Source organism: Leptolyngbya sp. PL-A3, assembly GCF_039962325.1.
Classification (GTDB): domain Bacteria; phylum Cyanobacteriota; class Cyanobacteriia; order Elainellales; family Elainellaceae; genus Vacuolonema.
In genome coordinates this window covers 1-57,671 of the sequence record NZ_JAMPLB010000042.1, presented here as the reverse complement: position 1 = coordinate 57,671, position 57,671 = coordinate 1, and the positions used below count along the sequence as shown (strand labels likewise).

47 protein-coding genes and 1 pseudogene (1 of these 48 running past the window's edge) are annotated in these 57,671 nt (G+C 52.0%); 21 read left to right on the top strand and 27 right to left on the bottom strand.

Translation table 11 applies throughout. The features are described 5' to 3' along the window. The 7 genes from NDI52_RS24315 to NDI52_RS24285 all read right to left on the bottom strand — a co-directional run. Positions 1–1,138, bottom strand: partial view of a mechanosensitive ion channel family protein gene (locus NDI52_RS24315; RefSeq protein ID WP_199307917.1) — the 5' portion only. 791 nt of this gene lie to the left of the window's left edge; only the first 1,138 of its 1,929 coding nucleotides appear in the window; the start codon lies at positions 1,136–1,138; its stop codon lies beyond the left edge, outside the window. 266 nt (positions 1,139–1,404) lie between these two features. Then, a complete protein-coding gene (locus NDI52_RS24310; protein WP_190775351.1) occupies positions 1,405–2,004 on the bottom strand; it encodes a hypothetical protein in 600 nt (199 codons plus the stop codon). Positions 2,005–2,207: 203 nt separating this feature from the next. Next, positions 2,208–3,788, bottom strand: coding sequence for a glycosyltransferase family 39 protein (locus NDI52_RS24305; protein ID WP_190775350.1), 1,581 nt, complete (start codon positions 3,786–3,788; stop codon positions 2,208–2,210). Between the two features lie 17 nt (positions 3,789–3,805). Then, positions 3,806–3,967: a hypothetical protein gene (locus tag NDI52_RS24300; protein ID WP_206754951.1), complete on the bottom strand. Its 162-nt coding sequence runs from the start codon at positions 3,965–3,967 to the stop codon at positions 3,806–3,808. A 332-nt stretch (positions 3,968–4,299) separates the two neighbouring features. Next, a complete protein-coding gene (gene kaiC / locus NDI52_RS24295; RefSeq protein WP_190775348.1) occupies positions 4,300–5,868 on the bottom strand; it encodes a circadian clock protein KaiC in 1,569 nt (522 codons plus the stop codon). A gap of 33 nt (positions 5,869–5,901) precedes the next feature. Next, a complete protein-coding gene (kaiB, locus tag NDI52_RS24290; protein ID WP_190775347.1) occupies positions 5,902–6,234 on the bottom strand; it encodes a circadian clock protein KaiB in 333 nt (110 codons plus the stop codon). A gap of 81 nt (positions 6,235–6,315) precedes the next feature. After that, positions 6,316–7,263: a circadian clock protein KaiA gene (locus NDI52_RS24285; protein WP_190775346.1), complete on the bottom strand. Its 948-nt coding sequence runs from the start codon at positions 7,261–7,263 to the stop codon at positions 6,316–6,318. Between the two features lie 431 nt (positions 7,264–7,694). Here NDI52_RS24285 and NDI52_RS24280 point away from each other — a divergent pair, with 431 nt between their 5' ends. Continuing rightward, positions 7,695–10,457 carry an ATP-binding protein gene (locus NDI52_RS24280; protein ID WP_190775345.1) on the top strand — a complete coding sequence of 921 codons (2,763 nt, stop codon included), beginning with the start codon at positions 7,695–7,697 and terminating at the stop codon, positions 10,455–10,457. Between the two features lie 98 nt (positions 10,458–10,555). On the opposite strand, the gene NDI52_RS24275 is transcribed toward NDI52_RS24280, so the two are convergent. Continuing rightward, the gene (locus NDI52_RS24275) at positions 10,556–12,406 is read right to left on the bottom strand and encodes a glycosyltransferase family 39 protein (protein ID WP_190789427.1); all 1,851 of its coding nucleotides are present in this window, start codon (positions 12,404–12,406) and stop codon (positions 10,556–10,558) included. A gap of 29 nt (positions 12,407–12,435) precedes the next feature. Between NDI52_RS24275 and NDI52_RS24270 the strand changes: the two genes are divergently transcribed. From NDI52_RS24270 to NDI52_RS24260, 3 genes are all read left to right on the top strand, one after another. After that, positions 12,436–12,561 carry a hypothetical protein gene (locus tag NDI52_RS24270; RefSeq protein ID WP_277874407.1) on the top strand — a complete coding sequence of 42 codons (126 nt, stop codon included), beginning with the start codon at positions 12,436–12,438 and terminating at the stop codon, positions 12,559–12,561. 183 nt (positions 12,562–12,744) lie between these two features. Continuing rightward, the gene (locus NDI52_RS24265) at positions 12,745–13,401 is read left to right on the top strand and encodes an HAS-barrel domain-containing protein (RefSeq protein WP_190775343.1); all 657 of its coding nucleotides are present in this window, start codon (positions 12,745–12,747) and stop codon (positions 13,399–13,401) included. A 608-nt stretch (positions 13,402–14,009) separates the two neighbouring features. Beyond that, positions 14,010–14,426 carry a DUF4278 domain-containing protein gene (locus tag NDI52_RS24260; RefSeq protein ID WP_190775342.1) on the top strand — a complete coding sequence of 139 codons (417 nt, stop codon included), beginning with the start codon at positions 14,010–14,012 and terminating at the stop codon, positions 14,424–14,426. 244 nt (positions 14,427–14,670) lie between these two features. On the opposite strand, the gene lepB is transcribed toward NDI52_RS24260, so the two are convergent. Together lepB and map are read right to left on the bottom strand one after the other, a co-directional pair. Then, positions 14,671–15,417, bottom strand: coding sequence for a signal peptidase I (gene lepB / locus NDI52_RS24255; protein WP_190775341.1), 747 nt, complete (start codon positions 15,415–15,417; stop codon positions 14,671–14,673). A 178-nt stretch (positions 15,418–15,595) separates the two neighbouring features. After that, on the bottom strand, positions 15,596–16,414 hold the full coding sequence (map, locus tag NDI52_RS24250) for a type I methionyl aminopeptidase (protein ID WP_190775340.1): 819 nt from the start codon (positions 16,412–16,414) through the stop codon (positions 15,596–15,598). 116 nt (positions 16,415–16,530) lie between these two features. On the opposite strand from map, the gene NDI52_RS24245 reads away from it, so the two are divergent. Beyond that, positions 16,531–16,728, top strand: coding sequence for a CopG family transcriptional regulator (locus NDI52_RS24245; RefSeq protein ID WP_190775356.1), 198 nt, complete (start codon positions 16,531–16,533; stop codon positions 16,726–16,728). Between the two features lie 59 nt (positions 16,729–16,787). Then, positions 16,788–17,471, top strand: coding sequence for a cob(I)yrinic acid a,c-diamide adenosyltransferase (gene cobO, locus NDI52_RS24240; protein ID WP_190775339.1), 684 nt, complete (start codon positions 16,788–16,790; stop codon positions 17,469–17,471). Between the two features lie 79 nt (positions 17,472–17,550). Here the strand turns inward: cobO and NDI52_RS24235 are convergent, their stop codons facing one another. From NDI52_RS24235 to NDI52_RS24215, 5 genes are all read right to left on the bottom strand, one after another. After that, the gene (locus NDI52_RS24235) at positions 17,551–18,813 is read right to left on the bottom strand and encodes a SufS family cysteine desulfurase (protein ID WP_190775338.1); all 1,263 of its coding nucleotides are present in this window, start codon (positions 18,811–18,813) and stop codon (positions 17,551–17,553) included. Between the two features lie 31 nt (positions 18,814–18,844). Further along, on the bottom strand, positions 18,845–20,194 hold the full coding sequence (gene sufD / locus NDI52_RS24230) for a Fe-S cluster assembly protein SufD (protein ID WP_190775337.1): 1,350 nt from the start codon (positions 20,192–20,194) through the stop codon (positions 18,845–18,847). Positions 20,195–20,250: 56 nt separating this feature from the next. Next, positions 20,251–21,033 carry a Fe-S cluster assembly ATPase SufC gene (sufC, locus tag NDI52_RS24225; RefSeq protein WP_190775336.1) on the bottom strand — a complete coding sequence of 261 codons (783 nt, stop codon included), beginning with the start codon at positions 21,031–21,033 and terminating at the stop codon, positions 20,251–20,253. 406 nt (positions 21,034–21,439) lie between these two features. Further along, positions 21,440–22,876 carry a Fe-S cluster assembly protein SufB gene (sufB, locus tag NDI52_RS24220; RefSeq protein WP_190775335.1) on the bottom strand — a complete coding sequence of 479 codons (1,437 nt, stop codon included), beginning with the start codon at positions 22,874–22,876 and terminating at the stop codon, positions 21,440–21,442. Between the two features lie 143 nt (positions 22,877–23,019). After that, entirely contained in the window at positions 23,020–23,382 is a 363-nt protein-coding gene (locus NDI52_RS24215) for a ferredoxin-thioredoxin reductase catalytic domain-containing protein (RefSeq protein WP_190775334.1), read from the bottom strand. A 160-nt stretch (positions 23,383–23,542) separates the two neighbouring features. Between NDI52_RS24215 and sufR the strand changes: the two genes are divergently transcribed. Next, positions 23,543–24,199: an iron-sulfur cluster biosynthesis transcriptional regulator SufR gene (sufR, locus tag NDI52_RS24210; protein ID WP_190775333.1), complete on the top strand. Its 657-nt coding sequence runs from the start codon at positions 23,543–23,545 to the stop codon at positions 24,197–24,199. Between the two features lie 116 nt (positions 24,200–24,315). Continuing rightward, positions 24,316–24,714: a hypothetical protein gene (locus NDI52_RS24205; protein WP_190775332.1), complete on the top strand. Its 399-nt coding sequence runs from the start codon at positions 24,316–24,318 to the stop codon at positions 24,712–24,714. A 421-nt stretch (positions 24,715–25,135) separates the two neighbouring features. Here the strand turns inward: NDI52_RS24205 and NDI52_RS24200 are convergent, their stop codons facing one another. Together NDI52_RS24200 and NDI52_RS24195 are read right to left on the bottom strand one after the other, a co-directional pair. After that, on the bottom strand, positions 25,136–28,582 hold the full coding sequence (locus NDI52_RS24200; RefSeq protein WP_190775331.1) for a GAF domain-containing protein: 3,447 nt from the start codon (positions 28,580–28,582) through the stop codon (positions 25,136–25,138). Between the two features lie 34 nt (positions 28,583–28,616). After that, on the bottom strand, positions 28,617–30,473 hold the full coding sequence (locus tag NDI52_RS24195) for an AAA-like domain-containing protein (RefSeq protein ID WP_190775330.1): 1,857 nt from the start codon (positions 30,471–30,473) through the stop codon (positions 28,617–28,619). Between the two features lie 620 nt (positions 30,474–31,093). Here NDI52_RS24195 and NDI52_RS24190 point away from each other — a divergent pair. Continuing rightward, the gene (locus NDI52_RS24190; protein ID WP_190775329.1) at positions 31,094–31,957 is read left to right on the top strand and encodes a metal-dependent phosphohydrolase; all 864 of its coding nucleotides are present in this window, start codon (positions 31,094–31,096) and stop codon (positions 31,955–31,957) included. A gap of 330 nt (positions 31,958–32,287) precedes the next feature. Next, a complete protein-coding gene (gene thrB, locus NDI52_RS24185) occupies positions 32,288–33,205 on the top strand; it encodes a homoserine kinase (protein ID WP_190775328.1) in 918 nt (305 codons plus the stop codon). Positions 33,206–33,288: 83 nt separating this feature from the next. Here thrB and NDI52_RS24180 read toward each other — a convergent pair whose 3' ends face one another. Next, the gene (locus NDI52_RS24180; protein ID WP_190775327.1) at positions 33,289–34,761 is read right to left on the bottom strand and encodes a CoA-acylating methylmalonate-semialdehyde dehydrogenase; all 1,473 of its coding nucleotides are present in this window, start codon (positions 34,759–34,761) and stop codon (positions 33,289–33,291) included. A 291-nt stretch (positions 34,762–35,052) separates the two neighbouring features. Between NDI52_RS24180 and NDI52_RS24175 the strand changes: the two genes are divergently transcribed. The 5 genes and pseudogenes from NDI52_RS24175 to NDI52_RS24155 all read left to right on the top strand — a co-directional run. Then, on the top strand, positions 35,053–35,736 hold the full coding sequence (locus tag NDI52_RS24175; protein ID WP_190775326.1) for a response regulator transcription factor: 684 nt from the start codon (positions 35,053–35,055) through the stop codon (positions 35,734–35,736). A 436-nt stretch (positions 35,737–36,172) separates the two neighbouring features. After that, a complete protein-coding gene (locus NDI52_RS24170; protein ID WP_190775325.1) occupies positions 36,173–37,189 on the top strand; it encodes an ABC transporter substrate-binding protein in 1,017 nt (338 codons plus the stop codon). Between the two features lie 194 nt (positions 37,190–37,383). Continuing rightward, complete coding sequence (locus NDI52_RS24165; protein WP_190775355.1) at positions 37,384–38,178, top strand: ATP-binding cassette domain-containing protein; 795 nt, start codon at positions 37,384–37,386, stop codon at positions 38,176–38,178. Then, positions 38,175–38,975 carry an ABC transporter permease gene (locus NDI52_RS24160; RefSeq protein WP_190775324.1) on the top strand — a complete coding sequence of 267 codons (801 nt, stop codon included), beginning with the start codon at positions 38,175–38,177 and terminating at the stop codon, positions 38,973–38,975. The genes NDI52_RS24165 and NDI52_RS24160 overlap by 4 nt, the downstream gene beginning before the upstream one ends. A gap of 415 nt (positions 38,976–39,390) precedes the next feature. After that, positions 39,391–39,822: pseudogene (locus tag NDI52_RS24155) on the top strand (solute carrier family 23 protein); the annotation flags it as partial. 275 nt (positions 39,823–40,097) lie between these two features. Here NDI52_RS24155 and NDI52_RS24150 read toward each other — a convergent pair. Together NDI52_RS24150 and NDI52_RS24145 are read right to left on the bottom strand one after the other, a co-directional pair. Continuing rightward, positions 40,098–41,843 (bottom strand): CHASE domain-containing protein, encoded by a 1,746-nt coding sequence (locus NDI52_RS24150; protein WP_190775322.1) that lies wholly within the window; start codon positions 41,841–41,843, stop codon positions 40,098–40,100. A 219-nt stretch (positions 41,844–42,062) separates the two neighbouring features. Beyond that, on the bottom strand, positions 42,063–42,191 hold the full coding sequence (locus NDI52_RS24145; protein ID WP_277874406.1) for a hypothetical protein: 129 nt from the start codon (positions 42,189–42,191) through the stop codon (positions 42,063–42,065). 35 nt (positions 42,192–42,226) lie between these two features. On the opposite strand from NDI52_RS24145, the gene NDI52_RS24140 reads away from it, so the two are divergent. Both NDI52_RS24140 and NDI52_RS24135 read left to right on the top strand, forming a co-directional pair. Continuing rightward, a complete protein-coding gene (locus NDI52_RS24140; protein WP_190775321.1) occupies positions 42,227–42,844 on the top strand; it encodes a hypothetical protein in 618 nt (205 codons plus the stop codon). Between the two features lie 11 nt (positions 42,845–42,855). Beyond that, complete coding sequence (locus NDI52_RS24135) at positions 42,856–43,326, top strand: hypothetical protein (RefSeq protein ID WP_190775320.1); 471 nt, start codon at positions 42,856–42,858, stop codon at positions 43,324–43,326. A 139-nt stretch (positions 43,327–43,465) separates the two neighbouring features. On the opposite strand, the gene NDI52_RS24130 is transcribed toward NDI52_RS24135, so the two are convergent. The 3 genes from NDI52_RS24130 to NDI52_RS24120 form a co-directional block, all read right to left on the bottom strand. Beyond that, the gene (locus NDI52_RS24130) at positions 43,466–43,714 is read right to left on the bottom strand and encodes a hypothetical protein (protein ID WP_190775319.1); all 249 of its coding nucleotides are present in this window, start codon (positions 43,712–43,714) and stop codon (positions 43,466–43,468) included. Positions 43,715–44,093: 379 nt separating this feature from the next. Beyond that, complete coding sequence (era, locus tag NDI52_RS24125) at positions 44,094–45,056, bottom strand: GTPase Era (protein WP_190775354.1); 963 nt, start codon at positions 45,054–45,056, stop codon at positions 44,094–44,096. A gap of 33 nt (positions 45,057–45,089) precedes the next feature. Beyond that, complete coding sequence (locus tag NDI52_RS24120; protein ID WP_190775318.1) at positions 45,090–47,390, bottom strand: cation:proton antiporter; 2,301 nt, start codon at positions 47,388–47,390, stop codon at positions 45,090–45,092. A gap of 384 nt (positions 47,391–47,774) precedes the next feature. Here NDI52_RS24120 and NDI52_RS24115 point away from each other — a divergent pair, with 384 nt between their 5' ends. Together NDI52_RS24115 and NDI52_RS24110 are read left to right on the top strand one after the other, a co-directional pair. Then, positions 47,775–48,686, top strand: coding sequence for a M23 family metallopeptidase (locus NDI52_RS24115; protein ID WP_190775317.1), 912 nt, complete (start codon positions 47,775–47,777; stop codon positions 48,684–48,686). A 149-nt stretch (positions 48,687–48,835) separates the two neighbouring features. Then, the gene (locus tag NDI52_RS24110; protein WP_190775316.1) at positions 48,836–49,378 is read left to right on the top strand and encodes a late competence development ComFB family protein; all 543 of its coding nucleotides are present in this window, start codon (positions 48,836–48,838) and stop codon (positions 49,376–49,378) included. A 501-nt stretch (positions 49,379–49,879) separates the two neighbouring features. Here the strand turns inward: NDI52_RS24110 and NDI52_RS24105 are convergent. From NDI52_RS24105 to NDI52_RS24095, 3 genes are all read right to left on the bottom strand, one after another. Then, positions 49,880–50,077, bottom strand: a complete 198-nt coding sequence (locus tag NDI52_RS24105; RefSeq protein ID WP_190775315.1) for a hypothetical protein — start codon at positions 50,075–50,077, stop codon at positions 49,880–49,882. 165 nt (positions 50,078–50,242) lie between these two features. Next, the gene (proS, locus tag NDI52_RS24100) at positions 50,243–52,051 is read right to left on the bottom strand and encodes a proline--tRNA ligase (protein WP_190775314.1); all 1,809 of its coding nucleotides are present in this window, start codon (positions 52,049–52,051) and stop codon (positions 50,243–50,245) included. Between the two features lie 93 nt (positions 52,052–52,144). Next, complete coding sequence (locus NDI52_RS24095) at positions 52,145–54,097, bottom strand: ATP-binding protein (RefSeq protein WP_190775313.1); 1,953 nt, start codon at positions 54,095–54,097, stop codon at positions 52,145–52,147. Between the two features lie 550 nt (positions 54,098–54,647). On the opposite strand from NDI52_RS24095, the gene NDI52_RS24090 reads away from it, so the two are divergent. Together NDI52_RS24090 and NDI52_RS24085 are read left to right on the top strand one after the other, a co-directional pair. Beyond that, positions 54,648–55,373: a RibD family protein gene (locus NDI52_RS24090; protein WP_242035813.1), complete on the top strand. Its 726-nt coding sequence runs from the start codon at positions 54,648–54,650 to the stop codon at positions 55,371–55,373. Positions 55,374–55,510: 137 nt separating this feature from the next. Further along, positions 55,511–56,683, top strand: coding sequence for a GNAT family N-acetyltransferase (locus NDI52_RS24085; RefSeq protein ID WP_190775352.1), 1,173 nt, complete (start codon positions 55,511–55,513; stop codon positions 56,681–56,683). A gap of 90 nt (positions 56,684–56,773) precedes the next feature. On the opposite strand, the gene nfi is transcribed toward NDI52_RS24085, so the two are convergent. Beyond that, positions 56,774–57,481 (bottom strand): deoxyribonuclease V, encoded by a 708-nt coding sequence (gene nfi, locus NDI52_RS24080; RefSeq protein ID WP_190775312.1) that lies wholly within the window; start codon positions 57,479–57,481, stop codon positions 56,774–56,776. Positions 57,482–57,671 lie beyond the last annotated feature (190 nt).

Below are 57,671 nucleotides of genomic sequence, written 5' to 3'. Positions count from 1 at the left end.
GCCCCTCCTCCCACACATCGGTTAAGCGATCGATCGTGACATCTAACAGGCGGTTTAAGAGCCCTGTCATAAACCAGGCTCCCAAAATGAGAGCGGGGGTCGAGACCACACTCAGGGCCAACCCACGGGTTTGGGGAAAGGTGTAGAGGGTTGCGGCAACTCCGACGACCCATACAAACCCCACCAGCCACAGCATTAACCAGCGAAACAGGGAGACCAGTTGCAGGCGACGTTGCAGGCTGAGCTGTTGCTGGGGACGACCGAACCGTAATGGCCAGGGAACCTCAGTGCCATCGAGCCGGATTTCAGCCGTGTTACCGGTAGCCTGGTTGACTTGAAGGGCTTCCATCGCCTCTTTCCGCTTGCCCAACACCCGCCGTAGGAAGAGGAACAGAAGGCTGAGAACCAAAATGGCGATCGCCAAGGCCAACGCCCGTTTCATTTGAGCACGGAAGGCATCGGGTTGCCGATTCCGCAACGACTCATACAGGCGCTTCTGTAAGATGTCTTGCCAACGTTCAGCTAAGGTATTCCGAGGAATGCCCTGGTACTCCGCATCCGTGTTGGTCACCGTCACCAAAACTTTGGCCTCGGCCAAATAGTCATCATCAGCAAAGATGACGGGTAAGCCGTTTACTGTTTCATAGAACACCTTCAGGGATTCGGGGTCTAACACCGTGACATGGGTTTGAGAGGGCGATCGCTCCCCCTCTGGTGCTCTGGCCGTAAGCTGTCTCAGTGTGGTTTCAATCTGGCGAGCACGTTCCTCGACGGGTACTTGAGTGCCCGGATCAGCCCGGTTATACACCGTTGGGGCTGCGATGGTAAACAGGTCACGGCCGTCCAGCTCCAGGTCTGTGACTTCGATAAGCCCTTGCCGTACGACTCCCGTAGGCGGCTGATTATTGTCCGTTTGGATGGGTGGAAACTGTGCCAGGGCAACTGCTGGGATCGTAAGCACCAGGAGGAAAGTCGCGATCACCAGCCCCAAAAAGTGCCCTAAGGATTTGGGGAATCGGGGAATAAAGTCACGGAGGTCCCAAGCGCCCAGATGGGCAGCTTGCCGACAAGAACCCTTCCGACTCAAAGGCCGGAGTAACTGGGCTGCATGACGTAACCGTTGTCCGGAAAAAGCCATAAAACAAACAAAATGTCAGGGGAGGAGCGATCGCTTAGAGCATCCAGCGGTTCTCAACCGTAGCACACCATTTTATTGCGAGAGTCGCGTCAGTTGGGACATCAGGAGCTAGCTAACAGCAATTCTCAGTATGAGCTTCAAAGCTGAGAGTTCGTGCCCTTCGGGCACGAACTCTCAGCTTTGAAGCCCGAAAATAGCCCGCCGAAGGTGAGCTATTTTCGGGTTGGATTCCAAAATGAGAATTGCTGGCTAGCTAAGGGACAGGTTTAACGACGGTCTAAAATCTGCTTCAGAGCCAACCCGGTGACCAGGGCATAACCCAGCCAACTCGCTGCCCCCAGCACAAAACCCAGCACGTTACCCCGCAGCACTGGGCACCACCACAAACAGGTGGTGGCTCCGATTGCTCCTAACAGCGCACCACCCACGAAACTCGCGACAATCCATACCCAAATCCGGCCCCCCTGTTCTCGCAGTAACCAGGCCTGAGGAACCGCCAACAGAGCCAGAATGATCGCCATCCGCACAAGATTCAACCAAAACACCTCCCATAACAGCTCTGTTGCTGTAAGGGATTGGATCAGCCAATCACCGGGCTGTTGTAGCAGCGAAACCTCGAGAAGGTTGACTAGCGGCCAGGCTATTGCCGTCACAACGGCCCAACGCCAGGCCTGGCGCATGTAGGAGCGTAGTACAAACCCTTGAACAAAGCCGATGGGGATACCCGTGAGCACCAGTATCCCTAGAAATTGGACGTGGATCTCTAGGATGTTAGCGATCGCCCCTCCTACTGCATTTGCGACCAACCACCCCAGAAGTAGGGGCATCGCAGAACGCCGCCTCGGAACCTCATTACTCTGTGCCATAGGGAAATACCAACCCAGCAATGGCGCTATTCTGCCAAGCCCATCTTTGGGCAAGTGCTTCTGCAAGCTCACTTTTCGAATTGGCTTTGCTAAGTGAGGCAAGTCAGCTTTAAAGCCGAATAGGTACGGCTCTAGACATAAAGCTTGGCAGTTGTGAGAGGGGCACTTAATGCCCCTCTCACAACTGCCAATTGCAACACTATCTAACCGACATTTGGAGGGCAGGGACCCGGTTGTTGGCCGGGGGGCACCATGCACTGAATGGGTACTTGTTCTAACCCCTCAAAGGGTTGAATTTGCAAGCCGCCTTGAATGAGCGCGTTGCGAATTGGCTCTGGCATGCTGTAGAGAAAATAGTCGCTGTGGCCCATCGGGATCCCCGGTAAGACCTCAGGACGTGTGACAATCTCTAAACTGGTCTCAGGACGCAGGTCGTGGGCCAGAGAAAAGACCCACCAGTCACTGGAACTAACGACTAGAGGCTTCTGAGTCTGATTAATTTGATTGGCAACATAGGGAATATAGCCACCTTCCTTGTTCCACCAGGTAGAGGCCAGACTGCTCGTAGCACAGGAAAGTACCTGAAATGTGAGTAGCCCTGCCAGAGCAATCCGACCCAGCCGCTCGTTCAGCAGCAGTGTTAGGGCATAGGCCATTATCAGAATAAGGGCTATCCAGCAAGGCACAAAGTAACGGCTGGCAGTGGATTGTTGGCCTCCAGTTAGCAGGTCTGGCAGAATGATCGCCAGCGCTGGCACGACCAGCAACAGCACGACAAAGCGCCAGGCTAACTCTGGCCCACCATTACGAAAAAGGTATAAAGCGTAACCTACCCCGACTAACGTGAGTAGGACCAGCAGACCGTAGGGCATGAGCTGGTCGAGCCCAACGTCATCGTCAAAGTCTAAAAAGGTTCGAGTAACATGCAGAGCCCAGGCCAGAGGTAAGGCCAGAAATCGGTTCTCCAGCGGTTGCCGCTGCCAGGAGGCCAGCCGTAAGCCACTCTGCCAGTTGAGGGCGATCGCCGTAAGCCACGGTGCAAACAGCAGCACCGCTGTTCCAGCACTATAGATAAAGGATTTTAGGTGCCGTCGTTCTTGCCAGAGTACATAAAGCCCGTGGGCCAGAATGACCCAGACGGTATAGACGAAGGTGTAGAGCGACAGCGTCAGCATCAAACCATAGAGCATCCAACTGCGGAGCGTTTGGAGACGTAACGCTCGCAGCAAGGCCCAACTTGCCGCGACGGTCAGCAGCGTCCACAAACTGTACGGACGAGCTTCTTGGGCATAAATCACCTGGAAGGGCGAGACCGCCATCAGGCATACGGCAATATAAGCGGTGACACGGCTGGGGAACAACTCTCGGCAAAGCAGGGCCAGGAGAGGTAGGGTCGCGATGCTGGCGATCGCCCCGAAGCTCCGGATCACACTGACCGAATCGCCAAAAAGCTGCACCCACCAGCGGGTCAGCACAAAATATAGGGGCGGCAGCTGGGGTTCAAATTTGGCTAAACCCTGGACGGTACCAATGACACTGCGATCGCCCTGGGGAAATTGGTAGCGTTGTAGTTCTGCCACCGTGGTCACAGGGTTCTCCGTCCAGGCTTGCACGACTTCGGCTTCGGTGTATCCCGAAATCCGCATAGCCGTGAAGGCTTCATCTACCCAGAAAACCTTGCCATCCAGATTCACCAGTCGGAAGAACACCCCCAGCACCAGCATTGTAATCAGGATAATTCGCCAGATGGAGGGAAGGGGCTTAGAGGCAAGGGGTGTTTCCATGGAATAAAAGTAAACCGTTACGAATGCCAGGAAGGAGGCTGAACTTCGAGGTTATTGAACTCAAAGATTGTAGGGTGAACCGATGGTGCAGGGGCCTTTGTAAAGGCATAAAGTGCCGAAAAAGCCATGAGCGCTAGTAGCGCATTGACCAGTTTCTCGGTACGGGTCGTAACACTCACGGCGACCTCCATCATGGCAACGATTATCAGGAATTATCTACTTCTCATCATTCCCTGATTCCGAACCCAACCGCGTGATTAAGACCGCAGGAGGATGTGATCTTTATCACATTTTTATAAAGGTGCCCTGAGGGCGATCGCCCCTCACATCAACTTGTTCACCAAGCCCATGGATTTATGAAGATGGGCATGATATGAAACGCTAGGCTCATTTTATATACGGGCTTCAGAGTTATTCAACCGGAATCTGTATTTATGGTTAATTTGCTGCATCAATAAGAAGGATAGGCGTTCAACACCCACCCTTCTTCTAAAAAACTGATTTTCTACAGCTAGTCGTCGCTCAATTCACCCCGGCGTTCCTGTACCCCACGCATAATGCGGGCCAGCTCGTCCTTCTCGTCCACCGAAACCCGTGTGGGAGAACCGCTGATAATCCGCTCGAAGTTGCGGAAGGAGTCTTTGATCTCCGGTCCCTTCTCGGTAATGATGTATTCGCGGATACCTGTGTCGTGCCACGAACCCCGCATCTTAAAGACGTTGATTGCTCGAGACATTTCCCCACGAATCTCTACATATTGCAATAGCAAGATGGTGTCAGTGATGGTGGAAATGTGGGAGTCTGTGATGGAATGGGCCCCCATGAACTGCTCAGTGGTGTTGGTGAAGAAGCCGGTAATTTCTTCTTGCTTGGCGTAGCCTGTTACCCCAATCACAAACTGGCGGAAGGCGTTATTGCTCACTCCCCGAGCCAGAGCCGAGAGCGAGTCAATCGCAATGCGTGATGGTTTAAACTCGGCGATCTCAGACTTAATAATTTGGAGGTGATCCTCCAGACCCGCTGACTCAGGGTAAGCGCAGATAATTTTGAGCAATCCTTTCTGTTCCAGATCCTCAAAGTCAATGCCCCAGGAGTAGGCGTTACGAGCTAACTGGGCGCGTGATTCTTCATAGGCAAACAGCAGGGCGCGTTCACCAACGCGGCAACCATCTTGCAGGAACTTGCTCACCATTAGGGTTTTGCCCGTACCTGTGGCCCCGGTTGCCAGAATGATCGAGTCTTTAAAGAAACCACCCCCACACATGGCATCCAGGGTTTTGACACCTGAGGATACCCGTACGTTGGAGGAGCGCTGGGTCAGCCGCATAGCGCCCAGTGGGAAAATATTGATCCCGTCGTTGGTAATGGTGAAGGGATATTCCCCTTTCATGTGGGTCGTACCGCGTAGCTTGAGGATTTCCATCGTGCGACGACGACGTTCCCCCTCCAGCACGTTGCGAACAATGACCACATTGTCGGAGACAAATTCTTCGACCCCAAAACGGGCGATCGGGCCATATTCCTCAACGCGCTCGGTGGTCATGATGGTAGTTGCTCCCACCTGCTTCAGGCGAGCGACTAGGCGAAAAATTTCCCGCCGGACCACAGAAGCGGCATCATACTGCTGAAATACGGCTGTAACGGAGTCAATAGAGACTCGCTTAGCTTTGTACTTACGGATCGCGTACTGAATCCGCTCAATTAGCGCAGACAAATCAAAGCTGCCAATGACCTCCTGACCATCAGGATCTGGAGAGGCATCTAGGATGAATAATTTACCTTCATCCAACAGCTTTTGGAGATCCCAGCCAAAGCTGTAGGCATTTTTAATGATGTCAGCGGGGGATTCTTCAAAGGTGACGAATACACCGGGTTCGTTGAAATGGACAATGCCGTTATAAAGAAATTGAACGGCAAAAAGGGTCTTTCCGGTTCCTGAGGTGCCGCTTACAAGGGTAGTACGACCAATGGGTAAACCGCCATTGCTGATATCGTCAAACCCCTCGATCATGGTGCGGATTTTTTGAATCCCCTTAAAAGAGGCACCATTCAGTTGTCCGGGCTGCTCCAGGTCTGTCATGGATTGTTATTATCAGGTCTTTAAATTTGCAAACTATTGCACGTCTGGGGCATCGTCATGCAACTCATCATACAGAAGGTCTGGATCTAAAATGTCGAGACCAATCAAGACTTTCTCGCGATCCGAGAGATCTCCAATAATTTTGCGAACAGGCGGTGGCAGGACTTTTGCCAGGGTCGGTGTGGCCAGAATTCGATCTTCCTCGGCCAGTTGAGGGTTTTTGAGGACGTCTATCACTTTCAGGGCATATACCCCCTGGAATTCCTTTTCCAGGATGTGATTGAGCATCTTGAGTGCCCGCACCGAGTTGGGGGTGTTGCCCGCCACATAAAGTTTCAGGATGTAGGTCTTCTTAGCAGGACTCATGGTCGTGTGGGATTTGGGTTAGCGTTCGCAGGTGGTTAACGGGAAGACCCAAGGTAAACGGAATGCGGGAAAGGTAGCGGGTTAGGCTTCACGGGGGATGGAGCGACGATACATCTCGCACAGGTGAGCAATGACGTCAATCAGAGTTAATCGATAGTCTTGCAGAATGTCATCACTCCGCCCTTCGAGTTTAAGCTGTTTGGAAAATTCATCCATTAACTCTATGTGTATTTCAACAATCTGCGATACCGAGACATCCGAGAAAAACGCTAGGTTAACGAATATATCGATCGCCTGATTGATCCGATCGCCCTGCCCAGGCTTGCTAGAAAAGTACTCCAGAATAATCTTCCGGTAGTCTTCTCTCAGACGCTGAAGTAGTTCCTGCCGTTCGAGGGGTGTCATGTGCCGGAGAAAGTTGGCGGGATTGCGCTTGTAGTACACGCCCAGGTATCCCAACCGCTCTTTGAGCTTTTCAGCCAGCCGCTGTTGTTGTTGGGAAAGGGAGCTGATGATAGTAAGATTAGCAACCGCATCGGCTGGTGTGTCATGAACGGGCGGATCGTTTGTGGAAAGGCGCAAGAATTTGGCGATCGCCTCCTCCACATAGCGGTCAACATGCTGAACATCCGTCTTCGCAACCCGCAGAACGGCATTGTGGTACGGCTTATTTTCCAGGTTTAGCAGCGGGTCATGCTCCTTCTCACCCACACAGGGCGGAGCAGTCTCAAGGATAACGGTGGGAAGGAGGATGGTGAGCTGCTGAAGTTTTTTAAATAACAGGGGTAATTTGTCACTGGCCTCTATGTCACTGGCCTCTATCAGCAGGCAATCTAGCGATCGCTTTTCCTGCTCAATGTAACGAAGGAATTCGGAGGGTTGCGAAAAGTAGGTGAGATTGTAACGAGGTTTTGAGGATTTCGAAGCGCTCGATGGATTTAACCTGGAATCAGCGGTTGACTCCTGGAGCAAGGGCAGGAGGGTATCTGCTAGATCGTGAGAGGTAAGCAGGGCGCAGAGGACTAACAAATTCTGTAGGGCCGTGGATCAGGCGGGTAAACGGAAAAAACAGGCGTTTTAATCTAAAAATTAGAGCTATTCCTATTATTTTTCTGAGCTAAGACAAATACTTGTCCGTATTACGGTTCAGTTAAAATACTTTACATATATTGTAAAAGGAAACGCCGGATCTCGCTCTCCAGCAACGCCATAATTGAGCTAGGTTCTTCGGTGTCAACATCGTTTGTGTTCAAGATGGGTTAGGGAAGCCCATGATCGTCGATCTATCAGTTCCGGCCAACGCTTTTGTTGCCTAGTGCGCCGGATATCCAAGGTATAGCCACTGCTGTAACATCCCTTCCAAGGTTCGAGCAGGCTCAGTGCGCGGATGTAATCCGTCGCTAGATTGCAGGTCTATGCTTCCACTTCAATGAACGTTATGCAGGCGAACGGTGGACATCATGCTCAGTCTAACCGTCGAACATTTTAGTGAACAGGTGCCTCTGGTTGATGCCAATGCCAGTGCGGCAGAGGTGTTGCAGACGTTGGTGCGTAGCCGTGCCAACCTGGCTGTGGTGCAGGATCGTCAGCAGCAGCCGGTAGGGGTCTTAAGCCTGTCTGAATTGCTGTCCTGTGCGTTGCCTATCCACGTACAGCCGGGTGCGATTGAACCACCGACCATCTCCAAGTGTGTTTTAGAGCCGATTAAGCTGGTGCCAGACCACTGGTCTCTAGAGCGGATTTACCAAGCGACCGAAAATGCAGAGGCGTGCCACTGGCTTCTGATGGACAAATCGGGGGGGTGCCAGGGGGTGTTGGATCAAACCCGCTGGTGGGCCTTCTGGGCCAGACAACTGTTACCAGATGGGGAACCCCTTCCACCCCAGTTCCAGCCTTCCATTCCGGTGGCTTCCACAATCTCAACCGTTTCTCTACCGCTGTTAGAGCCGCTGCTAGAGCACGTGCCTCTACCGCTGATGCTGCTAACGGGCGATGGGCAGGTGCTGTCTCAAAATGGCATCTGGCGGTATCAACTGGCTCGGTTGCAGAACCCTGACGAGGTTTGGAAAAAGGTGGCGGCTTTCCTGATGGGAGAACCCCCGTTGATGGGGGCAAGTCTTGATGATGCAGATGCCCCTCCCGTGACAGAATCCGAGCTCACCGAGCCGGGTACTGATAGTAGCTGGGAGATGTTGCTGAAATATGCCAGTGGGCTGCACGCCGCTGGAACCTGCCAGAAAATTCCAAATTCCAGTGTATGTGTCTGTTTGTGCGGGATGGGTGAGTCCGTTGATGCCCACCGGGATGGCCAGGTGGAACGGGTCTGGCAATTTTGCGGTACATTTCTGGGCTACATGCCCCAGCCTGGAGATCCTGCGTTAAATCCTACGGAGATTACTCAGACGGCTCTGGGGGCCGAGCCTCCGACGCCGAATGCTATTCCAATCTGGCTGATTCTGGCCCAGGATGTGACGGAGCAGCACCAGGTCGCGAAGGAATTAGCCGCCAAAAATGCGGATCTCGTACAACTCAATCGTCTCAAGGACGAGTTTCTAGCCTGTATTAGCCACGAGCTACGGACTCCCCTGACAGCAGTACTGGGTCTATCGAATCTGCTGAAGGATCAAGTCATTGGAAGCTTGAATGAGCGGCAGGCCCGCTATGCCCGGCTGATTTATCAGAGTGGTCGTCATTTAATGACGATCGTGAATGACATTTTGGATTTAACCCGTATCGAGACAGGCCAACTGGAATTAACCATGGCTCCTCTAGCGGTCGAAGGGGTCTGTTTGCGGGCCTTGTCTCAGGCCCGGCAGGCTCATGGGGCTGATGGCTTGGACGAAGACTCTCCAGAGGCGAAGCTGCGGGCCCACCGCTCCACCTTCTCCTTAGAAATTCAGCCTGAAGTTAGTACCATCGTGGCGGATGAGTTGCGTTTGCGGCAAATGCTGACCAATTTGCTGTCCAATGCGCTGAAGTTTACGGATGACAATGGTCAGGTAGGATTACGAGTCGAGGAGTGGGATGGCTGGGTGGCCTTTACGGTTTGGGATACCGGCATTGGAATTCCTCAGGATCAACAAAGCTTGATTTTTCAGAAATTTCAACAACTGGAGCACCCCCTTACTCGGCAATTTGAGGGGACAGGGTTGGGGTTGGTGTTGACCCAGCGTTTGGCCTGGCTTCATGGAGGTGATGTGACGTTCACCTCGACTCAAGGCCAGGGCAGCCAGTTTACGTTGCTTCTGCCACCTGACCCATCGCTAAAGGGTGTAAAACCGCGTACTTTAGGGACAACCTGGGCTGGAGGTACGGGGCATCATCTTGTTCTCCTGGTGGAAGTGGTACCGCATTATCTGGATGATTTGAGTCAGCAACTGAGTCAGTTGGGATTTCGGTTGGCGATCGCCCGTTCTGGCACCGAAGCCCTTAAGAAAGCTCGCCAACTGCAACCCCTGATGATTTTCCTAAATCCACTCTTGCCGCAGCTTTCGGGGTGGGATGTGTTGACGCTTCTGCGTTCTCATAATGAAACCCATCAGATTCCAATTGTGATTACGTCCAGTCGCACCGAGCGAGGAAAGGCCTTTAGCCACGGAGCCAGCGGCTTTTTGACTGTGCCCGTGCAACCGGAAGGCTTGCGCCAGACTGTGGAAGGAGTGTTGGCGCAGGTCGGGTTAGAGCAGCCCAAAGATGCCGACAAAATGCTTCATCTAACGATTCTGCATCTGCGTCCGGCGATCGCCACTGTTCCCGATCTGCCTCTGGCGTTTGCGGCCCATGAGGGAATGACTCCGGCGGATGCTGAGGATGCTATGCCCCAACCGCATCCCTTACCGGTGCTGGCCGATCTGCTGCAACCCCACCCTTGCCGAGTGCTGGAGGTAGATGACCTGGATCAGGCAGACTTGCTGGCCCGCGTCTGGAAGCCCCATCTCGTATTACTGGACGGTGTTTTACCAAAGCCTCTCACTTATTTGCGGAATCTAAACCGACACGCCGCTCTGGCAGCTTTGCCTCTGATTACCCTCAGTCCAGAAAATACTCAGGCCGCCCATCAAATGCGCGAACTGTCCGTATTTCCGTGTCTAGAGCCTCTTAAAGAAAAAAGCCAAGCGCAGTCTTTAACGAAGAAGGGAAAGGGTGCCCGTTCCAGTCGTGTTAGCGATCGCCCCGATATCTCTTCTCTATTGACTGTCATCCGCAAGGCAACAGGGTCTTAGGGCGTGTTTTAAAGCTGGCTGAAAGGGTCCTTACTTTGTGTGCTTTGCGCACGAAACAAGGACCTTTAAAGCAGACCCTTGCCGTTTGAAAAGCTTGATTATTGGGATTGCTGTGCAGGTGCTTCACGGAGGCGAGCGCTACCGGGTTTGATGTATCGCCTTAGAGGAAACCAGACCCGCACAAGGCTGTACTTCCCAATCCGTTTCAGGTCACGGTACTCCTTCCGATACAAATCGGATTCAAGAATGCGATAGCGCAGCCCAAGGGCCAGGATGGAGAACCGTCGATTTTGCGGTTGGTTGAAGAAGAACTCGCTGGCTTTTTCGGAGTTGGGAATAAATTCTATATGCTGGCGGGTATAGAATACTAGGCTGGGTTTGGGGAAGCCGATCATAACGATGGGTTCGTTTTTGCGCTGTATTCGCAAAATCTCCTCCGCCATTTGTCGCACGGGTAGTTGCCGCTGAGCATCCATCACAAACAGGGCTGGGGTCAGCGTAAATAGAATAAATAGGATAAAGGTGGTGAGCTGTACGCCCCAGAGCCAACGGCTCTGGCGACGTAGTAGGAGCAGTAGGGAGGCGATCGCCGCTCCACCCCAAAACACTGTTCCTGTAATAGGTACCCCTGCATTCCACAGAGCTGCCGGGAAATCAGGTGTTGCCAAATCCGTTCCAACAAAGCGTGGACTGACTAGCATGACCGCTCCCATACCCAGCAGCAATACCAGGCTTATCCAATGGGTCAGCCGTAGGCTGTGGGCCAGCCTAGGCCGAGTCAGGGCATCGCTCCATAGCAGTGCTACCAGGATGGCAGCGGCAGGTAGCAGCGGCAGCACATAACTGGGGAGCTTGGTAACGGCAATGGTAAAGAAGCCGAAGATCACCCCGAACCAGGCCAGAGCAAACAGGCCTAAATGGGTATGGCGGGGCTGCGATCGCCATGCCTGAAGTTTCCAGAACCGCAGACGGGCCATCGCCACTGGCAAATATATGGAGTAGGGTGCAAACCCGGCCAGCACAATTAAAAAGTAGAAGAACCAGGGAGCCGAGTGACGATTAACAACTCGGGTGAACCGCTCGACATTGTGATACCCAAAGAAAGAATCAATATAGGCATCACCGTTGGCCTGGATCACCAGAATGAACCAGGGGAGGGCGATCGCCAGCAACAACAGCGTCCCCCAAATGGGCTTGGCCTCACGCCACACGGCCCGAAACTGCCCTACTGTAAACAGAAACACCAGCACAATCAAGCCTGGAATCACAATTCCCACAGGGCCTTTCGTTAACACCGCCAAGGCACACAGGACATAGAACCCCAAATACCCCCACCGTTTTGTGGCACGATTCGGAGAGGCATAGGCCCAGAAAAAGGAAAACAGCGCGGAGCCCATGCAGCCGCTCAGCAGCATATCGGAAACGCCTGTTCTAGCCCACACCAGGGTTTGCAGGTTTAACGCCATCATCCCCGCACCAATCCAGGCGGCCCACCAGCGGGGAGCATCGCCGGAGCTGTCAGTAACGGCTTCGCCTTCAGCGTCCTGGCCTACCAGGGGCGTAGGATAGCCAAACCGGCGTAATACAAAAAAGCCAAAGATGACCAGAGCCGAGGCTGAGAGAGCGGAGGGGAAGCGCACAGCCCACTCATTCACCCCAATGACCTGATAGGCGATCGCCATCAACCAGTAAACCAGAGGCGGCTTATCAAACCGAGTCGCCTCATTAAAGTAGGGTGTGATCCAATCCCCCGTGATGGTCATCTGGCGGGCTGCTTCGGCAAACAGGGGTTCGGTTTCGTCGATTAGCCCCACGCTGCCCAGGTTCCACCAAAAGGCCAGTAAACATAGCAATACTAGCCACAGGGCAGACATCACCCAGGCGAAGGCCGGGTCTTTTGTCCAGCGGCGGGTGAAGAACTGAACCGGAGGAAGGGAGTTGAGCGCCATGAGCGATCGCAGCTAGAGTGAGGAAGCGTTTGAATAATCGATCGGATGGCAGGATAGCCATCATCAATCAATCACTTTACCGGGAAACGGGCGATCGCCCCTTATCCCTCTGTGACACCCATTCGATCTGCCCGATCGCTAACCTTTTAGGGTAATTGAAGGATGAACGCTGGGTCATACACGGCATAGCCCTCACCGTTCATCCTTCAATCAATGTGGCTGATAAAAATGCGTCATAAATTGGAATTCAGCCTAAACTGAACAGATAATGCAGGTGTTCTAGTTAGAGCCTCTGCTGAAAGCTTTGTCATTTGTCCGTCCTGCGTTGCGACACAGCTATGCGGCTATCCCTTCCATCGTCTACGCCTCAAACCCGCCCTGCTGATCAACTGGGTGAGGTGATCGAAACGGCCACCACCGAATTTTTGGCCCAATGCCTGGAACCCGAAGAGTTGAACTTTGCAGCGATGCCGCCCTTTGGAAGTTGGGTCAAATCCTTGGATGAGGAATCGGGCAACCAGATTTATGCTGTGGTTTACCATGTCACCACTAGCCCTATCGACTCTGTACACCGGGCCCGCGCGTTGGGCCTGTCTTTGCAGGATTTACGCGAGCAACAACCTCAGATCTTTGCCATGCATAAGACCGAGTTTCGCGCCGCTATTGTAGGCTTTCACCCGGATTCTTCTTCGCCCCACAACAACCGAATATTTCAGCACATCCCACCCCGCCCACCTCAAATTCATCAGGCGGTTTATCGCTGTAGCCCCGATGAGGTGATCGAGTTCAGTGAGCAGTTGGAGTTTTTGCGAACCCTGCTTCTAGTAACCCAAGCTCCAGTAGACGCCCTGATTGCGGCAGCGATTCGGGAAATCTATCAACTGCGGCAGGGCGATCGCTCCTGGCTGGTGCAGGCTGGTCGGATGCTGAGCCTAATTCTTAAGGATGATTATGATAGGCTCCAGGTCGTGCTGAGCCAGATCTATCTTTCATAAATCCGGGGCTTTGTCTGTCTTCTAGATATAGAGATATTCATCCTATTTGGGATGATAAAACCACTATATACAGCACTTTTCAAGTCTATGAGGTACAAGTTATTTTTGTGAGAGCCTCGCGGAGCGAGGCTCTCACAAAAATAGCTGCATTTTATTCAAGCGCAAAGCGCTGTAGGTTTAACCCGGATGCCTTGATGACCGTTCTTGTGAAGGTGTCACTTTCGCTGCCATAAAACTTGATAGGGGTATTAAGAAAACTCGATATTAACGGACTTCTATCAGAAAATATGCCATCTTATTGGATCCGTAGGCTTAAGGCTGAGGGCGGTAGCTAAAAACGTCCTTCTGGTTTGTAGATGCCGATCTACTCGTTTTCTGAGAAGACTATAAAGTTCTCTATCCAAAAATTTTCTCTAATTTAAGTTTTCTTGTTTTTCAAGATACTTGCCTAAATCGTAAAATAGAATACAGAATATAGATATGAGCATTCCCTAGCTAACTGGTTGAGCCCGGTTGTCTAGTTCAGGGATCGCCTCCTTAGAAGTTCCGGTGTGTTCCCGCTTCCAGGATCGATAGCCCATTCACTTAATACAGGGATTTTGAAGATCATGAGGCTGAAATACCGGGGCCAAAGTTATGAATACGAGCCTGTTGACGCTACTGTCGAGGAGTCTGAAATGTCCGGGTCAAACCGTTGGCAATCATTTCAATTTTCTTATCCCCGGCATATTCCGGTACCGCAAGTTCCCCGCAATTTAACCTATCGTGGGGTTCACTATCAGACCGACGAAGTGGGAGAGCAAGCCCTAGGCTCCTTTCGCCGTTATCCTGCTGCACCTGTGTCACCCGATGCTCGCACCAGCCTTAAAACCCGTTGCGCCCTGATGCGTGAGGTTGAGCAGATGCACCTGGAAAATATTCAAAAGCGTCTGCAACATCGCATTGAAGTGGCCCAAGCGCGGGGCGATCAAGCCCTTGTTGCTGCCCTGGAAGATGAAATGAGCCAGATGGTCTGCCATATCTAGCATTGAGGCTTGAGTTGGTTCCAGAAGACGGAGCGTAACGCTCAGGCCGGGGGACACACGGGGAGGTGTCCCCCTTTTCTTGGGTTATGGCTTTAAACTTCATACTGAAAAGCCGCGCAAAGCGCGGCTTTTCAGTATGAACAGGACTTACGCATTTGTGTTGGTTGAGTTTGCCATTAAAACAAAGCGGCTGACCTCGTCAGCCGCTTGTTGTGTGAAAGTCGTATTGCGATCGCTATCTCACCTAATTGGCCGGTTCCGCAGCAGGATTATTGGCCGGTTCTGCTGGTGCTTCTCCAGGATGCTCGACATAAACAGGGGTAGGGCCAATCGTGCCTGCCCGTGGAAGAGGCCAGAAGCGTAGAACCGCGCGTCCAATAATATTCTTCTTGGGAACGTAGCCCCAGAAGTGACTGTCGTAGCTATTGTTGCGATTGTCGCCTAGAACCAGGTAAGAGCCTTCAGGAACGGTCTCAGGCCCCCATTCATAAGTCGGGGCATATTCCTTGGGAATATAGTTCTCTTCCAGGGGTTCGTTATTAACATAGACAGTGCCGTTGGACACCTGCACCGTATCGCCTGGAAGCCCAATCACACGCTTGATCAAAGCGTCTTTAAGACTGGGGTTGTCTTCCCGCAATTTGTCGGTTGGGGAGAAGACGATGATGTCGCCCCTGTCAGGGTTGGTGAAGTGATACGACATTTTTTCAACGATCAGGCGATCGTTGACTTCCAGTGTCGGCAGCATCGACTCCGAGGGGATGTAACGAGCCTCGGCGATCGCTGTACGAATCCCTAAGGCCAAAACAACGCTAATACCAATGGTTTTCAGCGCTTCGACCCACGGATTTTCCTCATGCGTGGCAGCCACTGGCACATTCACAGGGGCACCCTGGGGTGTTGGGTCCGTAGGGTGACCATTCGAACGAGCAACCGATTCTGGCACGTTCTTGGAGTTCGTCTGGGAGGTAGGATCGGGTTGGTTGGACATGAGCGACCGCAATCAATACGGGATCAACTTATCTAAACACTATAGTGTTCAACTTTAACAATCGGCGTCAACGTTGTATCAACGGGTTAGGTGGCACAGCGCGATCGCCTTCTCTTAATCATATTCAGGGGCCGTTAGAATGGCTCAGCGTAATTTGCGAATTTGGTAAGCACAAATCTTACAGCGTCAAAATCTCCACACCATCGTTTGTGACAGCCACCGTGTGTTCAAACTGAGCCGAGAGTTTGCGATCGCCTGTCACAATTGTCCACTGATCCTTTAAAACCTTGATACTGCGAGTGCCCTCATTCAACATCGGCTCAATGGTAAACACCATGCCGGGCCGCAGCTTCATCCCAGTACCCCGTTTCCCGTAGTGAGGAATCTGCGGTTCCGTATGAAACTGCCGCCCCACGCCATGCCCCACTAATTCCCGCACGACAGAAAAGCCTTCTGCTTCGGCGTGTTCCTGAATGGCTGCGCCGATGTCTCCAATACGAGCTCCCGGTTTCACTTCAGCAATGCCTCGATACAGGCATTCTTGAGTGACAGAAACAAGTTTTTGGGCGATCGCCGAAGGTGTACCCACACAAAACATGCGGGAAGTGTCGCCGTGAAAGCCATCCAGAATTGGCGTCACATCAATATTGAGAATGTCTCCATCTTTCAAAATCTGCTTGGGGTTGGGAATGCCGTGGCACACGACCTCATTCACGCTAGTACAGAGGGCACCTGGAAACGGTGGATGTCCGGGAGGTGCATAACCTATGGTTGCACTGATAGCTCCGTGATCCTTCATCCAACGCTCAGCTTCATCATTCAAACTTTGGGTGCTAACTCCAGGCTGCACTAAAGGTTCCAGGTAGTCGAGTAACTGCGCTGCCAGTTTCCCCACCTGCCGCATCTTCTCCAGTTCACGAGATGACATCAGCACTAAGCCGGAAGGGACAGGAGATGGGCGATCGCCCTGGATAGTGACAGGATTTGACTGAATCATTGCATTACAGGGTTGAGTTGCTGTGCCATGCTAGCACAGCATGGTCTAGCATGGCACATCCCAGTGATTACTTGTATGCTAGACACAGTGAAGAAATCTGTGAAAGTAGCATCATCATGGGCGGAAAAACAGATTTGGAGCGGGTTGTAGCCTACGTTCCTGCCGAGTGGAAGGAAGAACTGGAGGCATGGGCCGAAGCAGAGGAGCGATCGGTTTCCTGGTTGGTATCGAAGCTGATTGATCGCGCTTTGCAAGAACGGCGTCCGATAACCCAGACCGTTCAACAAGCCTCAGAGGTTGCGAGTGTCCCGTGAGGAAAACTTCCCAGAGTTCTTGATACTCTGGTAGGAGTCAATGATTGGAGACTCAGGCTATGACTGCATCTGTTCCCGGTGCTGATGACGAAGCTGTACGGTTGAATGAGGAGGCGATCGCCCTCACCGACGAGCAGTACAAGCGCAAGATGGCTCGCCGCAAGGAAGTACAGCAGCAGCGTTTAGCAGAACGCACTCTGGAGAAGGGGTTGATCGTCGTCAACACCGGCAACGGCAAGGGCAAAACCACTGCTGCTCTGGGAATGGTGTTGCGCTCTCTCGGTCATGGTTATCGAGTGGCGATCGTGCAGTTCATCAAAGGAGCCTGGGAACCTGCGGAGAAGACGGTTCTGGCTCCCTGGACGGAGAGCCGAGATGGACAGTCTGCCCAGCTGGAGTTTTACGCCATGGGTGAAGGCTTCACCTGGGAAACTCAGGATCGGGAGCGGGATATTCAGAAGGCAGAGGAGGCGTGGGAGCGGGCGATCGCTCTTATCCGTAACCCCGATTACCGCCTAATCCTGCTGGATGAAATCAACATTGCCCTGAAAATGGGCTACCTCAGCGTTGATGCCGTTTTGGCAGGCTTGGCCGAGAAGCCCGAGATGACCCACGTAATCCTGACCGGACGAGGAGCCCCTGCTGCTTTAATTGAGCAAGCGGATCTGGTGACCGAAATGACGCTCGTAAAGCATCCTTTCAGAGAGCAAGGCGTGAAAGCTCAGCCAGGGATTGAGTTTTAGGTTAGGCGATTGTTACTTACTCAAGAAGAAAAGCCCCCTGTGTTTGAGAACATAGGGGGCTTTTCTCCATATTCAGAGCTTATCCAAAGATGCTGCCGAAGAACTCGATCGCCTCTTTCAGTGCCTTGATAAACACGTCAACCTCTTCCTTTGTGTTGTAGAAGTAGAGGCTGGCCCGTGCGGTGGATTGGGCCTTGATGTAACGGTGCAGGGGTTGGGTGCAGTGATGCCCTGCCCGAATCGCAATCCCCGCCTGATCGAGGATGGTGGAAAGGTCGTGGGGATGCACGGCACCTGTGGTGAATGAGGCCAGAGCAGCCCGATTGCTGGCATCCTCATTGGGTTGAGGACCGTAGATGGTGACTTCGGGAAGCTGGTTCAGTTGCTCAAACAGGTACAGAGTGAGTTCCTGCTCGTAAGCGTGGATTTTGTCTATGCCGATGTTGGTGAGGTAATCAACGGCTGCACCGAGGGCGATCGCCTCTCCAATGGCTGGAGTTCCCGCCTCAAATTTGTGAGGCAGATCCGCATAGGTAGAGTGATCGAGGAACACGTCCGCAATCATCTCACCGCCACCCAGGAACGGTGGCATAGCCCGCAGCAAATCTCGCTTGCCGTAGAGGAAGCCAATGCCCGTGGTCGCACACATCTTGTGACCTGAGCCCACCAGCCAATCGCAATCCATATCCTGCACATCTACGGGCATGTGGGGAAGGCTCTGGCAGGCATCGATGAGTACCTTAGCGCCAACCCCGTGAGCCAGGGCCGTAATTTCTTTCGCCGGGTTGATACAACCCAGAGTGTTGGATACATGCACCACCGATACCAGCTTGGTCTTGTCCGATAGCAGCGACTTGTACTGCTCCAGATCAAACTCCTGGGTGTCGGTCAACTCGACAAACTTGAGCACTGCTCCCGTCTTCTGCGCCACAAACTGCCAGGGAATCAGGTTGCTGTGGTGCTCCATAACCGTCAGGATGATTTCATCCCCGGCTTGCAGTGTCGTCATGCCCCAAGAGTAAGCCACCAGGTTAATGGCTTCGCTGGCATTGCGGGTGTAGATGATCTCTTCCCGATAGTTGGCGTTGACGAAAGCGGCAACTTTATCTCGGGCTCCCTCATAAGCTTCGGTCGCGCGGGAACTCAGAGTATGAACACCCCGATGGACGTTGGCGTTGTCGTACTCATAGTAAGAGCGCACCGCATCCAGCACTGCCTTGGGCTTTTGTGAGGTGGCAGCGTTATCCAGGTAAACCAGCGGCTTGCCATGGATTTCCTGATGCAGAATCGGGAAGTCTTGGCGAACCAGAGATGCCAGGGTACGAGCTTGAGCGAGTGTCATGGTAGGGATGGGTGATGAGAGGGTGGAGGGATTAGCGGGCGATTCCCTTAGGAGCGGTAGAGCCGAGCGCCAACTGCCGCAGCAATCGCTGCTTCAGCGACTCCGATGGAACCGTATCGAGGATTTCGTAAGCAAAGGCGTAGATCAACAGGTTCCGGGCGCTGGCCGCATCAATACCGCGACTTTGCAGGTAAAACACCTCATCGGAATCCAGCTGACCCACTGTTGCGCCGTGGGTGCACTTCACGTTGTCGGCCACGATTTCGAGCTGTGGCTTCGTATCGACGCGGGCTTTCGAAGATAGCAGCAGGTTTCGGTTCAGCTGCCCCGCATCCGTCATCTGCGCCTTCTGGGACACAAATACCTTTCCATTGAAAATAGCATGGGCGCGGTCATCCACAATGGTTTTGTGGAGCTGGCGGGTGTGGGCGTGGGGTTGAGTGAGGGCGATCGCACTATGGGTATCTCCCACCTGTTCACCCCGAATGAAGGTCAGTCCATTCAGAATCGTCTCGGTCTGCTCTCCCGTCTGATAGATCTCCAAGTGGTGCCGGGAAAGCAGGCTACCAAAATCAATAGATTGATTTACATAGCGAGAGGTACGAGCCTGAGACACAGCGGTTTTGCCCACGTGATAGGCCGTGGTAGCCTGCCCCTGAACCCGAGTGTGGTTCACCTGAGCATTCTCGTCGAGGTAAATTTCTAGAACACTGTTGGTCAAGGAAGCACTGGTTCCTAAGGTGATGTGCTCTTCAATCAGCGTTACGGCGCTGTTTGGCTCGGCTACGACTAGACCACGAGGCTGGGCAATTACCGGCTGTTCCCCAATGGTCACAAACAACAGGTGAATAGGAGTCTCGACCACCTGATTTTTGGGAACGTAAACCACGGCTGCATCACTCAGTCCAGCGGTGTTCAGGGCGGTGAAGACTTCCTCAGTGCCGGGTTGTTGGCCCAGGCGGGAAAAGATCCGCTCCTGAATGGCATCGGGAACAGAGGTCAGGTTGCCAACGAAAACGCCAGGGGAAAGCTCAGAAATGGCAGACAATGCGGGAAAAAACTGCCCATTCACAAAGACTAGACGATTTGCAGCGTCGGACAGGTGGTAGTCGTCTAGCGAATCAATCTGGATGCTACTGATTGATCCTAGCGTGATCTCCAGGAGGGAAGAAAGGTCGGTGAACCGCCATTCTTCGTCGCGGGTAGTGGGGAAAGCCCGCTCTTTGACGAGGGTAGCCGCACGTTCCCGCAACTCACCCAAGCCTTCCACAAGGGGTTGATTGGCTTGAGATAGCTCTAGCAACCGGCCCAAATAGGCTTCCCGCTTCTCCGCTGATCTGAAGCGTCCCCCATCGATTTCTGGTGATACTTGAATCGTCATCACGGCTTCCTTTCCCTCTGATTCCTACCTGCGTCTCCCGTGGTTGTGCGATCGCCCTAAACTGCTGCTGCGGTATCCGCCGTCAGCCAGTCATACCCGCGCTCTTCCAACTCCAGCGCCAATTCCTTGCCGCCCGTGCGGATAATGCGACCGTTGGCCATCACATGCACATAATCCGGCACGATGTAATTCAGCAAACGCTGATAGTGGGTGATCACCAACAAAGCGTTGTTCTCGTTGGATAAGGTGTTTACGCCTTCAGCAACGATTTTCAGTGCGTCAATGTCCAGACCAGAATCCGTCTCGTCCAGAATTGCCAAGCGTGGCTCCAGCAGAGCCATTTGCAAAATCTCGTTGCGTTTCTTCTCACCACCAGAAAAACCTTCGTTAACGCTACGGTTCAAGAAAGAGGGATCCATTTTCACGACGCCCAACTTCTCGCGTACCAGTTCGTCAAAGTCAAAGGCATCCAGTTCTTCTTCTCCGGCTTGCTTGCGCTTAGCGTTGTAGGCGACACGCAAGAAGTCAAGGTTGCTGACACCGGGGATTTCTAGAGGGTACTGGAAGGCGAGGAAGATGCCCTGGCGCGATCGCTCTTCCGCTTCCAACTCAAACAGGTCTTCGCCCAGATAGCTGACAGAACCCCCAGTTACTTCATAATCCGGATGCCCTGCCAGTACTTTTGACAGCGTGCTCTTACCGGAGCCGTTCAGGCCCATAATGGCGTGGATTTCTCCAGCCCGTACTTCCAGATTGACGCCTTTGAGAATGGAATTACCATCCACCTCCGCAGTCAAATCCTTAACGGAAAGAATTACATCACTGTTCTCGCGAATCACGGTTAGAGTCCTCTGGCAAATACTTGGAGTAACATCAATTCATCAACAGAAACGGCGAACAGCCTAAGGTATTTCTGCAATTTTTTTAAGAATTTGAAGAACTTGATATAGCTCATTCCCCAAATTTCACGTGGCAAATTCACAGGAAATTGCATACTGTTGAGTACGATCTTTGACGATCTTGACGAACATAACTGTAATGCTCGTCATTACCATATCGGAGCAAGGACAATTGAGATGTGAGTTTGCCAACATTCAGGCAACAATAATTTCCGGTGTCGGGAAAAGCAGAGAGTGCAGACACTTGCCTGGGGGAGGAATCTAGGTCTGCGGCAGGCTGTAAACCAAACAGCTGCCGCAGATCCCGTAACGTCACATGACTAACCAGGAGCGTCTGCATCTGAAGTTACCCAACGCTGCCTTCTAGCTTTAGCGCCAGGAGGCGATCGGCTTCTACCGCAAACTCCATCGGCAACTGGCTGAACACGTCCTTACAGAAGCCGCTGATCATCATCGAGATCGCATCTTCCATAGCAATGCCGCGCTGTTGGAAGTAGAACAACTGGTCTTCCCCGATCTTGGAAGTTGATGCTTCGTGCTCAACCCGACCGCTGCTGTTCTGCACCTGAATGTAAGGGAAGGTGTTGGCTCCTGCGGTATCCCCAATCAGCATGGAGTCGCACTGGGAGTAGTTGCGAGCATTGTCGGCCTGAGGACCGATTTTGACCAGACCGCGATAGCTATTCTTCGAACGGCCAGCCGAGATCCCCTTGGAGATAATGGTGCTGCGGGTATTCTTGCCGATGTGCACCATCTTGGTGCCCGTGTCGGCCTGCTGCATATTGTTGGTCAATGCTACCGAGTAGAACTCACCCACGGAGTTGTCGCCTACCAGTACACAGCTGGGATACTTCCAGGTGATAGCGGAACCCGTCTCTACCTGCGTCCAGGAGATTTTGGAGTTGACCCCCTTGCACAGACCTCGCTTGGTGACGAAGTTGTAGATACCGCCTTTGCCGTTCTCGTCTCCGGCGTACCAGTTCTGAACGGTGGAGTATTTGATTTCGGCGTTGTCGAGGGCGACCAGTTCCACTACAGCGGCATGGAGCTGATTGGTGTCGAACATAGGGGCGGTGCAGCCTTCCAGGTAGGTGACGGAGCTGCCTTCTTCGGCCACAATCAGCGTGCGCTCAAACTGTCCCGACTCGCCGTTGTTGATGCGGAAGTAGGTGGACAGGTCCATTGGGCACTTGGTGTTTTTGGGAATGTAGACGAAGGAACCGTCTGTAAACACCGCTGAGTTGAGGGCTGCGAAGTAGTTGTCGGCTACAGGTACGACGCTGCCCAGGTACTTCTGAACCAGGTCAGGATACTCCTGCAACGCCTCGGAGATGGAGCAGAAAATAACGCCTTGCTCCGCCAGCTTTTCGCGGAAGGTGGTGGCGACGGAGACGCTGTCAAAGATAGCGTCTACGGCCACGTTGGATAGCCGCTTTTGCTCGGAGAGGGGAATGCCCAGCTTCTCAAAGGTTTCGAGCAGGGTGGGGTCGACTTCCTCCAGGCTGTTCAGCTTCTCCTTCTTCTTAGGAGCGGAGTAGTAGATGATTTTCTGGTAGTCGATTTTTGGGTAGCCCACTTCTGCCCAGTTTGGCTCGGCCATCTTCAACCATTGGCGGTAGGCTTTAAGCCGGAACTCCAGCATAAATTCGGGTTCGTTTTTCTTGGCCGAAATCAGCCGAATGACATCCTCACTGAGGCCAGCAGGAATGACATCGGACTCGATGTCAGTAACGAAGCCGTACTTGTAGGGTTGATTGACGAGGGTTTTGACTGATGCCGTCATGGATTCTCTCTCAACAGATTAGGCACGTAATGGATGGAAAAGTGTTCCAGTTCCGTCGGGCTACCCCAGATGCGACCTAGAAAATGTCTCTCGCTGAAAGTGTTATTTTCGCGCTTCACGCAAAATAACTTGTAAGACAGACCCTAGTACTGGGCGGTAATGGTGCGAATTTCGTCGAAGGTGATTTCTTGCTTGTCGCCCGCGAAGTCGTTGTCCTCGGTGAGGAACAGCATGCAGTGGCACTCTTTGCGCTCACGCATAGGAACGCAGGGGCAGTTCCAGTAAGCAGCGGCGGCCTCGGCCTCTTTGTCTTCGTAGTGGCGACAGGGGCAGAGGGGTGCGCCCAATTCATCCTTATGCTTGGCCAGCCCTTCGATCACAACGGCGGTAACGCCCGGATCGACGCAGAAGAAGGTGCCTGTCCGCTTGGCATACTGCTCAGAGAAATGCCGCATAGCTTCGAGGCTTTTATCGGTAGCTTGGGTGGTGTTCGTTTCGGTGCTCATTGGGGATCGGGCGACAGAACCGTCAATAACTTCTATAATTAAAACAACTTGCTCGTTGCTTAACTCAATTGTAGGCTAATTTAGCAACAAAACAGTTGTCAAAGTATTTTTTTGGCTGATTGTTTTTGCCGCCTTTCCTGGACAGGTCTCTGGTAAGACGATGACAGCGACGCAACACCCTTCCACAAAGCAAGACATTCTTCACTACTTGGCCAAGCAGGGCCAGGCCAGTTCTCAAGAGCTTGCTGAGCATTTTGACATTAGCCCTCAAGCCGTACGTCGTCATCTGAAAGACCTGACCGAGGAGGAGTTGGTGGAGCACCATGCGGTTCAGGTTGGCATGGGGCGGCCCAACTATGTGTATCAGCTGAGTAAGAAGGGGCGCGATCGCCTCCCTGACCAATACGACAACTTTGCTCTGTCTTTACTGGATACTCTTGCCGAGACGGTCGGTAAGGACCAGATGAAGGATATCCTCCGTAAGCAGTGGGAGCGTAAGGCTCAGGAATATCAGCAACTCGTGGGTACAGGCTCTTTACAGGAGCGGGTAGCGAAGCTGGTAGATCTGCGGCGAGCTGAGGGGTATATGGCGGAGTGGCATCGAGTTGAGCCAGAGAATCTAGAGAATCTGCCAGCTCCAGCTTTTATCGTGACGGAATACAACTGCGCAATTTCCCAAATTGCGGAGTCGTTTCCCAGCGTTTGCGGTCATGAGCTGGAGATGTTTCAGATTGCGCTGCAGGGGTGTAAGGTTGAGCGGACTCACTGGTTGGCAAATGGTGAGCATCGTTGTGGATATTTGATTCAAGAAAAATAGAAAAAATTCTGTGGGAGGGAGGTGGATTATATCTACCTCCCTCCCACAGAATTATGGGTTTAATCTGAAGCGCTACACTGATCTCGTCTGGAACGTTATTTTGTGGGGAACGAAGTATGGATGCTCAACCAGCGGCTCCAGAGTTTTTGACGACTGAGGAGTGTTTGGAGATTGACCAGTCGTTGTTGCCGTCGCGCGATCGCTTTTCGGCTCGGGTGGCGGTGTATGCGTTGCGGTCCCTAAAGCAGGTGGCGCAGGAGGAGGGGATGGCGATCGCGGATCTCAATGCTCAGCAGATTGGGGCTTGGATTAGCCGAGATCCTAATTTAGACCCGGAGAAGGGGTTTGATAGCAATTTCAAGGGGTTCTTTTTGCAATTGGTGATGGCGTCGTTGCGGCCTTTGCGGTTGATGGCGCAGGAGTTTAATACGGATATTGAGTCGTTGACGATTCAGCAGGTGTTGGCTTGGTTTGAGAAGGAAGCGAAGAGCCGAATTGAGGCGGGTGAGTCTTAGGCGATCGCAAACGAGCGTTTTGGGCGTGGTTTGCACGACCAAAACGCTCTAAAGCCTAAGGAAAGGAGCGTAATGCGCCTCTTTCCTTGGGCTTTGGAGTACCTTTGATGCGGAAGCTTGAGGGTGTTGGTGTTTGAAGATTGTGATGAATAGCGAAAACCCTGCTTGGAGGCGCGTCGCCCTCCAAACCTCCCGACTGGGGGACGGGCGTCCCTCCCCCAGACCCCCTAGACAAGGAGGTTTTGCAGGGGTGGTGTTGGGCCGCTTCGCATCTGTGGGGTTTGAATCAGGTTTGGGTGGGGTTATAGTGATGTGCTCGATCTCTCCTCTCTTGGGAAAGGGCTGGGGGTGTGGGTTTGAGGGCGATCGCTAGAACCGGTAGCTTGGGTATACACAGGAGCCTAATGGGAGCGGAGGTCGGTTATATGGAGGAAGTGTTGCGGTTATAGCGTAGGGCTTCTTCCTGGCGTTTGACGGCGGCTAGGAGTTCTGCGTTTTGCAGGATGACTCCGGCCTGGTTGTTGAAGATTTCCATGTACTTCTGGTCGCTTTGGGTGAAGCTGATTTGATAGCAGTCGGGTACGGGTTGGCTATAGCTTAGGGGAGTTTCATCAAATTCGCCGGGGCGACGTTTATTGATCAGTTGGGTGACGCCGATGAGTTCGCCGTCAGGGTTGAGGACGGGCATGCAGAGAAGGCTGCAGGTGCGGTAACCGGTGCGGTGATCAGTTTCTTGTGATTTGGCGGAATTAGGGTCGTCGTAGAGGTCAAAGGGGATGTTGATAGGTTTGCCGGTTTCGGCAACCTTTCCGGCGTAGCCTTCTCCAACGCGGATACGAATTTCATGAAGGGTGCCGTCTCCGAAGGGGATTTTTGTCCAGAGTTCATGGGCGTCGCGATCGCGTACCCAAAGCGTGCTGCGATCGGCATTCATCAGCTCTTTTGCAGCGTCCATAACGCGTTGCACAATATCTTCGGGTTCTAAGCTGCCCTGGCTGACGGAGCGGGTGGCGGCCATGAGGGTGGCGGCGACACGTCGGCCTCGGGCGGTTTTGTGGTAGGAGAAGAAGCTTTCCAGGATCATGCGGATCATGGGGGCGTTGGCGAAGAATTGGTCTTCGTCGGCCTGACTGAAGCCTTGGCGATCGATTTTGTTTTCTAAGGAAGCGGTGGGATCGGGGGTGAATTTGAGTTTGTTGAGCAGTTGAATAACTGCGATGAGGTCGCCCTGCTCGTTGAACATGGGGATGGCGAGCATGGTGTAGGTGCGGTAGCGATTGCGCTTGTCCTGCTCTTTGGCGGTGGCGGAGCGGGGGTCGTCGTAGAAGTCGTAGCCGATGTTGATCACTTGTTGGGAGCGGGCAACTTCACCAACGATGCCTTTCTGGGCAGGAACGCGAATTTCCAGGGAGCGATCGCTCCCATCCGACTCCGCTACAATTGACCAAAACTCCTGCCGCTCCTCATCCAGGAGAAAGATAGTGGTGCGATCGGCTCGGAGGGAGCGGCCAATTTTCAGCGTGATCGATCGCAATGTAGTGTCGAGGATGTCATCGAAGCCCTGGTTATCCATCACCTGATTTAACAGAGTGAGGGTTTGCGTCACGATGTTGTGGGGCTGGTTTTGGCTCTGTTCTCTAATTTCGGCAAATTTCTTGGCATTTTGCAGGGCGACGCCGACCTGGGCGTTGAAGATTTGCATGTACTTCTGGCTGTTGGTGTCAAAGCTGGCATTAAAGCACTCTGGGGCTTCGGGCCAATCGGCGGGGTCATAGTCGGGATAATCGCCATGCTTGCGTTTGTTGACGAGTTGGGTGACGCCTAACAGGTCGCCATCGGGGCTCCAGACAGGCATACAGAGCAAACTACAGGTGCGATAGCCCGTCTTTTGATCGGTGAGTTTTGAGGTTTCGGAATCGGGGTGATCGTAGAGATCAAAGGGAATGTTTAGCGGCTCTTTTGTTTTGGCCACCATCCCCGCAAAACCCTGCCCCACACCAATGCGGACTTCTCTTTCTGTGCCATCCTCAAACAAAATTTTTGTCCACAACTCGTTATTGGATGGATCCAGAAGCCAGAGGGTGGTGCGATCGGCGTTCATCAGCTTTTTGGCCGCCTCCATAACCCGGCGAATAATCTCATCGGAATCGAGGCTGCTCTGGGAGATAGAGCGGGTGGCTTCGGTTAGGGCTTCGGATGCTTGCAAGCGTTGGGTGAGCTTGTAACACTCCTGGCAGCGGGCCAGAATATTGAGAATGGCCGGGGCATATTCCTCCAGTTGCTTTTCGTCGGCTTTGGTGAACCCTTGAGGGTTAACCCGTTCCCTTAGAGGCGCTTCGGGATAGGTGAAGCGCTTTAATTTATTCACCAACTGCAAGACAGCGAAGAGATTTTTGCGATCGCTCGACAACGGAAACAAAAAATTGCTGTGTACCTGATAGCTCCCGTCTGCTACCTGGGCTTCCTTGCGATCGCCCCACTCACTGTCGAACTGGAAGGAACCCTTGACCATGTTGCGAAAATACGTAACCTGTCCTTCGTTTCCTTTGTTGGCAATGACCTGAATTTCGGGTTCATCACTCCGTTCATACCAGGCGATGATTGACCAGATATCATTCTTCTCCTCATCAATGAAGAAGATAGTGGTGCGATCGACGCTCAGCAGTTCTCCTAAACGGAGGGTAATGGAGCCGAGAATTTGGTGGAGGACTTCGGCAAAATCCTTCCCTTCCATGACATTCAGCATAGAAAGCAGTTTCTTCTCCTGGTCAGCGACCACTTCCATAAAGTCAGCTTTCAGATCAATCAGCGCTTTATGAACCCAGGCTTGATTAAAAACTGCGGCATAAATCCGGTTTGAAATTTCCAGTTTGCCACCGTGTTTTACCACCAGGCCCGACAGCCGCAAATCCATCTGCTCAGATGTGTCAGAGGCTTCGATCTCGCCCCGGTTGAGGATTTGCTGATAGGTGTCGAGAAGGCCACGATGGCGTTGGCTAATGCGGAGGAGGCGATCGCGAATGCTCTTTAAGTGGGGCGGTTCATCCTTCGCTTCCCAGTTGTCGATCAGTCGGCTTTGCACCAGTTGCTGCACCCAATCAGCTTCTTTCCCGGCTGGAATAAATTCCTCAGAGGATGCAATTAGTTGACACAGTCGTTGTGTTAGAAAAGGTTGCCCCGCAGTCCAATCCAAAATAGCTTCGAGTACCGCGTGGGGGTTACTTGACTTGGGTTCCAGGCCCCAAGTTAGGGGTTCTGCTTCGGAGAGTTGGAACCCGTGGAGTTCGATCGCTCGGCCAATATTGAAGGGGATGTGGTGCTTGTCTTGAATTAAATCGGAGGGGCTGGCAACGCCTAAGAGAGCGAAGGTGAGGCGATCGTACTCACTACAACTGCGAATAAACGAAAAAAAGTCATCCGTTCGAAAATTGAGGCTGAGCATGCTGTCAATTTCGTCGATAAAGATAACGATTTTGCCGGATACACATTCCAGCAAAACCTCCTCAATAAACTCGCTTAGCTGCTGTAAGGGGGGCAAAAATTCCCGTTCGTGCAACCAGCTTTTCAAGTCCAATGGCAAGCGCAAAGCTCTGACCAGGCCGCGCATCAGTCCGGCATACCACTGCTCAGCCGTAATATCCTGGCTGCCAATGCGGGTTAAATCGAGCGCCACTCCCACAATTCCCTCGGCTTGCAACTGATGCATCGCCCGTACCCGCAGGCTGCTTTTGCCCATTTGCCGGGAATTTAAGACATAGCAAAATTCCCCGGATTTTAGGCCCTCATAGAGGTCATGGTCAGCCTGTCGAACCACATAGCTGGGTGCATTGACCGGTAAATGCCCACCAACCTTATAGGTGTAATACATAGGATGTTAAAAGTGACGAGGAAGCGAACAGGAATTAATTGAGGATGCGATCGCGAAAATATCGCTGATATAACTGAAAACGGGAGATTACTTCATTGCCCATTAATTCCACCAAGCCCAGGCTATGTAATTTGAATGCCAGCATGGATGCTAACTCTACAGGCTCATCCGTCGTCACCACCCGTTGAAAGGCTGTTGCTAAGTCTGGATGATTCTGTAAGTTCCACAAATGCCGTCGCAGGTGATCGCCATAGACGCCCGCTTCTGTAGGAGCCGTTTCGAGCAGTTTGTCCAGGGTGAGTTGTTGCTGGGCAATGTGGTAGAGGGCCACCCGCACGAGATAGGGATGCCCTCCCACCATCTGCATCAGCTGCTCAACCTCCCGAGACGACCAATTCAGTCCATGCCGCAAACTCAAGTCGTGCACCTGAGCTGCGCTAAATTCTGATAACTCAATCGGCAACCCTACATTAAAGGGCGATTGGTTCACGTCTAACGGAATGTAGACTTCTGTGGAATGCACTACTATTAGCCGTAACTTTTCCCAGAGCTGGCTATCACTGCTGCCGTAGCCCGCTTCCTCATACCAGGCCCGCAATAGCCCAAAGAAGTCGTCAGCAATCTTGGGATATTGAAATACTCGATCCACTTCATCGAGCGCCAGCACTAGCGGGGTTTCGATTTCGGACAGCAAACAATCCTCAAAGTAAGCGGTGCAGTTGTCTTTGCTGCCGTAGGTGTCTGACCAGACATGCTCGACGCTATAGGGCAGGTGCAAACGCCGCGCGATTCGGCCACAAAACCATTGCAGCAGGTGATTGAGGTTCTCAAAGACGGCTTTATCGGCGTGCTGAAAACTGAGGGGAACGGTGAGCAACCCTCGCTCTCGCGATCGCTCCAAAATACGCGACATGAGAGAGGTCTTGCCCATCTGCCGGGGGGCTTTAATCCGAATCAGTGTGCCAGGCTCCATGATTTCGCGGTAGCACTGGGCTTCGTAGGGCGATCGCTCCACATAAAACGGCGAGTCTAACCGTACCTGCCCTTGGGGAACTTCGGGGTCAGCGACAGGGTAGGGGGGTAAGGGGGCCGGGGAGTAGGGGAGCGGTGGGGGAGGGGAGCAAGAGGGAGCGGGGAGCAGGTGTGAACTGTTGGTTGAATCGCTGCCCAAGGTTGTGAGAATGTCTTTGATGATGAAGTGGGTGTCTTGGGGGGAACGCCAGGACCATTGATGGGCGGTGCTCAGGTAGTTTTGTAGTTCGACATTGAGAGGCATGTTGGGAGGGCAGTTGATCTGAATGGCGAGAACAGTGGGGATTTGGTTGCCCTGGAGTTCCTGCAACTCTTTGACCCGCCGCAGTTCTTCGAGAACCATTTCGCTGAAAACAGCTTGAGGTGAGAGTAACACCAGAAAATAGTGGCAGCGGGACAGATGGGTATTGAGACGGGTGAGCCAGTCTTTAGCTGAATCCGCGGGTGGATCAGGGTTGAGGAAGACGGAGTAGCCTTCGGCGGCGATCGCCTCTTTTAAGGCTTGAGCCAACTGAATATCGGGCTTTTGATGCTGATAGCTGATGAAAACTCGCTGTTCTGAAGGAATTGGAATGGCTGGACTACCTTCAGTAACAGATGAGGTTTGACTGAAAGCGCGCTCTAACGCCCCCCGGAACATCTTTTTAGTCACCTTCTCTCCGAGAGCCGCAGATAATTTTTGCCAGAATTTGTAACCCACGTATTTCTCGACATATTCAGGATTACTGGGGTAGATTTCCTCATAGGTTTTCTGTTGCCAGGAACCAATGAAAATATCTCGTTCCAGATCACTCAAATGTTTGCCGGTCTGGTTAAAAATTAGGTTTTCAGTAAACTCTAAAGCAACGTTGACATCCATACATTTTCAGGAACATTCGCAGGTGAAATAGGGCTAGGGCCAATGACCGTAACCGAGGACTGGGTGATCAATTGCTGATTTTCTGGATTGGGGGCAGAATCCGTTGTTGTACTGAAAGTGACCTAATTGTAGGCCGGATGGATGTCACAACTTGAGATCCAGATCACAGGAAATACGGTTGATCTCCGTGTTCCTACAGGTCATAGCACTAATCCCAAAGGCGCAATACCATGATTTCCCAAGGATTCTCGCTGATAGCCGGGCTGAGAATTCATGAGGTTTTATGGGTTATTTTTACGACGCAGACACCCTGAGATACGGAAATTTATCAAGCTAGGAGAATGTTTGAAAAGCCCCGAAATGGCTTGATTTTGCGTATGCTTAGCGCATGCAAAACTAACTTTTCAAAGACGCTCTTATAATCCTGCCCCGCTCGTTGCACGGCGGTGCAGGATTTTGTTGCTAATTACGTTACAGAAAATGCTTGAGTCGCAATTTCCTGCCCAAATACTAAATTACAAGGGCAACCGCAAAAATTATGACTTTTTTTGGTGTTGTCTATATGAATTTTTGGAGATAGTGGAGGCGGTTCAGAACAGGCATTCTCAGAGGAGTAGGTAATGTTTGATATCACCGCCGTGATGATACAAAACTGCATCGATCGCTTGATTGAAGGCTATTACCACGTCTATGGCAGCTCCCATTCCCGTAACCTTTGTAGCCAGCACATAGATGTGCTTCAAAAGGTCGCGACCCTAACATTATCGACCCTGGCATTTAGCGATGCGCCCTACCACGACATCGAACACACCATTCTTGTCACCCTCGTTGGGCAAGACATTTTGCGCGGTAAACAGCGACTCGAAGGCAACGTAACCCCCGAAGATTGGTTGCATTTCATCGTGGGTTTGCTATGCCATGACATTGGCTATGTCAAAGGGGTTTGCCGCCTCGATCGCCGTCGTGAACGGCTCTTTGTTACGGGTAAAGATTGCAAATTTATTGCGTTGCCCATTGGCGCGACAGATGCCAGCCTCGCTCCTTATCATGTCGATCGCAGCCAGCAATTTGTTGATGAGCATTTGACAAGCCATCCGTCAGTCGAGGGCGATCGCATCAAAGACCACATCGAATTCACCCGCTTCCCAGTTCCAGCGGTTGCCCTCTATCAAGATACCCATCACTATCCTGGCTTAACCCGTGCTGCCGATTTGATTGGCCAGTTGAGCGACCCCCGTTATTTACAAAAACTGCCAACCCTCTTCTACGAGTTCCAGGAAATCGGCATGACCGAGCGCCTCGGCTACCGCCACCCGAGCGATATGCGAGCAGCCTATCCCTCCTTCTACCGCAACATTGTGCGCCCCCTCATTCAAGACGCCTTGCTCTACTTAGAAGCAACCCAAGACGGCCGCCAAACCATCCGAAACCTGAAAATGAACCTATACCGAGTGGAGTGCGATCGCCCCCTCCTAGCCGCCTAAAACACCGATAGAGCGGTCCATGCAACGACATCACCCACACCTGATCCAAACCCCACAGGTGCGAAGCGGCCTGACACCACCCCTGCAAAACCTCCTTGTCTAGGGGGTCTGGGGGAGGGACGCCCGTCCCCCAGTCGGGAGATTTGGAGGGCGGCGCACCTCCAAGCAGGGTCTTTACCAATGCAGCAAACAAAACGCGTCTAAAGTCCAGTACATTAAGGGATGTTTGAAAATTCCCGGCAACCGTTGATTTACATGCGCTACACCCGCAAAAAATCAGCCTTACAAAAACGCCCCGGGAAAACCCGTCTTTTGTATTGAATTGGATTGATGACAATGCCTGATTCCGTTGTTGTAACCGTACCGGGAACCACCTCAAACGTAGGGCCGGGTTTCGATTGTTTAGGTGCTGCACTCACCCTATACAACCGTTTCCAGTTCACCCGAGCGGAATCTGGCTTACAAATTGACGTAACCGGAGCCGAAGCCGATCGCGTCGTACGCGACGAGTCCAACCTGGCCTACAAATCCTTCCTCAAGTTCTTCGACCACATCGGCCAACCCGCACCGGGCTTGCATTTATCCATTGACCTTCAAGTCCCTCTCTCCCGTGGTTTGGGTAGCTCTGCCACAGCTATCGTTGGGGGCTTAGTGGGAGCCAACGCTCTGGCAGGCTCACCCCTGAGCCAGGAGCAGGTGATGGAAATGGCGATCGCCATCGAAGGCCATCCCGACAACATCGTTCCCGCTCTCCTCGGAGGCTGCCGTCTCGCTGCCGAAAGTGAGGGCGAATGGACGATTTGCGAGTTACCCTGTCATCCCGACATTGCATTTGTGTTGGGCGTTCCCGACTTTGAGGTATCTACCGCTGAAGCACGCCGCGTGTTGCCCCAGGAATACAGCCGGGCTGATGCCATTTTTAACATGGCTCACTTGGGTTTGCTGGTACGTGCGTTGGAGACAGGTAATCCTGACTGGCTCCGTAGCGCTTTGAAAGACCGAATTCACCAGCCCTACCGCAAATCGTTGATGCATGGGTTTGATGCAGTGCGGGAGGGAGCGATCGCCGCTGGAGCTTATGAGTTGGTGATTAGCGGGGCTGGGCCTACATTGTTAGCGATCGCTCACCCCTCCCATGGAGAAAAGATTGCCCAGGCGATGCAGGCGGCCTGGACAAGTCAATCTATCCAATCGGAAGTCAAGGTTTTAAAGATAGACCCTACAGGAACGCGTATTGAGACGCCTTAGGAGTTGTAAGAGGTTCTGAGAGGTTAGAAACCCGGTGTTTGTAGAAACATCGGGTTTCTTAGTCCCTGGTTTTGTCGTGGGGGTTAAAACTGCCGTGACCAGTCCTGGAACCAGCGCTCGATTACGACCTTCGTTTGCGTGAAAAATTCAACTGCATGGCGGCCTTGCCCATGTAAGTCTCCAAAGAAGCTATCTTTCCAGCCGCTGAAGGGAAAGAAGGCCATCGGGGCTGCTACTCCAATATTGATACCAATATTTCCAGCCTCGGCTTCGTAGCGGAACTTGCGGGCTGCTGCGCCACTGCTCGTGAAAAGACAGGCCATGTTACCCCAGTGGCCGCTATTGACGAGGGCGATCGCCTCTTCAATCGTCTCCACGTTCAACATCCCCAGTACCGGACCAAAGATCTCTGTTTGAGCGATCAGGCTATCGGGCCTGACGTTTTGTAAAAGTGTGGGCCGTACAAAGCTACCCTGCTCATAGCCGCTTACCTGAGGACTGCGACCGTCGATCAGCACCTTTGCGCCCTCCTCGACGCCCTGAGCAACCAGACTCTCAATTCGCTCCCGACTGGCATGATTGATGACGGGTCCCATTTGTACGCCTTCATCCAACCCAAAACCGACCACGCGGGATTTGGCCCCTTCGGCGATCGCCTCCGTAAATGGCTCTTTCGCTTTACCCACCGTCACCATCAGCGAGGCAGCGAGGCAGCGCTGTCCGGCACAGCCAAAGGCACTATCCAGCGTGATACGAGTCGTCATATCCAGATCCGCATCCGGCAGAATGATGATCGGGTTTTTCGCGCCGCCCTGGCACTGCATCCGCTTCCCATTAGCAGCACCACGACTGTAGACATATTTGGCAACGGGACTCGACCCAACAAAGCTAATAGCCCGAATGGCTGGATGATCTAGAATCGCATCCACCGCTTCCTTCGCACCGTTGACCAGGTTGACGACCCCAGCAGGAAGCCCTGTCTTCTCGATGAGCTGCATCACCTTTTGCAGGGTCAAAGGAACCTTTTCCGAGGGCTTAATGACGTAGGTGTTGCCACAGGCGATCGCATAGGGCAAAAACCAGAAGGGAATCATGCCGGGGAAGTTGAAGGGGGCGATCGCGGCACACACTCCCACAGGTTGACGAATCATCATCTCGTCAATGCCCCGCGCAATGTCCTCCAGCACATCCCCCTGCATCAGCATGGGAACCCCACAGGCAACTTCCACGTTTTCAATCGCCCGCTGCATTTCAGCCCGCGCTTCCCCAAAGGTTTTGCCGCACTCCAACGTAATGGTGCGGGCTAACTCATCCAGGTTCTCTTCCATTAAACCTTTAAGTTTGAAGAGGTATTGCACACGATCGTTAGGAGGCACCCGTCGCCAGGATTTGAACGCCTCGGCAGCAGCGTTGGCGGCGGCATCAACTTCGCTTCCGGGGGAGAGGGGCACTTGCGCCAGAATCTCATTGGTGGCCGGGTTAATGACATCTAATGTCTCCGTCGCGTTGGAGTCACACCAAATGCCATTGATGTAGTTTTGTAATCGTTCTGCCATAGCGATCGCCCACACCCATAAAACGCTTTCCTCAGAATAGCAATGACAGCGTAGTGGCGGAGGCGGGTGCTCTATTTGATCTCCTCAAAAATAGAGAACGCATCGACACAATTAAACAAATGTATTAAAGACAACAATTTGCTTGTTTTCTCTATAGCAGGATGGAAAAACTTGAGGGAAAACGGCATGTCATAGCTGATTAAATTTTGGCCTTGGCAAACGCTTAAACCACCCGTTCAAACATCACCTCAATTCAATGACCTCACGGTAGAAGCATACGGAAGATCGACGATGCGAATTCTGTTGGTCGAGGACGATAACCAACTGTCTGAATCGTTGATGGAAGCCCTGACTGCTCAACGGTACAGTGTGGATTGTGTGCGGGATGGCGAAGCAGCCTGGGAGCAAACGCAGGCCTTTCAATATGATTTGCTCCTGCTCGATGTGACCCTGCCAAAACTGGATGGAATCTTGTTATGCCAGCGGTTGCGCGATCGCGGTAACTTTACCCCTGCGCTCATGCTCACTGCCCGTGACACCAGCCTGGATAAGGTGATGGGCCTGGATGCCGGGGCCGATGCTTATATGGTGAAGCCGTTTAACTTGCAGGAATTACTGGCTCAAATTCGCGCTTTGTTACGGCGGGGGCAATCAGGAATCGCACCTATTCTACGATGGGGCGATTTGTCCCTGGACCCGGCTACCTATGAGGTGATGTATGGGCGATCGCCCATCCACCTGACCCCCAAGGAGTTTGCTCTTTTGGAAGCCCTTCTCCGTTATGGAAAGCGAGTGCTCAGCCCTTCCGCCATGCTGGAGCAGATTTGGACATGGCAGGAATTACCGGAAGAATCCACCATCAAAACCTATATCAAGAACCTGCGGAGCAAACTTAAAGCGGCTGGAGCACCGAAGGATTTGATTGAGACGGTCCATGGCGTTGGTTATCGATTGAAATCATTGGATTTCTATTAGAAAAAATCGCTCTTTTGAAAGCCTGTTTAACTTGATTTCCTGACTGCCAGAAACCCGGTGTTTTTAAAAACACCGGGTTTCTTTGACTTGAACAGGACTTACACATTTGTGTTGTGGGTGGGGTGCGAAGCACCCCACCCACAACACAAATACAATATTGAATTCATTAACTTCTGCTATCTATACCCATGGCCATTCTTACTCTAACGAAAATGCTGTCGCTATAAAGAAATCATGACATTCTCCACGATTTCTTCACCAAATTATCCCTAAAACGTTCACGCCGAATCGATACGCTAATCCATAAATTTCAGGCGGGGAGTATCAAAGTCATACAGATTCGGTCATTCGAAACACCCAGTAAAAATCTGTATCGTTTGATGCATTTCATGAATGAATCCTAGTCTTATTTCGATTATTTGTAAAGGAGAGAACGATGATCATTCACAGACGGCATTTTCTTCAATTGGGCGCAGGAGTCGTGTTGGCGATCGCTGCCCACGGTTGCACTAAACCCGAAGCTGAAACATCCGGAGCCAACACTACAACAGCTGAAGATCCTGGAAAAATTACCATCGGTTTTTGGCCTGTTGCATCAGGTTTGCCGTTATTCGTAGCTGAAAAGAAAGGATACTTTAAAGACGCCGCTTTGAATGTAGAAGTGGCAAAATTTGCTTCTCCTAACCAGGTGGCAGAAGCTCTCATTGCGGGAAGACTTCAAGGCACCGGTAACGGGGTAGCCAGTGGCGTATTAGGGTTATCAGAAATCACCTCGCCTGGCCTTTTCAAAATCATTGCAGCTAATCCTAGCAACGTCGATTACAAGCTAGATCAGGTAATTGTTGCCAAGAATAGTTCCATTCAATCCATCGCTGATTTGAAGGACAAAAAGTTTGCTACGGGTCCAGGAGCGCAGAACTTAGCGATCGCCCAGGCTATCCTCACCGCTGCTGGTGTTACTAACCCCCAGGTGCAACAACTGGAAATTCGTCAACACGTTGCGGCTATCGAAGCAGGCCAAATTGACGCGGCTTATACTCTAGAGCCAACAGGTACCGTAGGCGAGCTAAAAGGTATCACACGCACCTTGGAAAATGGCGTGGTTTCCAAATATATTTTGGGCGACCCCAAGGCTCCCTGGTTTGGAGGTGCGGCGGTTCTCAGTACCCAATTTATTCAGCAATATCCTGAGACAGCCAAGACCTATATTGAAGCCTATCGTCGCGCGGTGAATGACATCAAAACGAACCCGGATGAAGTGCGTCAATATCTGGTTGGTTATACCGCGATCGAAGGGGATTTGGTTGAAAAAGTGCCCATGGTGGATTATCGGATGTACGACGAATTCACGCCTGAAGAAGTGGGTCAATTTCAAAAATTCTTTGACTTCATGACCGAGAAGAAGGTGTTCGAAAAAACAGTTGATGTTAAAGGATTGCTCTATGCAGGCTAACACCAGGTCTTTGGGATGTATAGAGGTGAATGGCTATTCACTCCGGGAGGGCCATCTGGTCTGCCGAGATGAATGGCGAATGGCACCTGCAAATCCACTACGTAGGAACAAATGGCCTTTTGCCCCTACAGAAACTATCTACTCAACAGGTCAACCTTCGCCATTTCACAATTCACCCTTCTCCTAAAACCACCATGGTTTCTGACACACGAATAGAGTCAACGATCGCCCCTCCTGACCATTTCATTTCTGTTCAAGGTCTTTGCAAATCCTTTGCAGGGCAACCCCTGTATCAGGATTTCAATTTAGATTTACCAAATAATCAATTGGTCTCAATTTTTGGGCCCAATGGTTGTGGCAAATCCACTTTAATCAACATGATTAGTGGCTTGATTCCGTGTGATCGCGGCGAAATTCGCATCAATGGTAAACCCATTCGTCGGGCTCGCATCGGTTATGTGTTTCAAAACTATCGCGACTCAATGTTTCCCTGGCTCAGTGCCTACGACAACATTGCCTATCCTCTGCGAACCAAAGGTGTGCCGGAGAAGGAGTGTCGCGATCGCATTGATCGCCTCCTCAGCACCTTTAATATTCGCCTGGATTTGAAGCGTTACCCCTACAGCTTCTCGGGTGGGCAACAACAACTGGTATCCATCCTGCGAGCTTTAGTCGCTGATCCAGAAGTTCTCTTTCTGGACGAGCCCTTCTCGGCTCTGGATTTTGAAACGACGCTATTCGTGCGCGACAAACTGCAAGAAATATTTATGGCGACCTCCATTCCCATGTTGATGGTGGTGCACAACCTGGAGGAGGCCGTGTTCCTGGCGGATACGATTCTGCTATTGAGCAAGCGTCCTACCCATCTCGTGGAAGCGGTTTCCTTCAAGGTTCCTCGTCCCCGTACCCCCGATACTCTCACATCCCCTGAATTTATTGAAGTGAGCCGCCATTGTTTAGATATTTTTCGTCAGGAGATGCGGAAATGACGACATCCCTTCGCTCTAAGCAGCGTGTGCAATCCTTTTCGGTCAAGATGGGCGATCGCCTACTCCCCTTCATCGGCATCTTCGCTCTCTTTGGCCTTTGGTGGCTCATCGCTATCTCCGGCTTCGTCAATCCTGTTCTCTTGCCGACGCCTATCGCGACTCTCACCACCTTAATCGGCGGTATGGTTACGGGCACCATGTTTGGAGATTTTTTAGCAACGGTGCTACGAACCTTCGGCGCATTCCTCATGGCCGCTGCCCTGGGAGTACCCATCGGGGTTGCCCTGGGTAGCTCTGAGAAGCTTTACCGCAGCGTGGAATTTCTCATTGATTTCTTCCGTTCCACGCCTGCCAGTGCGCTCATTCCCATGTTCATTCTGTTCTTTGGGATTAGCGATTTTTCAAAGGTTGTGATCGCTGCTTTCAGCGCATTTCTGCTAATTGTGTTCAACAGTGCTTATGGTGTGTTGAATGCAAAGCAATCCCGCATTCTCGCTGCGAAGGTGATGGGTGCCAACCCCTGGCAAATCTTCAAAGATGTATTACTGATGGAAAGTCTTCCACAAACCTTTATCGGTTTGCGTAGCGGTATCAGTATCGCTCTCGTTATCGTCATCGTTGCTGAAATGTTCATCGGCACCGAGCATGGTTTGGGAAAGCGTATTATTGATGCCCAACAAATTCTCAATGTGAAAGATATGTACGCTTCTATTTTGGTGACAGGTATTCTGGGCTACTTCCTGAATATGCTCTTTCTCCTGCTCGAAAAACGCGTCATCCATTGGAGTGGGAAATAAGCAGCCCAAACATGGTTATGTTGGCCCGCAATTCATTTGTGGGCAGGCCTGAAAAAACGGCTCTTTCAGCTAGCTCTAGGAAACCTGAACGTTATCTGATCGAACTCATATTTTGTATTAAAACCTTGATATTGCTGATGCTTTGCGATCGCAGAATCAAACCTTTGAGTTTTGTTTTGAATAACTTGAGTTCGGGTTAAGGACGTTTTCGAGTGCCGCGCAACGCGCGGCACTCGAAAACGCTCATTTTGGCGTGCACTATGTGCACGCCAAAATGAGCACTTCAGCTTATCCCGAACTGAGGTTGAATAGGTGCAAGATGTATGTTCAATTACTTTTCGGAACTATTACTCGCGTTTACAATATGGCAGCTTGGAGTTGAAAAATAGTGTAGTTGGGAGGTGGTCGCAACCCTATGGTACAGCGGGAAGAATCCAACATTTTACACAGCCTTGAACTACCAGAAGCCGAAGGTTTTCCAGAGTTATCGGCAACAAGTTCTGAATTAATCTACAAATTGCATGACAGACCCCCGTTGCTGGAGTCAATTTTTGTTGCTATTCAGCATGTTTTAGCCGCCTTTGTTGGGATTGTGACGCCACCTCTGATCATTAGCACTAGCCTGGGGCTAGATCCTACAAACACCAGTTTTATTGTCAGCATGTCACTTTTGGCCTCTGGTATTTGCACCTTTATTCAATGCAAAACGTTTGGGCCTGTTGGCTCAGGACTGCTCAGTTTGCAGGGGACTAGCTTTGCATTTCTCGGTGCCATTTTGGGCGTAGCTGGTACTGCGATTGATGCCGGAAGAACCCCCCAACAAGCTTTAGCATTAATTTTTGGCGTTCAACCCGCCATTATCAAAAATATGTTTGGTTCTGCTACCTCAACAGGTGGTTTGACGGCCATCTTGCTCAGCTGGCTGCTACCTCAAGCTCCGCAAGCGGCTAATTCCATGCCACCAGTAGACTCGGAATCGTTGTAGCAAATTAACGTGAAACTGCCCGTCATGAGAGCGGTAGTGTGTACGCGCCACCTCTCTCATTTCGTTAGGCCAAAAGGAGTGGCGCAACACCCTGCCTCACTCTTTTTGGCCTGATGAAATTGACTATGAGTAAGCGTTTATTCCAGCGGTAATGTTACTGCTACCGTCGTCCCTTCGCCTTCCCGGCTGTGGATCGCCCATTGTCCCCGATGTAACTCCACACAGGTCTTCACGATCGCCAATCCCAAGCCCGTCCCCGTCACATTCCCTACATTGCTGCCACGGTAAAAGGTTTCTGCAATTCGTGATTGGTCTTGTACTGGAATACCAATGCCGCGATCGCTCACCTCAAACATTACCACCCGGCCATCCGAAGTTAGGGTGAATTGAATGGGGGCATCAGAGGGGGAATATTTGGATGCATTGGAAAGTAGATTGGTGAGGAGCGATCGCAACAACCCTCGATCCAAAAATGCTTTCACCGATCCACTACTCTGCCACTGGATGGTCTGAGGGACATCCGATTGCATCTCTTCAAGCAATTGTTGGCAAAACTCATGGACATCCAAGAGTTCAGGGCGAAACTCCAGGCGGCCTACTTCAGCGCGGGTTAGTAACAGGAGATCGGTGATCTGCTGACCCATCCGCTTTGCCGCTGAGTAGATGCGTTGAGTATTGGCCTGCTTCTGTTCCTCCGATAACGTGCGCTGATTGAGTTGAAGCGATTCACTCGATAACAGGATTGTACTCAGCGGTGTGCGCAGCTCATGGGAGGCCATGGAGAAAAAGCGAGATTTTAAGTCATTGAGGCTGCGGGTTTGCTCCAGTTCGCGGTTAAGGCGATGGAGGAAGAGGACCAGCCCACTGGTAAGGAGCAGGCCGCTGATGAGAGTGGCGATCGCTCCATACTCCCGCTCCAGGGGATAAGTCGTTGCCGGGGAAAACACAATCTGCCATTTCCGTTCACCCACGGCTAATGTTTGGCTACAGTTCGTTACCCACGGGCAGAGGGAGTCGTACAGTCCATCGGATGGAGCTGTTCTATCTACCGTGACAACTTGTTGGAGCGCTGCTTCATATCGGCCTAAAAACTGCTCTGTCGGAGCTGCGTTTTGGTCATAAATCGAGAAATCGATGTCATATTGCAACTCCTGAAGCGCTTCTTCCACCACGTCAGATACGCGAAATACCCCAAGCAAGAAGCTGCTGAGATTCCGTTGTTGCAGCGTATCAGAGGTTGGAATACCATTCTCTCGGTATAGCGGTAGAAAGACCAGAAACCCAAACTGGTCACGGGTTTCCTGGACTAAACGAATACGGCCCGTGGCTGTGATTTTACCGGCATCTCTGGCCTGAGCGATCGCCATCCCCCGTGTTGCATCCGAATTCAGGTCATACCCTAGGGCTGACTCGTTGCCCGCTAAAGGTTCCAGGTAGGTAACAGGGATGTAGTAGGGGCGATCGCTTGCCCGCATTAACGATCCATCACTGCCCAGTTCTGTAATCTGGAACCCTGAAAACCCACTTGCCTGTAAGTTTCGTTCATAGGTGGGTCGTTCTGTTAGGGTTACGATGGGTGCCCATTCAAGAGCCTGGATACCGGAGTAGATTTGCAGCGATCGCCCCGCAAACTCAGCAAACTCCTGCCGATCCACCTCCTGGCTGGCACCATAAAAATCCCCCAAAAACGCCAGCATATCCGTATAGCGATTCACGCTCCGCTGAAGCGCCGTTCCCAAATTCTCAATTTGCCGCTGAAACTGTAATTGCCGCCGCGATGCTTCCCACTGGTTGACCAGCGTTGCAGCGAATATCGACAACCCCACACCCAAAAACAGCGTTAAAGCCACAGTAATGCGATAGTGCGGGAAGGTTTTAATCATTTTAGAAAGAAGGCAGAGAGCAGAAGGAAAAACAAAGGAATTAGGAAAAATTAGTCTGAATAGATGTAAGCCAATTTACCCGATCGGGTGAACCGATCTATTGAGATTAATCAGAGGAGGTAGCAATGGGAACAACATCCTAAACTGCGGTCATAGGGTTTAGTTCCTGTTAGGCAGCCGTCCCCAAATCAATTCTTATATCTCTCGTGGCAATCGCCCCTATCGTTCCTGGGATGATGGCGATCGCAATGAATAAGTCAACACGAATGAAGGATCAACAATTTGTACGGCTCCAATCCCAATTTGGTAAGGGTATTTCATATGCTCATCCAGCCAGAAACGACTCATAGCACTCCATATATATCCATTACCATGCTGCGTTTATGTTGATTCAACCGTGTTTTACCTGGTGCTGTGTTGTTGGATTGATGGTGATTGCTACGCTCGGTGGATGCAACAATCTGGCCCCCGCATCTACGCCTGAGAATTCCCAAACCAATGAAGTTTTCCATTCTCAAGAGCTGGAGCCTGTGGCAACCCCCGCAGAACAGCATCCCACCATGGAAAGGGCACAGCAATTTTGGCAACAGCAGCAGTATTTAGCCTGTATTAGTGATGTAAAAGGGACACTGCGCGATCGCCAGGTTGATTGGAATACACCTGAATGGAATGCATATCAGGAGCTTGTGCAACAAGCCGAGCAATTACTGAATCAGTGCTGGAGAGGGCGGGCTGCACAGCTAGCAGCGTCTGGAAATTATCAGGAAGCTATTTTGGCGATCGGTAGAACGTGCGGCTGGCTTGGGGTTAATGCATCTGTCGCACACGTAGAACCGGCCATCCAAGAATGGGTGACAGCCCTCAACTTAACAGGTGAGTGGTGGATGTGCGGCTTTATGGGAAAACCTTATCTCGCTACGGCACCAGATACGACTTTTGTTTACAGTAATGCCTGCAATGGCAACGATGCGCACTGCTTTTGTCAAAAAATTCATAATTAAGGAGCAATAGGATGATGGCAACCATTCAATATCAAACAAAAGTACGGCGTGGCATCAAACTCATTGCAGCGGTCAATGGAATAGCTGCTATTTTACATCTCATTTTTTGGATTCTGATCTTCTTCCTTCTTCCACAACCTTCGGCCCTGAATGTAAGTGCAGAAAAGGTTGATCTAATGGTGACCTACGGGTTAGGGGCCGCCGATCTACTCTGGGCAGTTCCTACACTGGCGATCGGTTCATTCTGGCTTCGCAGACAAATGCTAATGGGCTGGTTAGCAGCACAAATGGCGAATATTCTCTACTGTTACTCGTTTACCTTTATCCTGGTACGCGACTTAGGTGCCCAATCTATTCGGCCTGGAACCTTGCTATTTTTGCCCTTTGCTTTGTTCTCGCTGTGGGCTGCCTGGTATTTATGGCAGGTGCGAGCAGCTTTTTGGAATCCTAGACCCATGCAGAGTAATAAAAGGCTGCGCTGATTTCTGGAATGTTTTTGAATGTGAAACCGAAGATTTCACATTCAAAAACATTCCGTGGCCTCCCGGTTCAACGTTCTGGATTACCAGATGAATTTTCAGGGTGCTTTGGCGATCGCCAAAGCACCCTGAAATGGACTCGTTACAACTGACCTTCTTCCTGAAGAATCTTGTCTTTGGACTCACCCCAGTAGGCGCTAATTGTCCATTCTTCTTCGTTGCCTTTCACTTCCTTTGCCCAGCGATAAATAACAGAGTTGGGGTCAACACCTACTTCCAGGAGTTTGGCCCCCATGTAATATTCCATCTGTTCACGCTTTTGCTCTTTGTAGGCTTCAGAGCGGAATTTTTCGACTTTACGAGTGAGATGAGCCTGAGTATGTTGTGCCATTCTAGAACTAGTGATTGATAGACAGAGCTTCTAGTCTAATATGACATTCTGTTAATTAATACGGAGCGATGAGGCACTAATCGCCCCCCGACTCCATTAATAGAATGAATTGATTTTAGGTTTAGCAAGTGAGCGTAATTAAACACAAACCAAGAATCTGTGTCGACCATGAAGCGGGCGGCATAGCTTTTAGGTTTGTGTTTAGTTGAGCTACGTAACGTCAGTTTGGGATAAGCCGAACCGCCCATTATTGCGTGCGCGACGCGCACGCAATAATGGGCTTTTTCGAGTGCCGCGCGAAGCGCGGCACTCGAAAAAGCCCTTAACCCGAACTGAGGTTACGTATGACAAGGTCAGCCAAAATCAAAAGAAGTTGAGATTAGGATTCAACCCGATAACCTAGATCAGATAGATACAAGCGAGATTGCCGCCATTTGGGACGCACTTTAACAAACAATTCCAGATAGACCTTGCCCATAATGAGCTTCTGGATTTGTTCACGGGCTGCACTACCAATTTCACGAATCATGGCACCATTTTTGCCGATCAAAATTCCCTTTTGAGAATCTCGTTCGACGTGAATGCTCGCTTGAACTTCGGTAATGTTGGCTTTTTCGTTCACCTTCTCAATGGCGATCGCCACCGAATGCGGTACTTCTTCCCGCGTCAACCGCAGAATTTGCTCCCGAATCAGTTCTCCCATAATGAAGCGCTCGGGCTGGTCAGTTACCAAATCCGGGGGATAGTAGTAAGGCCCAGGGTCGAGCCGTTCAATCAAACGAGCCTGTAGGCTATCTAATCCTTCTCCGGTAAGAGCTGAGAACTTGACGGCTTCCCAGCCTTGCTCGGCGGCTAACGCCTGATAACTTTCGTCGATGGTAGGGCGATCGCCCGGCTGCACATCAGCCTTATTGATACCCAATATCACAGGGGTCTGGGTGTTACTGAGCAGAGATGCGACGTAGCGATCGCCCCCACCAGCCTCTGCCGTTCCATCCACGACAAACAAGAGCACATCAACGGAGTCGATAGCAATTCGTGCATTTTGCACCAGAACGCGGCCCAACTCGTGATGGGGCTTATGGATACCCGGAGTATCTACAAAAATGATTTGTGCTTGAGAAGTCGTGAGTATTCCCCGTAGACGATTGCGAGTCGTCTGGGCAATGGGGGAAGTAATGGCGACCTTCTGCCCCACCAGCTCGTTCATCAGAGTCGATTTGCCCACATTGGGACGGCCCACAATGCCCACAAAGCCCGACCGAAAATTGGGTGGGGCAAGGGGAATCAGCGGTAAATCTAGGGGCACTCCGGGCAAACCATCGGACGCAGCCGATTGCATTTCATCCATCAGAAAAAATCAAATATGCCTTGTTCAGTGTTGCATCTCTAGGGTCACACTGGGTTCCACCTCGGGCAGATTTTCATGGGTGGAGTTGAGCCACTGGCAAATCTGCTGAAGTTGATCTGAAGTGCCACAGAGCAGCAGGTGGTCGCCGCCTAAGATGTCAGTCCGGCCATCAGGGAAACGGACAAATTTACCATCGCGTCGAATGACCTGAATTTGTACGCCATAGGTTGAGCTAATAGCCAAATCCCCCAGGTTTTTGCCCGCCGCTGGGCTAACCATGGGCACTCGTACCCATTGACAGGATAAATCCTTAGTCGGTACAGGGGCTTCTCCTGTAGCCAGGTTCTCGAAGGCGTGGATTTCATCGGGGTCACCGACAATAAGTAGGCGATCGCCCTTCTGCATCACCGTGCTGCCTTCAGGGTAGTCCACCATCTCCCCAGCTTCCCGGTGAATCGCCATCAGAGTAACCCCCGTGATCCGGCGCAGATCAGCCTCCTCCAAACTCAACCCTTGCAATGGTGAGTTTTCTGGCAGGGTATACCAACGGTTGTTCATTTCTTGGGCGGCTTCGCGCAGGTCGCGGGAGAGTTCCTCTTGCGATCGCTCCGGACGCAGTTCCAGATAATGACTGTTACGGATAGCGGTCATGTCTTGCGCGACGTCCGTTACCGCAAGACCTGTCCCCACCAGCAGGTGACTGGACAACTCAATGCTGGCCTCGAACTCAGGTTGAACCACTTCCTTCGCCCCAAGCTGGTAAAGCAACTCAATATCTTTATCCTGAGCGGCTCGCACCACGACATCCAGTTCGGGGGCGAGTTCCAGAGAGCGCTTCAGGCAGAGGCGAGTGTTCATTGGGTCAGGCAGGGCGATCGCCATCCCCCGTGCCTGATCAACACCCGCCGCCGCCAGCACATGCAGACTGGCAGCGTTTCCATAGATATAAGGTATGCCCTCATCCCGGAGCTTCTGGATGGTCTGCTCAGATTGATCAACCACCACCACGGGATACTCGTGATCGCGCAGTAGTTGCACAATATTGCGCCCTACTGTGCCATAGCCGCAGACAACGACATGATTCTTCTCCGGCATCGCTGTGGAAATTTCCAGGGGTTGGTCGGAGCCCTCCAACCATTGGTTGAGTAAGGGAACTGTTTCAGCCCAGGCAAAAAGCCGAGGGATCAGGCGCAGAACAAACGGCGTCAGCAATAAGGTAACTGCTGTGGTTCCCAAAATTAACAGATAAGCCTGTCGAGAAACCAGGCCCAGGGTTTGCCCCTGACTCGCCAGAACAAAGGAAAATTCCCCAATTTGAGCCAGACCCAAACCGGCAATTAACGCAGTTTTAAGGGGATAGCCAAAAATTCGTACCAGGGGCGTAATAATAAGAAACTTGCCCAGAAAGGTTAATCCCACCAATCCTAGAATCAGTTCCAGATTATTCCAGATAAACCCTGGGTCGATCAGCATCCCGATCGCCGCAAAGAATAGACTGGCGAAAATATCTCGAATCGGTTCGACGTAGGTGAGGGTCTGGTCAGCGTATTCCACCTCCGAGATCATCAGACCCGCGATAAAAGCTCCCATTTCGATCGAGAGGCCAAGGGATTCCGTCAGAAGCGCAATGCCCAGACACAGGGCGACGACCCCCAGCAGGAACAACTCGCGGCTCTCAGTTCGGGCCAGCAGCCGCAGCAGCCCTGGGATGAGCCAGATGCTGGCAGCGATCGCCCCCAACGCCAGTAATCCGGTCTTAGCAAGTGCCCATCCAATGGCAATCCCAATTTCCTCGGATGGCTTGTCCAGGGCGGGCAAAATTGCCAACATCAACCCCAGCGCCAAATCCTGAATTACCAGGATGCCCAACATGACCCGCCCGTGGGCCGTTTCCGTTTCACTTCGCTCCATTAGCGATTTCAGTACCACCGCCGTGGAGGAGAGTGAAAGGATGGCTCCCAGGAAAATCCCCTGAGTTGGAGACGTGACCCACCCCATGACCACGGAAACCAGGGCCGTCAAAAGAATTGTCAGGGCGATTTGCAGGCCACCGCCCCCCAAACTAATTTTCTTAACCTTACTTAGTTCAGAGAAGGAGAACTCAACCCCCAGGGCAAAGAGCAGGAATGCTGCTCCAAACTGGGCGAGGGTTTCCACCTGAATCAGTTCCTTCACCAGCCCTAACCCGGCAGGCCCAACGAGAGCTCCACCGACCAGGTAACCTAGCAAAACCGGCTGTCGTAGAAGTGCTGCCAGAAGCCCTCCTACTGCCGCTGCTGAAAAAACAATGACTAAATCAACGATTAATCGAAAATCTTCTGGCATGTAAGGCGGGTCGTAATGGTGTTTTTAATTAAAGAGTTATAAGAAATGTTCACAATTTCTCATTTTTAAAGCATAGCGGGTTTGAACGGTCCCAACCGTGTCAGCGATCGCAGGTTTAAAGAGTTTTTAGCTTTGAAGTGGCTCGTGCTGTGGCAATTGGCGTTAAGTGTCCACCCCACTTCTCAAAGCACTCTATATATGGTGGTCTTTGAGGAGTTGGATCGAAAATTGCCGTTCGGCCTCCCAGCCCATTGCTGAGAGGTGACCCAATCAATACTCCACAAAATTAAGACTTTAAATTGTCCTCCCCAAGGAGGAGACGACCGGATTGGCCAAAACATGCTACCTTTCTGGTCAATCACTCCAAGCACCCTATCATTCTCTATGCGCAACACGGTTATTCCTCAAGGCAGGCATTGGCAGGCTATCCGGAAGTATCTAGGCAAACGGTTTTGGTGGCTGGGCGTTCTGGTGGGAGCGATCGCCCTCCTTACCGCAACCGTCACACCCGCTCAAACCTCGGACGTAATCATTCGCCCCACCAGCCCCCAACTGGGGGACACCATCTCGGTCATTCTGCAAACCAATGACGGAACTGCACCAACGATCGCCTATGACGGGGCTTCCTACTCCAGCTTCCCTGTAGGCTCTAATCGTTATCGGGCGTTACTCCCGACTACTCCGCTCGATCGTCCTGGGCGCAAAGTAATTCAGTTCACCCTGAATGGGGAACCACGGAGTTTTGCCGTAGAGTTGCGTAATCGCCGCTTCCCTACCCAGAGCATTCGTGTCGGCGGTGGCACCAGCACGGAGGCCACAGATTATGAACTCAACCGCTTACGGGAATTCCGGGAAGCTGTCTCTCCCCAAAAATTCTGGAGTGGCCCCTTTGCCCGTCCTGCTGACGGTCGTGTCTCCTCAGAATATGGTATCCGCCGTTATTACAACGGTGAGTTTGCCCAAGACTACTACCACAAAGGGGTGGATTACGCTGGCGGCACAGGCTCCCCAATCTACGCTCCTGCGGCAGGGCGTGTGATGGTTGTGGGGCGAGTTGCAGATGGTTTTCGGGTGAATGGCAATACGATCGCGGTAGACCATGGGCAGGGAGTCGGCAGCGTCTTCATCCACCTCAGCCGGATCGATGTGCAAGAGGGTGATATGGTGCAGCCCGGCCAACGCATCGGTGCGATTGGCGCAACTGGCCTCGCTACCGGGCCCAACTTACATTGGGGGCTTTATGTTAATGGCAAATCTGTCGACCCCGTGCCATGGCGTCAGGGTGGGTTTGAATAGCAGATAACCCAGAAGCAATCTATCTATCGGAGGAGTGAATATAAAATTCCTGCTCTAATCTGGTTGTATTACCTAACGATTGGGAAAACTAAGTCCGTAGGGATGCAGACATCACCTTGTTCTGACCTGCTGTGGAGCTGTAGAGGCATATGAGTATCGAAAAAATTGTGGAACAGGCCCTTCAGGATGGTTACCTGACCCCAGCAATGGAAGCGGAAGTCGGACGCATCTGTGATACGGCTTCGGAGTTATCCATCGAAGAGTACATGGCCCTCGATCGTCTGATGGGTGCGCTACTCACTGGAGAAGTAGTGGCTGTCCCACGCAAGCAGTTTATTAACGTGATGGAAGAACTGGTGCTGACTGAGGCGATCGCCCGAGTCGCTGAAATTGAAGCGACGAGTGACTGCACCCTCGATTTAGGTGACATCGCTGCCTACGCTCTGAACCGTCTTCCTCCCCTCTATGCCACCACGGAGGAAGGGGCCGACTATCAACGTGGTCGAGCCAAAGAAGAACTCAGCCCCATCATCGCGCAGCAGGTGAGTGAGGCGATCGCCCGCAGCCTGGATAAACCCGAATTCTTTCCCGAACGGCAGGTCTTGGGTAAGAATACGAGCGACGAGGTGCTCAGTCAGGTCAGCACGCTATTGCAAGCCTACGCTCCCAAGTTTGAAGCCCAAGTGAAATAAAGCTCTCCTCTGGTTAGGAGATTTCTGAGAAACAATATCCCCATTATTTGGAAAAAAGGCGCGGCGAAGCCGCGCCTTTTTTCCAAATAATGGGGAAGTTCTTATCTGGAAATCTCCTTAAACCCTTGACCGATAGGTTGAGAGTTTCGTGGATGCAGACGGTTGGATGATAATTCATCCAACCGTTTTTGTTGATTGCTATGTGGCAGACTGCTAGAGCTTGCTTTAAAGGTTGTGTTTTTTCGTGTATGAAACGCACGAAAAAACACAACTTCCTACGAGCTTTAAAACACGTTTTGGTACTCGACGGCTTAGGTTTGCCTCTGTTTGAAGATGAGTGGGTCTTCGCCGCTTAGTGTTAGGGACCTTGTATTAACCTCAGTTCGGGTTAAGGGCTGTTTCGAGTGCCGCGCTTCGCGCGGCACTCGAAACAGCCCATTATTGCGTGCGCGTCGCGCACGCAATAATGGGCTGTTCGGCTTATCCCGAACTGACGTTGTATTAGGGATCTTGCTGCTGAATCTGATCGGCTCGCTGTTGCTCAGTTTGCTGGGCCTGATTGAGCTTGTCAGTAGCACGATTAATGGTATCAACCGCTTGTTGTGGTTGTGCTGCAGGCTGTTTTGCGACATTCTTGAACGTACTGAATACCAGAACCCCAACCCCAACAGCGGCGACGACGGCTATAAGTTTGCCCATGGTTCTGCCTCATGTGAAATTTCACCCTTAGCGTACCCGAGAGGAACGAGTTACCCTGCTTATTTATGGTTTTACGCGATCGAATTTAGCCAGAAGGGATGGGGTGGAGCAACGCTCCACCCCATCCCTTGTTTGTTGTGTTTGGCAAAATTTTGATCAGCTTGTTTAGCCTGCAAGGGCTTCACCAACCCACTGCTTTAGCGTGGGGACAACATCTTCTAGAGCAACCTCCTGCGATTCCTTTGTCGCCCGTTTGACCACTTCGACCTTGCCCTGTTTGAGCGATCGCCCGGTCACAATCCGGAAGGGAATGCCCACGAGCTCGGAGTCCTTGAACTTCACCCCGGCACGCTCATCGCGATCATCCAGTAAGGTTTCGACTCCGGCAGCATTGAGATCGGTATAAAGCTTCTCGGCAGCAGCCATCTGGTCGGCGTCGTTAATGTTAGGAACAACGACAATCGCGTGATAAGGGGCGATCGCGACGGGCCAAATAATGCCATCTGCATCATGGTTTTGTTCTACAGCAGCCTGAGCTAAGCGGGACACACCCACCCCGTAACAGCCCATGATCAGGGGCATCTCTTCCCCTTGCTCGTTGGTATAAGTTGCCCCCAGTGCTTTCGAGTATTTAGTGCCTAGCTGGAAAATGTGACCTACCTCAATGCCACGGGCACTTTGAAGGGTTTGGTTGGGATCATGAACGGCGCGATCGCCCGCCTTAGCGGTGCGCACATCCACCACCAATTCGGGTAAGGGATACTGTACCCCCCAGTTTGCTCCTACAACGTGGTGCCCCGAATCATTAGAACCCGTCACGAAATTCTTCAGATCCACAGCCGTTTTGTCCACCATCCGCAAGAATTTGGGATAGATTTTTTCGGCCTTGGCAATGTGGTCATCCGGCAGCCCAGGATCGATGTATCCCAGAGGAAGAGGCTTCGCAGCCCACTTCGCTTGGGCGTCCTCGTCGGGGACCGTCAGGGCTAGCAGTGCGTTGCCGCCAAACTGCCCGGCCACTTTCACCAGTTCATTGGTAATCTTGACATCATTAACATCCTGATCACCGCGAATACTCACGAGTACCAGCACTGTCATGCCGCTGTCGTACACAGCCTGATACAGCACATTCTTGACGATTTGGGTGGGCGAACACTTCAGGAATTCAGCCAGGCTTGCAATCGTAGGCGTATTCGGCGTCTCTAATTTCTCAAAGGTGTCGAAGCTAGAGGGTACAGCATCGGGAGGCAGAGACACCGCTTTTTCTGTATTAGCCGAGTAGTTTCCGTCCTCGGTGTACAGCACCTCGTCTTCTCCGGCATCCGCCAGCACCATAAACTCTTGAGAACCGGAGCCACCGATCGCCCCAGAATCTGCCTCTACGGGTAGGAACCGCAGACCGCAACGCCGAAACATGTTGCGGTAGGCCACATCCATGTCTGCGTAGGTCTGCTTCAGGCTGGCTTCATCGGTGTGGAAGGAGTAGCCGTCCTTCATGATGAATTCGCGGCCTCGCATCAGCCCAAAGCGTGGCCGAATCTCATCCCGGAATTTCGTCTGAATTTGATACAGGTGTTGGGGAAGTTGGCGATAGGAGCGAATCATATCGCGGGCGATCGCTGTAATCACTTCCTCATGGGTCGGCCCCAAAGCCACTTCGCGTTTTTGCCGATCTGTCAGGGCAAACATAATGCCCTCGGCTTTGGTGTAGGTATCCCAACGGCCCGACTCCTGCCACAGTTCTGAGGGCTGCATCTGCGGCAGCAGACACTCCTGTGCCCCAGTAGCATTCATCTCTTCCCGCACGATCTGCGATACCTTCTGTAAAACTCGCCACATCCACGGCAGGTAGGCATAGATCCCACTAGAAATGCGCCGAATATAGCCTGCCCGCAGCAACAGCTTATGGCTGGGAATTTCCGCCTCAGCCGGATCTTCCCGTAGGGTGACAAAAAGCATTTGCGACAGTCGCATGACCAGGGATTCCTTTGATATGCCAATTCGTATCTCAGTCTAGAGCATCTGGGGGAAAGTCATGCGCCTGGGTATTTGAGGAGCAGCGCTTCCCTAGACGACCGACTCCATGGATTCGCTCGCTGGATCTTGCCCACGTCCAGCCGCCGGCAATTCCAGGATGGGCAGGGCAATTTCGACACAGGTACCCATCTGCAACCCTTCGCTGTAAAGGCTGATGGTGCCTCCCATGCGTTCAATCAAGCTGCGAGAGATCGCCAGGCCCAGGCCCGTTCCTTCAAATTTGCGGGTAGTTGAGCCGTCAGCCATGACAAAGGGACGGAACAGTTTCTGTTGTTGATCAGGGGCAATGCCAATCCCAGTGTCCTTAACGGTAATGATGATGAAGGGCTGTTCTACTCCATCGGATTTTTCAGTTATGAGATCGGGTGACGGGGTTGGAATGCGAGGCTCAAGGTGAGTGGTAATAGTGATGTGCCCGGTATCTGTGAACTTGATTGCATTGGCAACAACGTTGAGCACCACTTGCTTCAAACGGCCGGCATCGGCCCGTACCAGAATCGGTTGGTTCAGATCAGGAGCCTGAAGGGTCAGATGTTTGCGTTGTAACTCAACCTGCTCTATCTCAATAACCTCGCTCAAAATTTGACAGACATTGACATTCTCCAGGTAGAGACGGATGCTGCCAGCCTCAATACTTCGGATGTCCAGCAGGTCGTTAATGACTTTGAGCAAGTGTAGGGCGGCTTTTTCGGCCTGCCGTAGAAGTTCTCGTTCTTCATCTGGGCTATCACAGTAGCCATCTGCGACCAGTTGTAGACAGCCAATAATGGCGTTGAGTGGCGTCCGTAATTCATGGGACGTGGTAGCCAGAAATTCGCTCTTGAGCTGGTTGGCGGCTTCTGCCGTTTGCCAGGCGGTTTCAAGCTCTGTAGCGCGCTCTTCTAGCCGTTCCACCATGTCATTCAACACGTCGGCCAGTTGATTTAACTCCTGAACACCGAGTTGGTGAGGTGGGGCAGGTTCGGGTGCTCCCATCTGAATTTGACGGGCATAATCCCCCAATTTTTCAATGGGGCGGGCTAATCCCCGTGCTGTGTAGATGCTGGCAAATAGATTGGCTAGCACCAAACCGATGGTGAGGATGGCAAGGGTTTGCGTGATGGAATTGAGAGAATAAAGCGCATCCTCCAGCCGTGTAACGGAGAGCACCGTCCACGTTTGACTTTCGCTGGGGCTAACCATAATAGAAACCGGGCTGGCCCCCACTAACCATTGGGAGCGATCGCCCATCATCTCCACCAGGGGTTCCGTTCCGGGTGAAGAGTGAATATTTTGAATGTTTTTGAGGAGAGCCTGGTAATTGCGATCCCCCATTTCCAGGGCATGGTGTCCGGCCCAGTTTTTGAGGGGGTGGGCCAGAATGGTGCCTTTTTGATCCAGCACAATAGTGTACCCCAGGGGATTGGTGTACTGCTCGGCTTGCAGCGCGGTCTGCCCACTGAGCATATACATCAGCTTGCCGCTAGAATCGTACACCGGTACGCTGACGACCACCTCCAGAGAACGCTTTGCATCGGGCGGATCAGGGAAGCGGGACGCGGCACGGACGACCGCTAGAGAATAGGGGGAAGATCCAAGCGGTTGTTGAATGCCCCAGGGTTCAGGCGGGGTTGTAGTAATGGGTTGGGCTCCACAGGTCGTTTCGACTAATTCCTGGGTACTTAGGTCCATTAATTGCAGACAGATCAGCGAGGGAAATTGCTGCAACAGCGATAGCAAGTAAGCCTGAGCAATCTGGGGATGGCTACTTTGCACAGTTTGGGTTTGGCTGGCGATCGCCAGTTGGGTTTTAACGGCTTCCAGGTCGGCCCGGATGCCGTCGGCTCGCCGAATTGCCCGCTCCGTCAGGTGCAGGTGAGCAGTTTCCAGGAGCGTAGCCCGAGTTTTGCGGTAGGTCACTCCCATTCCCAATAGCAAAATTGGGATGCTGAAAACCAGCAACCGCATCAGGAGGAACCGACGGAAAGAAGGCTGATCCGCCATTTTTTAGTCCTGCCAATCCAAATGGATCTGTAGAAGCTAATTTAACTCACCCTTGAACAGCGCCTCATTTGGGAGGGCCGTGCAAACCCTGATATTAACTCTGGCAACACCAGAATCTTTATGTCCAAGGGGTTGAACTTACCGAATCTTTATTTCTAAAAAAGGAAAATCAGCCAGCGTTTATTTTTTCTTAATTATCTTAACGTCAGGGTGGGATAAGTAGAAGTGTCGATTTTTGCACTTCGCTCTCTCCCTATATACCTACTTCTCAATCCAAAGATGGATCTCATGTTTTAGGTAGAGGTCATGTTTCAAACCTGTGGATGGGGTGAAAAGGGTACGAAGTGCCCCTTTCACCCCATCCACAGGCCTAGAACACTATTTAACCTGAGTTCGGGTTAAGGGCGTTTTCGAGTGCCGTGCAACGCGCGGCACTCGAAAACGCTCATTTTGGCGTGCGCAAAGCGCACGCCAAAATGAGCACTTCAGCTTATCCCGAACTGAGGTTATTTAGGTAGAGTCTGGAACAGGACACCCATCTTCAGATTGAATGGGTATTGGGTATAACCACAAGAGCGCTGCCTATATGAATCCTGGCTCTAGACCTTACATAACCCTGGTGCTGGCCATGAGCGCAGATGGCAAGATTGCGGATCGGGGGCGATCGCCGGCGCGTTTTGGCTCGGAGGCCGATCGTGCCCATTTGGAACAATGCATTGCTGAAGCTGACGGGGTTATGTTTGGGGCGGGTACTGTACGAGCCTATGGTACGACGCTTCCCGTGCGGAATCCGGTGCTGCTGGAGCAACGCCAGCAACGCCAGCTCTCGCCACAGCCTGTTCACATCGTTTGCTCACGGTCAGGGCAGTTAGATCCAGGGCTACGATTTTTTCAGCAACCTGTTCCCCGATGGCTCTTAACGACTCCAATAGGTGCTACCTCCTGGGCTGAGGGTGACGCCTTTGAACACATTTTGACGGTGCCTGAACAGGATGGACGTTTGAATTGGACGATCGCCCTCCCCAATCTTCGGGATGCAGGGCTACATCGTCTTGTTTTAGGGGGTGGTGGTGAACTGGTAGCGGCTTTGTTGGCGGTGGATGCGATTGATGAACTATGGCTGACCGTTTGCCCGTTGTTACTTGGAGGAACCCAGGCCCCCAGCCCAGTGGATGGAGCGGGTTTTCCGGCAGCCCTGGCTCCTCGGCTGGAGCTGATCTCCAGTGAGGCGATCGGCCAGGAAGTTTTTTTACATTACCGCCTGCGAAGAGAGTAGGCTTCCGTTTCTGGTAGAGTATGCAATCCTTCAACAAAAACGGGGATGAGTTTTGGGTTGTCTCAACCCGATGGGTACGTTACGCTGACGCTAAGATCTTCAAATGTCTTTACATCTGGCTTCCTGCTTCGTCTCCCATGCACCGACCCCGCACTCGCTACACAGCCCGCTGGATTCATCAAGTTTCTGAAATTCCGAAAGCTGAGTGGGATGCCCTGGCGGTTCCGCTACCCACGCCCTTTTTCGAATGGGAGTGGCTGCATAATCTAGAGGCGTCAGGAAGTGCAACAGCCAAAGCCGGATGGTTGCCCAACCACCTGACGCTATGGCGCGATCGCAGTCTTATTGCCATCGCCCCCTTTTATATCAAAGGCCACAGCTATGGTGAGTTTGTGTTTGACCACCAGTGGGCCGAACTCGCTCAGCGGTTAGGAATTCAGTACTACCCGAAGTTGTTGGGTATGTCGCCCTTCACTCCTGCTGAGGGCTATCGCTTTCTCATTGCCCCCGGTGAGGATGAGGATGCGATCGTCGAGCAATTGATTAACGAAATCGACCATTTCTGTGGGCAGAACAAAATTTCTGGCTGCAACCTGCTTTATGTGGATCCAACCTGGCAACCCGTGCTAGAGCGTCATGGGTTCAGTGCCTGGATGCACCACAGCTTTATCTGGCAAAACCAGGGTTTTCAGACTTTCGACGACTATTTAGGGTCATTTAATGCCAACCAGCGGCGCAATATCAAGCGAGAGCGCAAAGCCGTCAGCAGTGCGGGGCTAAGCCTCAAACCAATCACGGGCGATGCCATTTCAAAAACCTTGTGTACGCAGATGTACGCCTTTTACAGCGACACCTGCGACAAATTTGGCTGGTGGGGAAGCAAATACCTGACCCGTCGCTTTTTTGAAGAGCTGCCCAACAGCTTTCACCATCGGACGGTTTTGTTCGCGGCTTACGAGGAGGATGAATCGCATCCAGTCGGGATGTCACTGTGTTTTACCAAGGGCGATCGCCTGTATGGTCGCTATTGGGGTTCACTCCAGGACATTGAGAACCTCCACTTTGATGCCTGCTACTACTCACCGATCGAGTGGGCGATCGCACACAACATTAAAATCTTCGACCCTGGGGCGGGTGGTCGCCACAAAAAGCGACGCGGCTTCCCGGCTACACCGAACTATTCTCTGCACCGCTTCTACGATCAGCGGTTGATGCACATTCTCCGGTCATACATCGATCAAATCAACGAACAGGAACAGTTAGAAATCGATGCCATCAACGACGACCTACCACTGAAGCAATTAGGGTAGATGGCTAGAGCCGTAAGCATCGTGTGATTGTGATGAAGAGGCGCTTAGTGCCTCTTCATCACAATCACACGATGGAACAGTAATCGGATGTTATCCCCACAGACTGATCTGAAGCGGTTCGTCTGCTGCTTCCGCTGGGCCTGAGGCAAGACGGTGAGCTTGGCGAGTGGTTTCGGGGAGGCGGTATTTCGTTGTGCAGTTCATCACGTAGGCGATCGCCGTCTCCAAACTCACTCGATGACCGGGCGAAATATAGAGCGGTTTGGTGTTCACTCGCGTTCGCAAAACGGCCCCAATCACGTCTCCTTTGTGCTGTAGGGGAACCCACGCACCCCGTTCATTAGGTACTTCCGGGTGCGTTCCCACCAGACGAGACTTGCCAACTCCAATAGTGGGTGCATCCAGTATCCAACCCAGATGGGACGCAATGCCGAAGCGCCGGGGGTGAGCGGTGCCCATACCATCGCACAGAAAAATTTGAGGCTGAGTTTGCAGGGTTTCTAACGCTGCGAGTACCGCCGGAATTTCACGAAACGAGAGTAGACCGGGAATGTAGGGAAATGTGGTGGGACGACGGGCGATCGCCCGATCCATCAATTCCAATCCAGGGAAAGTGAGTATGGCGATCGCTGCCCGGGTGACCGTTCCCTCTTCCTCAAAACCGACGTCAACCCCAGCGACATGGTGAACTGTTGTAGGTAAGTCGTCAATAGTACGAATTTCGCTACGGAGTTGCTGCTGAAGGGCGATCGCCTCTTCTGACGTCAAATCCCAGTTGTGCTGTCGTGGAATGTTCATGATCCTAAACGCGAGCCACCCATACATGAACCCTAGCGCACTCTAAAGTGAAATGACGTCTGCCTCAAACAAGACTTATACCGTTTTAATATGAAGCTGCGCCAAATAGGGCTTCGAGAATGAAATCGTAGGACGTCAATGACGCAACCCTTTCAGGGGAAATCTTGTCGAGTTCCGAGGTCAGGAGTTT

Excerpts from the sequence above, each read along its gene's own strand:
- NDI52_RS24310 (WP_190775351.1), bottom strand. The coding sequence starts at position 2,004 with ATGGCACAGAGTAATGAGGTTCCGAGGCGGCGTTCTGCGATGCCCCTA.
- NDI52_RS24305 (WP_190775350.1), bottom strand. The coding sequence starts at position 3,788 with ATGGAAACACCCCTTGCCTCTAAGCCCCTTCCCTCCATCTGGCGAATT.
- kaiC (WP_190775348.1), bottom strand. The coding sequence starts at position 5,868 with ATGACAGACCTGGAGCAGCCCGGACAACTGAATGGTGCCTCTTTTAAG.
- kaiB (WP_190775347.1), bottom strand. The coding sequence starts at position 6,234 with ATGAGTCCTGCTAAGAAGACCTACATCCTGAAACTTTATGTGGCGGGC.
- NDI52_RS24280 (WP_190775345.1), top strand. The coding sequence starts at position 7,695 with ATGCTCAGTCTAACCGTCGAACATTTTAGTGAACAGGTGCCTCTGGTT.
- NDI52_RS24275 (WP_190789427.1), bottom strand. The coding sequence starts at position 12,406 with ATGGCGCTCAACTCCCTTCCTCCGGTTCAGTTCTTCACCCGCCGCTGG.
- NDI52_RS24265 (WP_190775343.1), top strand. The coding sequence starts at position 12,745 with ATGCGGCTATCCCTTCCATCGTCTACGCCTCAAACCCGCCCTGCTGAT.
- NDI52_RS24260 (WP_190775342.1), top strand. The coding sequence starts at position 14,010 with ATGAGGCTGAAATACCGGGGCCAAAGTTATGAATACGAGCCTGTTGAC.
- lepB (WP_190775341.1), bottom strand. The coding sequence starts at position 15,417 with ATGTCCAACCAACCCGATCCTACCTCCCAGACGAACTCCAAGAACGTG.
- map (WP_190775340.1), bottom strand. The coding sequence starts at position 16,414 with ATGATTCAGTCAAATCCTGTCACTATCCAGGGCGATCGCCCATCTCCT.
- NDI52_RS24245 (WP_190775356.1), top strand. The coding sequence starts at position 16,531 with ATGGGCGGAAAAACAGATTTGGAGCGGGTTGTAGCCTACGTTCCTGCC.
- cobO (WP_190775339.1), top strand. The coding sequence starts at position 16,788 with ATGACTGCATCTGTTCCCGGTGCTGATGACGAAGCTGTACGGTTGAAT.
- NDI52_RS24235 (WP_190775338.1), bottom strand. The coding sequence starts at position 18,813 with ATGACACTCGCTCAAGCTCGTACCCTGGCATCTCTGGTTCGCCAAGAC.
- sufD (WP_190775337.1), bottom strand. The coding sequence starts at position 20,194 with ATGACGATTCAAGTATCACCAGAAATCGATGGGGGACGCTTCAGATCA.
- sufB (WP_190775335.1), bottom strand. The coding sequence starts at position 22,876 with ATGACGGCATCAGTCAAAACCCTCGTCAATCAACCCTACAAGTACGGC.
- NDI52_RS24215 (WP_190775334.1), bottom strand. The coding sequence starts at position 23,382 with ATGAGCACCGAAACGAACACCACCCAAGCTACCGATAAAAGCCTCGAA.
- sufR (WP_190775333.1), top strand. The coding sequence starts at position 23,543 with ATGACAGCGACGCAACACCCTTCCACAAAGCAAGACATTCTTCACTAC.
- NDI52_RS24205 (WP_190775332.1), top strand. The coding sequence starts at position 24,316 with ATGGATGCTCAACCAGCGGCTCCAGAGTTTTTGACGACTGAGGAGTGT.
- NDI52_RS24200 (WP_190775331.1), bottom strand. The coding sequence starts at position 28,582 with ATGTATTACACCTATAAGGTTGGTGGGCATTTACCGGTCAATGCACCC.
- NDI52_RS24195 (WP_190775330.1), bottom strand. The coding sequence starts at position 30,473 with ATGGATGTCAACGTTGCTTTAGAGTTTACTGAAAACCTAATTTTTAAC.
- NDI52_RS24190 (WP_190775329.1), top strand. The coding sequence starts at position 31,094 with ATGTTTGATATCACCGCCGTGATGATACAAAACTGCATCGATCGCTTG.
- thrB (WP_190775328.1), top strand. The coding sequence starts at position 32,288 with ATGACAATGCCTGATTCCGTTGTTGTAACCGTACCGGGAACCACCTCA.
- NDI52_RS24180 (WP_190775327.1), bottom strand. The coding sequence starts at position 34,761 with ATGGCAGAACGATTACAAAACTACATCAATGGCATTTGGTGTGACTCC.
- NDI52_RS24175 (WP_190775326.1), top strand. The coding sequence starts at position 35,053 with ATGCGAATTCTGTTGGTCGAGGACGATAACCAACTGTCTGAATCGTTG.
- NDI52_RS24170 (WP_190775325.1), top strand. The coding sequence starts at position 36,173 with ATGATCATTCACAGACGGCATTTTCTTCAATTGGGCGCAGGAGTCGTG.
- NDI52_RS24165 (WP_190775355.1), top strand. The coding sequence starts at position 37,384 with ATGGTTTCTGACACACGAATAGAGTCAACGATCGCCCCTCCTGACCAT.
- NDI52_RS24160 (WP_190775324.1), top strand. The coding sequence starts at position 38,175 with ATGACGACATCCCTTCGCTCTAAGCAGCGTGTGCAATCCTTTTCGGTC.
- NDI52_RS24150 (WP_190775322.1), bottom strand. The coding sequence starts at position 41,843 with ATGATTAAAACCTTCCCGCACTATCGCATTACTGTGGCTTTAACGCTG.
- NDI52_RS24145 (WP_277874406.1), bottom strand. The coding sequence starts at position 42,191 with ATGAGTCGTTTCTGGCTGGATGAGCATATGAAATACCCTTACCAAATT.
- NDI52_RS24140 (WP_190775321.1), top strand. The coding sequence starts at position 42,227 with ATGTTGATTCAACCGTGTTTTACCTGGTGCTGTGTTGTTGGATTGATG.
- NDI52_RS24135 (WP_190775320.1), top strand. The coding sequence starts at position 42,856 with ATGATGGCAACCATTCAATATCAAACAAAAGTACGGCGTGGCATCAAA.
- NDI52_RS24130 (WP_190775319.1), bottom strand. The coding sequence starts at position 43,714 with ATGGCACAACATACTCAGGCTCATCTCACTCGTAAAGTCGAAAAATTC.
- era (WP_190775354.1), bottom strand. The coding sequence starts at position 45,056 with ATGCAATCGGCTGCGTCCGATGGTTTGCCCGGAGTGCCCCTAGATTTA.
- NDI52_RS24120 (WP_190775318.1), bottom strand. The coding sequence starts at position 47,390 with ATGCCAGAAGATTTTCGATTAATCGTTGATTTAGTCATTGTTTTTTCA.
- NDI52_RS24115 (WP_190775317.1), top strand. The coding sequence starts at position 47,775 with ATGCGCAACACGGTTATTCCTCAAGGCAGGCATTGGCAGGCTATCCGG.
- NDI52_RS24110 (WP_190775316.1), top strand. The coding sequence starts at position 48,836 with ATGAGTATCGAAAAAATTGTGGAACAGGCCCTTCAGGATGGTTACCTG.
- NDI52_RS24105 (WP_190775315.1), bottom strand. The coding sequence starts at position 50,077 with ATGGGCAAACTTATAGCCGTCGTCGCCGCTGTTGGGGTTGGGGTTCTG.
- proS (WP_190775314.1), bottom strand. The coding sequence starts at position 52,051 with ATGCGACTGTCGCAAATGCTTTTTGTCACCCTACGGGAAGATCCGGCT.
- NDI52_RS24095 (WP_190775313.1), bottom strand. The coding sequence starts at position 54,097 with ATGGCGGATCAGCCTTCTTTCCGTCGGTTCCTCCTGATGCGGTTGCTG.
- NDI52_RS24090 (WP_242035813.1), top strand. The coding sequence starts at position 54,648 with ATGGGTATTGGGTATAACCACAAGAGCGCTGCCTATATGAATCCTGGC.
- NDI52_RS24085 (WP_190775352.1), top strand. The coding sequence starts at position 55,511 with ATGCACCGACCCCGCACTCGCTACACAGCCCGCTGGATTCATCAAGTT.
- nfi (WP_190775312.1), bottom strand. The coding sequence starts at position 57,481 with ATGAACATTCCACGACAGCACAACTGGGATTTGACGTCAGAAGAGGCG.